Source organism: Ruegeria sp. HKCCD8929 (assembly GCF_013031405.1).
GTDB lineage: Bacteria > Pseudomonadota > Alphaproteobacteria > Rhodobacterales > Rhodobacteraceae > Ruegeria.
In genome coordinates this window covers 1-55,944 of record NZ_WPZY01000008.1, presented here as the reverse complement: position 1 = coordinate 55,944, position 55,944 = coordinate 1, and the positions used below count along the sequence as shown (strand labels likewise).

At 62.9% G+C, this 55,944-nt stretch carries 51 protein-coding genes and 1 pseudogene (1 of these 52 only partly in view); 22 read left to right on the top strand and 30 right to left on the bottom strand.

The features are described 5' to 3' along the window. The 7 genes from gyrB to mutM form a co-directional block, all read right to left on the bottom strand. Nucleotides 1-63 carry the start of a DNA topoisomerase (ATP-hydrolyzing) subunit B gene (gene gyrB / locus GOX53_RS13950; RefSeq protein ID WP_171177342.1) on the bottom strand. Its footprint begins 2,355 nt before the window's first position, so the window shows 63 of its 2,418 coding nt (coding positions 1-63); the start codon lies at nucleotides 61-63; its stop codon lies beyond the left edge, outside the window. Between the two features lie 119 nt (nucleotides 64-182). Further along, entirely contained in the window at nucleotides 183-1,280 is a 1,098-nt protein-coding gene (recF, locus tag GOX53_RS13945; RefSeq protein WP_171177340.1) for a DNA replication/repair protein RecF, read from the bottom strand. Nucleotides 1,281-1,342: 62 nt separating this feature from the next. After that, nucleotides 1,343-2,464, bottom strand: coding sequence for a DNA polymerase III subunit beta (dnaN, locus tag GOX53_RS13940; protein ID WP_171177339.1), 1,122 nt, complete (start codon nucleotides 2,462-2,464; stop codon nucleotides 1,343-1,345). Nucleotides 2,465-2,689: 225 nt separating this feature from the next. Beyond that, complete coding sequence (gene dnaA, locus GOX53_RS13935) at nucleotides 2,690-4,087, bottom strand: chromosomal replication initiator protein DnaA (protein WP_171177337.1); 1,398 nt, start codon at nucleotides 4,085-4,087, stop codon at nucleotides 2,690-2,692. A 565-nt stretch (nucleotides 4,088-4,652) separates the two neighbouring features. Next, nucleotides 4,653-4,916 carry a 30S ribosomal protein S20 gene (gene rpsT, locus GOX53_RS13930; RefSeq protein WP_171177335.1) on the bottom strand — a complete coding sequence of 88 codons (264 nt, stop codon included), beginning with the start codon at nucleotides 4,914-4,916 and terminating at the stop codon, nucleotides 4,653-4,655. A gap of 232 nt (nucleotides 4,917-5,148) precedes the next feature. Then, nucleotides 5,149-5,925 (bottom strand): enoyl-CoA hydratase, encoded by a 777-nt coding sequence (locus GOX53_RS13925; RefSeq protein WP_171177333.1) that lies wholly within the window; start codon nucleotides 5,923-5,925, stop codon nucleotides 5,149-5,151. A 66-nt stretch (nucleotides 5,926-5,991) separates the two neighbouring features. Further along, nucleotides 5,992-6,843 (bottom strand): bifunctional DNA-formamidopyrimidine glycosylase/DNA-(apurinic or apyrimidinic site) lyase, encoded by an 852-nt coding sequence (gene mutM / locus GOX53_RS13920; RefSeq protein ID WP_171177331.1) that lies wholly within the window; start codon nucleotides 6,841-6,843, stop codon nucleotides 5,992-5,994. An 86-nt stretch (nucleotides 6,844-6,929) separates the two neighbouring features. On the opposite strand from mutM, the gene ubiE reads away from it, so the two are divergent. Both ubiE and ubiB read left to right on the top strand, forming a co-directional pair. Then, nucleotides 6,930-7,682, top strand: a complete 753-nt coding sequence (gene ubiE, locus GOX53_RS13915) for a bifunctional demethylmenaquinone methyltransferase/2-methoxy-6-polyprenyl-1,4-benzoquinol methylase UbiE (RefSeq protein WP_171177329.1) — start codon at nucleotides 6,930-6,932, stop codon at nucleotides 7,680-7,682. Beyond that, nucleotides 7,683-9,212, top strand: coding sequence for a 2-polyprenylphenol 6-hydroxylase (gene ubiB, locus GOX53_RS13910; protein ID WP_171177327.1), 1,530 nt, complete (start codon nucleotides 7,683-7,685; stop codon nucleotides 9,210-9,212). It abuts the gene before it with no gap. Between the two features lie 103 nt (nucleotides 9,213-9,315). Here the strand turns inward: ubiB and GOX53_RS13905 are convergent, their stop codons facing one another. Then, entirely contained in the window at nucleotides 9,316-10,491 is a 1,176-nt protein-coding gene (locus GOX53_RS13905) for an acetyl-CoA C-acyltransferase family protein (RefSeq protein ID WP_171177325.1), read from the bottom strand. A 117-nt stretch (nucleotides 10,492-10,608) separates the two neighbouring features. On the opposite strand from GOX53_RS13905, the gene GOX53_RS13900 reads away from it, so the two are divergent. The 4 genes from GOX53_RS13900 to tdh all read left to right on the top strand — a co-directional run bounded on the left by GOX53_RS13900 (nucleotide 10,609) and on the right by tdh (nucleotide 14,609). After that, nucleotides 10,609-11,175, top strand: a complete 567-nt coding sequence (locus GOX53_RS13900) for a helix-turn-helix domain-containing protein (protein WP_171177323.1) — start codon at nucleotides 10,609-10,611, stop codon at nucleotides 11,173-11,175. Between the two features lie 248 nt (nucleotides 11,176-11,423). Continuing rightward, nucleotides 11,424-12,611 (top strand): glycine C-acetyltransferase, encoded by a 1,188-nt coding sequence (locus GOX53_RS13895; protein WP_171177321.1) that lies wholly within the window; start codon nucleotides 11,424-11,426, stop codon nucleotides 12,609-12,611. Continuing rightward, nucleotides 12,608-13,558 (top strand): PLP-dependent cysteine synthase family protein, encoded by a 951-nt coding sequence (locus GOX53_RS13890; RefSeq protein WP_171177319.1) that lies wholly within the window; start codon nucleotides 12,608-12,610, stop codon nucleotides 13,556-13,558. The genes GOX53_RS13895 and GOX53_RS13890 overlap by 4 nt, the downstream gene beginning before the upstream one ends. A gap of 19 nt (nucleotides 13,559-13,577) precedes the next feature. Further along, entirely contained in the window at nucleotides 13,578-14,609 is a 1,032-nt protein-coding gene (gene tdh / locus GOX53_RS13885) for an L-threonine 3-dehydrogenase (protein WP_171177615.1), read from the top strand. 101 nt (nucleotides 14,610-14,710) lie between these two features. Here tdh and GOX53_RS13880 read toward each other — a convergent pair whose 3' ends face one another. After that, entirely contained in the window at nucleotides 14,711-15,244 is a 534-nt protein-coding gene (locus tag GOX53_RS13880) for an invasion associated locus B family protein (RefSeq protein WP_171177317.1), read from the bottom strand. Nucleotides 15,245-15,418: 174 nt separating this feature from the next. On the opposite strand from GOX53_RS13880, the gene GOX53_RS13875 reads away from it, so the two are divergent. Next, nucleotides 15,419-16,423, top strand: a complete 1,005-nt coding sequence (locus GOX53_RS13875) for an asparaginase (protein ID WP_171177315.1) — start codon at nucleotides 15,419-15,421, stop codon at nucleotides 16,421-16,423. A gap of 49 nt (nucleotides 16,424-16,472) precedes the next feature. Here the strand turns inward: GOX53_RS13875 and GOX53_RS13870 are convergent, their stop codons facing one another. From GOX53_RS13870 to GOX53_RS13860, 3 genes are read right to left on the bottom strand one after another with little or no spacing between them, the layout of a single operon-like run. Continuing rightward, nucleotides 16,473-16,787 carry a YciI family protein gene (locus GOX53_RS13870; RefSeq protein ID WP_171177313.1) on the bottom strand — a complete coding sequence of 105 codons (315 nt, stop codon included), beginning with the start codon at nucleotides 16,785-16,787 and terminating at the stop codon, nucleotides 16,473-16,475. A gap of 24 nt (nucleotides 16,788-16,811) precedes the next feature. Further along, the gene (locus GOX53_RS13865) at nucleotides 16,812-17,240 is read right to left on the bottom strand and encodes an SRPBCC domain-containing protein (protein ID WP_171177311.1); all 429 of its coding nucleotides are present in this window, start codon (nucleotides 17,238-17,240) and stop codon (nucleotides 16,812-16,814) included. Continuing rightward, nucleotides 17,228-17,557, bottom strand: a complete 330-nt coding sequence (locus GOX53_RS13860) for a helix-turn-helix transcriptional regulator (RefSeq protein ID WP_171177310.1) — start codon at nucleotides 17,555-17,557, stop codon at nucleotides 17,228-17,230. The genes GOX53_RS13865 and GOX53_RS13860 overlap by 13 nt, the downstream gene beginning before the upstream one ends. 451 nt (nucleotides 17,558-18,008) lie before the next feature. Between GOX53_RS13860 and GOX53_RS13855 the strand changes: the two genes are divergently transcribed. Then, on the top strand, nucleotides 18,009-20,336 hold the full coding sequence (locus GOX53_RS13855; RefSeq protein WP_171177308.1) for a caspase family protein: 2,328 nt from the start codon (nucleotides 18,009-18,011) through the stop codon (nucleotides 20,334-20,336). Between the two features lie 6 nt (nucleotides 20,337-20,342). On the opposite strand, the gene serB is transcribed toward GOX53_RS13855, so the two are convergent. Next, nucleotides 20,343-21,218, bottom strand: a complete 876-nt coding sequence (gene serB / locus GOX53_RS13850; RefSeq protein WP_171177306.1) for a phosphoserine phosphatase SerB — start codon at nucleotides 21,216-21,218, stop codon at nucleotides 20,343-20,345. 372 nt (nucleotides 21,219-21,590) lie between these two features. Between serB and GOX53_RS13845 the strand changes: the two genes are divergently transcribed. The 3 genes from GOX53_RS13845 to GOX53_RS13835 all read left to right on the top strand — a co-directional run bounded on the left by GOX53_RS13845 (nucleotide 21,591) and on the right by GOX53_RS13835 (nucleotide 25,265). Further along, the gene (locus GOX53_RS13845) at nucleotides 21,591-22,745 is read left to right on the top strand and encodes a phosphoserine transaminase (RefSeq protein WP_171177304.1); all 1,155 of its coding nucleotides are present in this window, start codon (nucleotides 21,591-21,593) and stop codon (nucleotides 22,743-22,745) included. 79 nt (nucleotides 22,746-22,824) lie between these two features. After that, nucleotides 22,825-24,420, top strand: a complete 1,596-nt coding sequence (gene serA, locus GOX53_RS13840; RefSeq protein WP_171177302.1) for a phosphoglycerate dehydrogenase — start codon at nucleotides 22,825-22,827, stop codon at nucleotides 24,418-24,420. 104 nt (nucleotides 24,421-24,524) lie between these two features. Beyond that, nucleotides 24,525-25,265 (top strand): metallophosphoesterase family protein, encoded by a 741-nt coding sequence (locus tag GOX53_RS13835; protein ID WP_171177300.1) that lies wholly within the window; start codon nucleotides 24,525-24,527, stop codon nucleotides 25,263-25,265. Between the two features lie 7 nt (nucleotides 25,266-25,272). Here the strand turns inward: GOX53_RS13835 and GOX53_RS13830 are convergent, their stop codons facing one another. Continuing rightward, nucleotides 25,273-25,977, bottom strand: a complete 705-nt coding sequence (locus GOX53_RS13830) for a UTRA domain-containing protein (RefSeq protein ID WP_171177298.1) — start codon at nucleotides 25,975-25,977, stop codon at nucleotides 25,273-25,275. 22 nt (nucleotides 25,978-25,999) lie between these two features. Beyond that, a complete protein-coding gene (locus GOX53_RS13825) occupies nucleotides 26,000-27,361 on the bottom strand; it encodes a formimidoylglutamate deiminase (protein ID WP_171177296.1) in 1,362 nt (453 codons plus the stop codon). Nucleotides 27,362-27,442: 81 nt separating this feature from the next. On the opposite strand from GOX53_RS13825, the gene hutI reads away from it, so the two are divergent. Genes hutI through hutU form a run of 4 tightly spaced genes read left to right on the top strand, consistent with a single transcriptional unit; the run spans nucleotide 27,443 to nucleotide 32,680 of the window. Then, nucleotides 27,443-28,651, top strand: a complete 1,209-nt coding sequence (hutI, locus tag GOX53_RS13820) for an imidazolonepropionase (RefSeq protein ID WP_171177294.1) — start codon at nucleotides 27,443-27,445, stop codon at nucleotides 28,649-28,651. Then, a complete protein-coding gene (hutH, locus tag GOX53_RS13815; RefSeq protein WP_171177292.1) occupies nucleotides 28,648-30,183 on the top strand; it encodes a histidine ammonia-lyase in 1,536 nt (511 codons plus the stop codon). Before hutI ends, hutH begins: the two co-directional genes overlap by 4 nt. Beyond that, nucleotides 30,183-31,001 carry an N-formylglutamate deformylase gene (gene hutG / locus GOX53_RS13810; RefSeq protein WP_171177290.1) on the top strand — a complete coding sequence of 273 codons (819 nt, stop codon included), beginning with the start codon at nucleotides 30,183-30,185 and terminating at the stop codon, nucleotides 30,999-31,001. The genes hutH and hutG overlap by 1 nt, the downstream gene beginning before the upstream one ends. After that, nucleotides 30,998-32,680 (top strand): urocanate hydratase, encoded by a 1,683-nt coding sequence (hutU, locus tag GOX53_RS13805; RefSeq protein ID WP_171177288.1) that lies wholly within the window; start codon nucleotides 30,998-31,000, stop codon nucleotides 32,678-32,680. Before hutG ends, hutU begins: the two co-directional genes overlap by 4 nt. 414 nt (nucleotides 32,681-33,094) lie before the next feature. Here hutU and GOX53_RS13800 read toward each other — a convergent pair whose 3' ends face one another. From GOX53_RS13800 to GOX53_RS13770, 7 genes are all read right to left on the bottom strand, one after another. Further along, entirely contained in the window at nucleotides 33,095-34,177 is a 1,083-nt protein-coding gene (locus tag GOX53_RS13800) for a tetratricopeptide repeat protein (RefSeq protein ID WP_171177286.1), read from the bottom strand. Nucleotides 34,178-34,351: 174 nt separating this feature from the next. Continuing rightward, nucleotides 34,352-34,666 carry a DUF3775 domain-containing protein gene (locus GOX53_RS13795; RefSeq protein ID WP_171177284.1) on the bottom strand — a complete coding sequence of 105 codons (315 nt, stop codon included), beginning with the start codon at nucleotides 34,664-34,666 and terminating at the stop codon, nucleotides 34,352-34,354. A gap of 66 nt (nucleotides 34,667-34,732) precedes the next feature. Beyond that, entirely contained in the window at nucleotides 34,733-35,464 is a 732-nt protein-coding gene (locus GOX53_RS13790) for an SDR family oxidoreductase (RefSeq protein ID WP_171177282.1), read from the bottom strand. After that, complete coding sequence (locus GOX53_RS13785; RefSeq protein WP_171177280.1) at nucleotides 35,461-36,036, bottom strand: DUF3833 family protein; 576 nt, start codon at nucleotides 36,034-36,036, stop codon at nucleotides 35,461-35,463. The genes GOX53_RS13790 and GOX53_RS13785 overlap by 4 nt, the downstream gene beginning before the upstream one ends. 3 nt (nucleotides 36,037-36,039) lie before the next feature. After that, on the bottom strand, nucleotides 36,040-37,287 hold the full coding sequence (locus GOX53_RS13780) for an MFS transporter (RefSeq protein WP_254446565.1): 1,248 nt from the start codon (nucleotides 37,285-37,287) through the stop codon (nucleotides 36,040-36,042). After that, nucleotides 37,284-38,042 carry a DUF1365 domain-containing protein gene (locus GOX53_RS13775; RefSeq protein WP_171177278.1) on the bottom strand — a complete coding sequence of 253 codons (759 nt, stop codon included), beginning with the start codon at nucleotides 38,040-38,042 and terminating at the stop codon, nucleotides 37,284-37,286. Before GOX53_RS13775 ends, GOX53_RS13780 begins: the two co-directional genes overlap by 4 nt. After that, nucleotides 38,039-39,337 carry an NAD(P)/FAD-dependent oxidoreductase gene (locus tag GOX53_RS13770; protein ID WP_171177276.1) on the bottom strand — a complete coding sequence of 433 codons (1,299 nt, stop codon included), beginning with the start codon at nucleotides 39,335-39,337 and terminating at the stop codon, nucleotides 38,039-38,041. Before GOX53_RS13770 ends, GOX53_RS13775 begins: the two co-directional genes overlap by 4 nt. A gap of 118 nt (nucleotides 39,338-39,455) precedes the next feature. Between GOX53_RS13770 and GOX53_RS13765 the strand changes: the two genes are divergently transcribed. The 4 genes from GOX53_RS13765 (at nucleotide 39,456) to GOX53_RS13750 (ending at nucleotide 42,683) form a co-directional block, all read left to right on the top strand. Then, on the top strand, nucleotides 39,456-40,115 hold the full coding sequence (locus tag GOX53_RS13765; protein ID WP_171177274.1) for a sigma-70 family RNA polymerase sigma factor: 660 nt from the start codon (nucleotides 39,456-39,458) through the stop codon (nucleotides 40,113-40,115). A gap of 10 nt (nucleotides 40,116-40,125) precedes the next feature. Beyond that, complete coding sequence (locus tag GOX53_RS13760) at nucleotides 40,126-40,776, top strand: ChrR family anti-sigma-E factor (protein ID WP_171177272.1); 651 nt, start codon at nucleotides 40,126-40,128, stop codon at nucleotides 40,774-40,776. Between the two features lie 72 nt (nucleotides 40,777-40,848). Beyond that, a complete protein-coding gene (locus GOX53_RS13755) occupies nucleotides 40,849-41,919 on the top strand; it encodes a bifunctional transcriptional activator/DNA repair enzyme AdaA (protein ID WP_171177270.1) in 1,071 nt (356 codons plus the stop codon). Continuing rightward, the gene (locus GOX53_RS13750; protein ID WP_171177268.1) at nucleotides 41,916-42,683 is read left to right on the top strand and encodes an isocitrate lyase/phosphoenolpyruvate mutase family protein; all 768 of its coding nucleotides are present in this window, start codon (nucleotides 41,916-41,918) and stop codon (nucleotides 42,681-42,683) included. The genes GOX53_RS13755 and GOX53_RS13750 overlap by 4 nt, the downstream gene beginning before the upstream one ends. On the opposite strand, the gene GOX53_RS13745 is transcribed toward GOX53_RS13750, so the two are convergent. The 7 genes from GOX53_RS13745 to GOX53_RS13715 all read right to left on the bottom strand — a co-directional run bounded on the left by GOX53_RS13745 (nucleotide 42,607) and on the right by GOX53_RS13715 (nucleotide 51,006). Continuing rightward, complete coding sequence (locus tag GOX53_RS13745) at nucleotides 42,607-43,458, bottom strand: class II glutamine amidotransferase (RefSeq protein ID WP_171177266.1); 852 nt, start codon at nucleotides 43,456-43,458, stop codon at nucleotides 42,607-42,609. The two genes, GOX53_RS13750 and GOX53_RS13745, sit on opposite strands and share 77 nt — an antisense overlap. 175 nt (nucleotides 43,459-43,633) lie before the next feature. After that, nucleotides 43,634-44,872 (bottom strand): DNA recombination protein RmuC, encoded by a 1,239-nt coding sequence (locus GOX53_RS13740; RefSeq protein WP_171177264.1) that lies wholly within the window; start codon nucleotides 44,870-44,872, stop codon nucleotides 43,634-43,636. Nucleotides 44,873-44,929: 57 nt separating this feature from the next. Next, nucleotides 44,930-46,819 carry a DNA mismatch repair endonuclease MutL gene (gene mutL, locus GOX53_RS13735; RefSeq protein ID WP_171177262.1) on the bottom strand — a complete coding sequence of 630 codons (1,890 nt, stop codon included), beginning with the start codon at nucleotides 46,817-46,819 and terminating at the stop codon, nucleotides 44,930-44,932. Between the two features lie 290 nt (nucleotides 46,820-47,109). Continuing rightward, on the bottom strand, nucleotides 47,110-48,039 hold the full coding sequence (locus GOX53_RS13730) for a metal ABC transporter permease (protein ID WP_171177260.1): 930 nt from the start codon (nucleotides 48,037-48,039) through the stop codon (nucleotides 47,110-47,112). Then, nucleotides 48,036-49,241, bottom strand: coding sequence for a metal ABC transporter permease (locus tag GOX53_RS13725; protein ID WP_171177258.1), 1,206 nt, complete (start codon nucleotides 49,239-49,241; stop codon nucleotides 48,036-48,038). The genes GOX53_RS13730 and GOX53_RS13725 overlap by 4 nt, the downstream gene beginning before the upstream one ends. A gap of 4 nt (nucleotides 49,242-49,245) precedes the next feature. Next, a complete protein-coding gene (locus tag GOX53_RS13720) occupies nucleotides 49,246-50,049 on the bottom strand; it encodes a metal ABC transporter ATP-binding protein (protein WP_171177256.1) in 804 nt (267 codons plus the stop codon). Between the two features lie 3 nt (nucleotides 50,050-50,052). Beyond that, nucleotides 50,053-51,006, bottom strand: a complete 954-nt coding sequence (locus GOX53_RS13715; RefSeq protein WP_171177254.1) for a metal ABC transporter solute-binding protein, Zn/Mn family — start codon at nucleotides 51,004-51,006, stop codon at nucleotides 50,053-50,055. Nucleotides 51,007-51,203: 197 nt separating this feature from the next. Here GOX53_RS13715 and deoC point away from each other — a divergent pair, with 197 nt between their 5' ends. From deoC to GOX53_RS13700, 3 genes are all read left to right on the top strand, one after another. Next, nucleotides 51,204-52,193 (top strand): deoxyribose-phosphate aldolase, encoded by a 990-nt coding sequence (gene deoC, locus GOX53_RS13710; RefSeq protein ID WP_171177253.1) that lies wholly within the window; start codon nucleotides 51,204-51,206, stop codon nucleotides 52,191-52,193. 48 nt (nucleotides 52,194-52,241) lie between these two features. Further along, complete coding sequence (locus tag GOX53_RS13705) at nucleotides 52,242-54,575, top strand: aldehyde dehydrogenase family protein (RefSeq protein ID WP_171177251.1); 2,334 nt, start codon at nucleotides 52,242-52,244, stop codon at nucleotides 54,573-54,575. A 325-nt stretch (nucleotides 54,576-54,900) separates the two neighbouring features. Then, a complete protein-coding gene (locus GOX53_RS13700) occupies nucleotides 54,901-55,713 on the top strand; it encodes an SDR family oxidoreductase (RefSeq protein WP_171177250.1) in 813 nt (270 codons plus the stop codon). Nucleotides 55,714-55,778: 65 nt separating this feature from the next. Here the strand turns inward: GOX53_RS13700 and GOX53_RS29825 are convergent. Next, nucleotides 55,779-55,944, bottom strand: a pseudogene (locus GOX53_RS29825) (IS630 family transposase); the annotation flags it as partial.

The following is a 55,944-nucleotide window of genomic DNA, read 5'->3' as shown; positions in this document are numbered from 1 at the left end:
CCCCTTGAGAACCTTAATGGAATCGGCGCCGTATTCTTCTGGCGTCTGTGCGTCGTCGGACATGCCGTCAGTACCTTCATTTTTTCGTCATCTTATACGTTCTCTGGTGGGGAATGTCACGCGATCCCACCAGATTTTGTGTGATGAACGGGTCTTGTTTACACCGATCGCCCGCGCCCGACTCAGGGGGCCGCAACCTGCGAGATTCCATCGGTTTCGATGACCTCCAAAACCTGTGCCCGACCGCCCAATTCAGCAAACAGTTCAGGCCCCGTTCCGGTCATCCAGGCCTGGGCGCCCAGCGCGCAGATCTCCTCATAAAGCGCCGCCCGACGGTCCGCATCCAGATGCGCCGCTACCTCGTCTAGCAGCACGATGGGTGGTGCCCCGATCATCCCGGCCAGCGCTCGCGCATTGGCAAGGATCAGCGACACCAAAAGCGCCTTTTGCTCGCCGGTCGAGCAATCACGGGCGGGAACGCCCTTGGCCGTATATGTACCATAGAGATCGCTGCGATGTGGTCCTACCAAAGTGCGCCCGGCAGCCAGATCGCGGAACCGGCTCTCTACCAGCGCCTCGCGCAAATCATCTTCGGTCTCGGGCATTGCGCCCTCGGTCTGGACCAGTTCCAGCTCCGCCGTTGGGAATGCGGTCTCAGCCTGTTCCTGCGCCACACGCAGACGCTCCAGCGCCGCAACACGGGCCAGATGTATCCGATGGCCCGAGGCCGCCATCTGCCCCTCAAGCGCGACATACCAATGCGCGTCCCGCACCTGCTCTTTCAGCAACCGGTTGCGCTCGCGCATGGCCTTTTCATAGGTCAGCGTGGCCTCGGCATGGTAGGGATCGAAACTCAGCGCCATCCGGTCCAGAAACCGCCGCCGCCCGTCGGCACCTTCGATCCACAAACGGTCCATCGAGGGGATCAGCCACACGACGCGGGCCAGCATGCCCAGTGCCACCTGACTGGCTGCCTTGCCGTCAACCCGTACCTGCCGCGCCGCGCCACCTTCGGACCAGGTCTCGACCTCGTAACTCTGACCCTGCGCCGCAAGCAGCCCGGTCAGCTTCCACCCTACCGCCTCGGGTCGCCGCGTCATCTCGGCGGCGCTGGCCCGGCGCAATCCGCGCCCGGGCGAAAATAGCGACACCGCCTCAAGGATATTGGTCTTGCCCGCCCCGTTGGGTCCGTGAATCGCCACTGGTCGGTCATCCAGAGATAACCGCGCCAGCTTGTGCGAGCGAAAATGGGAAATCGTGAGCGAGGTCAGGGCCAGCAAAAACCAAGCCCCCTTCTTCTGTTCAAAAATATCCCCGCCGGAGGCATCGCGCGTCAGCGCGATCAGACACGCATCGGCATGACCACATAGACCGCGCTCTGATCACTGCCTTCGCGCATCAGGGTCGGATCGCCCGCCGAGTTGAACAGGAACACGGCATTTTCGCGATCCACCTGAGACGCAATCTCAAGCAGGTACTTGGCGTTAAACCCGATCTCCAGCCGCTCGTCACCATAGGCCACGGCCAGTTCCTCTTCGGCGGCGCCGCTGTCGGGCGCGTTGACCGACAGCACCAGGCGATCCGTCTCAAGCTGCAGCTTAACCGCGCGCGATCGTTCAGAAGATACCGTGGCCACCCGGTCCACGGCTTGGGCGAATTCAGAGGCATCCACCTCAAGACGCCGCGTATTGGCCTGCGGGATCACGCGGGTATAGTCGGGGAAAGTGCCGTCGATAACCTTCGAGGTCAGGGTGATGTCGGGGGTGGCAAAGCGCACCTTGGTTTCACTAACCGACACGGCGATATCCATCTCATCATCGTCCAGCAGCTTGCGCAGCTCGCCCACGGTCTTGCGCGGCACGATCACGCCGGGCATTTCGGCAGCCCCAGTGGGCAGATCGGCGTCGATCCGTGCCAGACGGTGGCCATCCGTCGCCACGCAGCGCAGCGACTTGCCGCCTTCGGAGCCGTCCGCCACATGCATGTAGACGCCATTCAGATAATACCGGGTCTCTTCGGTCGAGATCGCGAATTTCGACTTGTCGAACAGCCGTCGCAGCAGCGCCGCCGACGCGGTGAAGTTGGACTGGTATTCCGAGGAGGCCATCACAGGGAAATCCTCACGCGGCAGGGTCGCTAGCGAGAAGTTTGAGCGCCCGGCCTCGACGGTCAAACGCCCAGCCGCGCTGTCGGCATTCAGCGTGACCAGCGCGCCGTCGGGCAGTTTGCGCACGATCTCGTGCAAGGTGGTGGCCGCGACGGTGGTAGCGCCTGCGCGCTCGACCTGAGCGGGCGCCTTGTCGACCACTTCGATATCCAGATCGGTGGCGCGGAACTGTACATGATCGTTTTCGGCTTCGATGAGAACGTTGGCCAGGATCGGGATCGTGTTGCGGCGCTCCACAACGGACTGGGCCTGAGACACGGCCTTGAGCAATGCGCCGCGTTCGATGCTGATCTTCATACCCTCAATTCCTCTGACTTAGGCCGGGATTGGCAACCTAGCGGTTTCCCCCTGCGGCACAAGGTTTTTTACGGATTTCTGGGTTGGAAAACCCGGAGGGTCAAGCGCCACGTGGCCGACAGGGCACAGTTCGCCGGCAACCGTGGGGTTAACCGCACAGAAAAACCCCGAAGCGGGCCCCGGGGTTCGAAAACGTGGCCCCGGATCACGCCCGGGGCGGGCAGATTATGCTTCCAGCGCGCGGCGCAGCATTTCGACATCCTCGGCGATTTGCCCGTCGGTCAGCTTGAGTTCTTCGATACGCCGCACCCCGTGCATGACGGTGGTGTGATCGCGCCCGCCAAAGCGGCGGCCGATCTCGGGCAGCGAGCGGCTGGTGAGTTGCTTGCACAGATACATCGCCACCTGACGCGGCCGGGCGTAGGAACGCAGGCGCTTGGGCCCGATGATGTCGCTGAGGCGAATGTTGTAATAGTCCGACACCTTGCGCTGGATCTCCTCGACGGTGATCTTGCGCTCGGATGCGCGCAGCACGTCGGCCAGACAATCCTGCGTCAGCTCCATATCGATCTCGCGCCCCACCAGCGAGGCAAAGGCAAAGAGCCGGGTCAGCGCGCCTTCGAGCACGCGGACATTTGTCGAAATGCGGTGAGCCAGGAATTCCAGCACCCCGTCGGCGATCTTGAGATCGGGATAGGTGCTGCGATACTGCTGCACCTTGGTCTGCAGGATGCCCAGACGCAGCTCGTAATCGGTGGGATGCAGATCGACGACCAGACCGCATTGCAGGCGCGATTTCACCCGGTCCTCCAGGTCCTTGATTTCGCCGGGCGCCCGATCGGCTGAGATGATGATCTGCTTGTTCTGATCCACCAGCGCATTGAAGGTGTGGAAGAATTCCTCCTGAGTGGAATCCTTGCCCGCGATGAACTGCACGTCATCCACCATCAGCACGTCGACCGAGCGGAACAGGTGCTTGAAATCCATCATCCGGCGCTCGCGCAGGGCCTGCACGAAACGGTACATGAACTGCTCCGCCGATAGGTAGAGTACGTTCAACTCGGGGTGCTTGACCTTCAGCTCCCACGCAATCGCGTGCATCAGGTGCGTCTTACCCAGACCAACGCCGCCATAGAGCACCAGCGGATTGAAGGTGACCGGCCCGCCCTCGGCCACACGGCGCGCGGCGGCATGGGCCAGTTCGTTGGGCTTGCCCACCACAAAGCTTTCAAAGGTGAACCGGGCGTCCAGAGGTGCGGCCTGAAGGGATTCCATCGGGTCGTTGGACGTCTGTGTCATATCGGCGCTCGGCTCTTCCTCGGCATCGGCTGTTACGGTCACTGGTGCGGCAGTGGCCTTCTTGGCAGGGCGCACCGGTGAGTTGGCCGCAACCCGAAACGCCAGGCGCTGCACGGCCTCGCCCGAAGTGTTCAGTTCATAGAGGATGAGATCTGCGAAATTCTGGCTGACATAGTTGCCCATGAAGTTGGTCGGGACCGAAAAAACCGCCACGCCGTCCTGCAATTCCTCGAACTCCAGCGGTTCGATCCAGGTGGTGTAGTTGTTCTGTCCAACTGTCTTGAGCAGTTTTTGACGAAGCTGTCCCCATTTCTCTTGTGTCATCCAGCGCCTCACGCATCCCATTGTTTATCGGCCTTTGGGCCTTGTATTCACCATCTACGCACCGGGGCATTGCCCGACTGGATCCACACGCAATAAGATACACACACACCGAAACGCAGCTTCGGCGGCAGTACCCTGACAGGTACGAAGGCAGAGGCCTAAAAGCACACGAGACAACCCGAGACCGGATCGCTACGAGCGACAGAGCCGCCTGCTACACTCTCATTTTACGACAGGGCCAAAGTCTCGGAGTGAGCCCGAAACCAAGAGCAGATCGGCAGGATCGGTTTGTCCCGACCGCCGACATTCGCTTTGAAACTGACCTGATGCCCGTCAGGTATAGGTTCCCAAGCAGCCTGTCCCCCCAAGCGAGTGAATCGCTGAAAACAGTCCTAGCAAGTCCGTGTGCGAAGCGGCAATGAAACTCTGATATTGACTCAGGCTTTTAACGCAAAGAATCTCTCTGGCCCGCCGAGACGCGGCTTTCCGGCAACAGCAACGGAAAAAGGCGCCGCATGACGCGACGCCTCTTTCAATGGATTTTTTTGTGAGTCGCGGACCGGGCTCAGCCCAGTTCTTTGACCCGTGCCGACAGGCGCGACATCTTGCGCGACGCGGTGTTTTTGTGGAACACGCCTTTGGTGACACCGCGCATCAGCTCGGGCTGAGCGGCGCGCAGGGCGGCGGTTGCGGCGTCCTTGTCGCCCGAGGCAATCGCCTCTTCGACTTTGCGCAGATAGGTACGGATCCGCGAGCGGCGGGCTTTGTTGACGGCGAAACGCTTTTCGTTCTGACGGGCGCGCTTCTTGGCTTGGGGCGAATTTGCCATGTGTGTCTATGACCTTTGTTCGGTTCGGTTATCTTCGGTTCGCGTGACGGACAAAGCCGCACCGGATCAGGGATCACGAGTGTGATTCTGGCCAAAGCGGGCCGCACGCGCATGTATAGCGGCGCTGCATAATCAAGTTTTCCGGGTTTGCCAAGCCGATTCTTCGGCGCCGGACAGGCTACGAAAAAAGGCGGGCGTTTGCCCGCCTGATCGGGCGCACGGTCCGCTGATCTTACTTGTCGCGGAACTGCGCCTCGCGTTTTTCAAGGAAGGCGGCCATGCCTTCCTTTTGGTCTTCGCTGGCGAACATCGAATGGAACACGCGGCGTTCGAACAACATGCCCTCGCTCAGCGGCAACTCATAGCTGCGGTTCACCGCCTCTTTCGCGGCCATCGTGCTGAGCATCGATTTCTCGGCGATCTTCTGGGCAGCGCCCACTGCTTCTTCGACCAGCTTCTTGGCGGGAACCACGCGGCTGACCAGGCCCGAGCGTTCGGCCTCTTCGGCGTCCATGAAACGGCCGGTCAGGTTCATGTCCATCGACTTGGACTTGCCCACGAAACGGGTCAGGCGCTGGCTGCCGCCCATGCCGGCGATCACACCAAGATTGATCTCGGGCTGGCCGAACTTGGCGCTGTCGGCGGCAATGATGAAATCGCACATCATCGCCAGCTCGCACCCACCACCCAGCGCATAGCCACCCACGGCAGCGATGATCGGCTTGCGGATGGCGGCAATACGGTCATTGGCGTCGGCAAAGAGGTTCGTGGTGAACACATCCACAAAGCTCATCTCCGACATTTCCTTGATGTCGGCGCCCGCGGCAAAGGCCTTGTCCGAACCGGTGGTGACGATACAGCGCACCTTGTCGTTGCTGTCCGCCTCTTCCAGCGCGCTGCACAACTCCCCCAGCAATTGGGTGTTCAGCGCGTTCAGGGCGTCCGGACGGTTGAGGCGGATAAGGGCGACGTGGTCTTCAATCTCGACGATGATCGTCTCAAAGGCCATGGGGCAAGTGCTTTCGGTTGTTCCGTTCAGGAACGATTCCTTACCACGCGAGCGGTCGCTTTCAAGCTATCTTTGGCATTGCGCGCAATAGAAGGAGGACCGGCCCGACTGAGTGATTCTCTGTATGGCGCCACTGCAACCCGGGGTGCGGCAGGCCTCACCCTCGCGCCCGTAGACGTCAAAGCGATGCTGAAAATACCCAAGTTCTCCATCGGCTTGGCGGAAATCCCGCAGCGACGATCCGCCCGCCTCGATGGCGTCCTGCAGCACCTGTCGGATCACCGGAACCAGCGCCGCCACCCGCTTGGCCGAGATCTGGCCCGCCTTGCGACGTGGAGTAATCCCGGCGCGGTAGAGCGCCTCGCAGACATAGATATTACCCAGTCCGGCGACGATTCCCTGATGCAGCAGCGCCGATTTGACCGGGGTGTTCCGGCCCCGAAACGACTCGATCAGGTGTTGCTCATGGAAATCGTTGCCCAAGGGCTCGGGCCCCAGAACCGCCAGCAGCTTGTGCGCCTCCGCCGTGGCCGTGGGCATCAGGTCCATCACCCCGAACCGGCGCGGATCGTTGAAAGTGACGCGGGCGCCATTGGCCATATGAAAGACCACGTGGTCGTGTTTCTCGGGCGCGGGGTGCTCATGCACGAACTGCCCCAGCGGATCGCCCGAGACGGTCATGCGCCCGGACATGCCCAGATGGATCAGCAGCGTCTCGCCCCCGCTCAGATCGGCCAGAATGTATTTCGACCGCCGCCGCAGCCGCTCCACCCGCTGCCCTGTAAGCCGTTCGGCCATGCGGTCGGGAAAGGGCCAGCGCAAATCGGGCCGGTTTACGTCCGCCTGCTCGATCACTACGCCCTCCATCGCAGGGCTCAGGCCGCGTCTTACTGTCTCGACCTCGGGCAATTCAGGCATTAGGACGCTCCCATTCCAATGGGCCGCATTGTGCCCAGGTTCCAGCGCCCTATAACAGGGGCGAAATTCGAAAAACGGCAAGGCCCATGTCTGAGACCAACGACAAAACCACCCATTTCGGGTTCGAAACCGTCCGCGAGGCTGAAAAGGCTGGGCGGGTGCAGGGTGTTTTCAACTCGGTCGCCTCGAAATACGACATCATGAACGATGTGATGAGCATGGGCATCCACCGGGTCTGGAAGGACGCGATGATGGACTGGCTGGCACCGCGCCCCGGTCAGCGCCTGCTGGACGTAGCAGGCGGCACCGGCGACATCTCGTTCCGTTTCCTGAGGCGCGCGGGACACGGCCATGCCACCGTGCTGGACCTGACCGAGCCGATGCTGGTTGAGGGCCGCAAACGCGCCGAGGCGGAACAGCGCGCCGACAGTCTGGACTGGGTGGTGGGCGACGCCATGGCGCTGCCGTTCGAAGATAACACGTTCGACGTCTACACCATCTCGTTCGGCATCCGGAACGTGACCCGCCCGCAGGACGCGTTGAACGAGGCTTACCGCGTGCTGAAACCCGGTGGCCGCCTGATGGTGCTGGAATTCAGCCAGTTGCCCAATGACGGGCTGCAGAAACTCTATGACCTCTACAGTTTCAACGTCATCCCGCGCATGGGGCAGATGATTGCGGGCGACCGCGACAGCTATCAATACCTCGTGGAATCGATCCGTAACTTCCCGGATCAAGAGACCTTTCTGAGCATGGTCCGTCAGGCTGGGTTCGGCAATGCCAAATACCGCAATCTCAGCATGGGCATCGCCGCTCTGCATTCCGGCTGGAAGCTCTGAATGCGCGGACCTCACAACATCATCCGCCTGATCCGCACAGGCGCCACTTTGGAGCGCACGGGTGCCATGAATGTGGTGCTCGACGCGTTCGAGGCCCCACGCGCCCTGCGCTTTCTGGCCCACGCGCTGGGCAAGCCTTTCCAGTGGCTGGGCTACAAGGGCGACCCGGACATGCCGCCCGCCACCCGCGCGCTCACGGCCATGGGCCCGGCCTATATCAAGTTCGGTCAGGTCCTCTCGACCCGCCCCGATGTGGTGGGCGATGAACTCGCCGAGCAACTCCGCGTGCTGCAAGACAAGCTGCCGCCCTTTCCGCGCACCGAGGCGATGAAAGAGGTCGAGAAAGAGCTGGGCCGCCCGGTCGACACGCTGTTCTCGGAATTCAGTGAACCCATCGCCGCCGCCTCCATCGCGCAGGTGCACAAGGCCAAGCTGGCTGCAACCGGCGAAGAAGTGGCGGTCAAGGTCCTGCGCCCCGGCATCGAACGCGCCTTCCGCAAGGATGTGGACGCCTTCTATTTCGCCGCCCGCATCGTCGATCTCTTCGCCCCCGGCGCGCGCCGGTTGCGCCCGATGGACGTGATCGAACATTTCGACGGCGTGGTGCGGGGAGAGCTGGACCTGCGGCTGGAAAGCGCCGCCGCCTCGGAATATGCCGACAACACCAAGGGTGACGAAGGCTTCTGGTTGCCGCCTGTGCGCTGGTCGCTTTCTGCGCGGCGGGTGATGACGCTCAGCTGGGCCGACGGCATCCCCTTGGGGGACAACGACGCGCTGGATGCGGCAAATCACAACCGCCGGGATCTGGGGGAACGCGTGCTGCGGATGTTCCTGCTACACGCCCTGCGCGACGGGTTTTTCCACGCCGATATGCACCAGGGCAACCTCAAGGTCGCCGCCAATGGCGACATTATCGCCTACGATTTCGGCATCATGGGCCATATCGACGAATACACCCGTCGGGTCTATGCTGAGATCCTGTTCGGCTTCATCCGCCGCGACTACAAACGCGTGGCCGAGGTGCATTTCGAGGCCGGTTATGTCCCCGCCGACCGGGATGTCGACGAGTTCGCCCGCGCTCTGCGCGCGGTGGGCGAGCCGATCTTCGGCATGGACGCCTCACATATCTCGATGGGCCGGCTTCTGAACTACCTGTTCGAGGTCACCGAACGCTTCGGCATGGAAACCCGGACCGAGCTGATCCTGCTGCAACGTACCATGGTGGTCGTCGAAGGCGTGGCCCGCTCGCTCGATCCCCATATTAACATATGGGAGGTCGCCCATCCGGTGGTCGAGGATTACATCAAAGGCTCCATCGGCCCACGCGCGATCATGCGCGACCTGGGCAACACCGCCCGCGTCCTCGCCCGCTTTGGCCCCCGTCTCCCGGCCTTGGTGGAAAACGCCTTAATCGCCCAGTCCCAAACCGAAGAAAGCACCGCGTCCGGCAAGACCTCGTGGCTCTTGCCCGCGCTGGCAGGCGTATTGGCTGGCGCAATCCTGACCCTGCTGCTCATCACGCTGATCTGACCGCAGCCCGGCTCCGATCTTCTTCTGTTCAAAAAACATCCTCGGGGGGAATCGCGCAACGCGCGATGGGGGGTAGACCGCCCCCCCCTTGCACCCTCACCGATCAGAGCCGCTCAATGGCAATGGCGATCCCCTGACCACCGCCGATGCACATGGTGACAAGCCCCTTCGACCCTCCGGTCCGTTCCAACTCATAAAGCGCCTTCAGCGTAATGATCGCCCCGGTCGCACCCACCGGATGACCCAGCGCTATTGCTCCGCCATTCGGGTTCACTTTGGCCGCATCCAGACCCAGCTCTTTGTTCACGGCCAAGGCCTGCGCTGCAAAGGCTTCATTCGACTCGATCACGTCGAAATCCGCAGCCGTCAGACCCGTCTTGGCAAACAGATTTTGTACCGCCGGAATCGGCCCGATCCCCATCACCTCGGGCCGCACGCCCGCATGAGCATAGCCTAGCACCCGCGCCTTAGGCTTAAGTCCGGCCTTCTCCGCCGCGTCCGCCGTCGCCAGCACCATCGCTGCAGCGCCGTCATTGATGCCCGAGGCATTGCCCGCCGTCACCCGACCGTCCTTCTTGAACACCGGCCTCAGCCCGGCCAGCGCCTCGGCGGTGGTAGCCTTGGGATGCTCATCGACCTTGAAGTCGACCATGTCACGCTTGACCTTCACTTGCACCGGCGTGATCTGGCTGTCGAAATGCCCCGCCCCAATGGCCGCCGCCGCCCGGTCCTGGCTGGCTAGCGCGAATTCATCCATCTGCTCGCGCGAGATCTGGTGCTCGTCGGCCACATTCTCAGCGGTCACACCCATATGACCGGTGCCAAACGGACAGTTCAGCGCCCCTAACATCATGTCGAGCGACTTCACATCGCCCATTTTCGCCCCCCAACGGGTCTGCGGTGTGATAAACGGGCTGCGCGACATGCTTTCGGAGCCGCCGGCCACCGCAAATTCTGCATCCCCCAGCATCAGCGACTGAACCGCCGACACAACCGCCTGCGCGCCGGACCCGCACAGGCGGTTCACGTTCATCGCAGGCGTCCCGTTCGGTATCCCCGCCTGCATCGCTGCCACCCGGCTCAGATACATGTCGCGCGGCTCGGTGTTGATCACATGGCCAAAGACCACATGACCGATCTGACCGCCCTCGACCTCCGACCGCTCCAGCGCGGCCTCGGTCGCCACGGTGGCCAGATCGATGGGCGCGGTCGAGGCCAACGCCCCGCCAAAAGTGCCGATTGCGGTGCGGGCGCCGTCCAGAATCACGATGTCGGTCATGTCTCTCTCCTCTTGGGTCTGGCGGCATTATGCACCTGCGGCATGACCCTGTCTCATGAGACGTACCGTCACGGGCGGAATTGACAAACCGGGCCCCAGGGCGCACAAGAATCCGTCATGACGGAAAATCCAGACGATATCCTGACACGCCTGCCCGCCCGTCTGAAAGAGGCGCGCCGGGCGCAAGGCCTGTCGCTTGAGGCGGTGGCCAATCTCAGCGGCGTGTCTCGCTCGATGGTCAGCCAGATCGAACGCGGCGAAAGCAGCCCGACCATCGCGACGCTCTGGAACCTGACCCGCGCCCTACAGGTGGATTTCGCGGGATTGCTCGAAGATGGCGACGGTGCAGACCGGATCGAAGTGCTGCGCAAGACGGATGTGCCGAGCATCGACAACATGGGACAGGGCTGCCGTATCCGCATCCTGTCGCCCCCCGAGGAGGCCGGCGGGCATGAGGTCTACGATATCCGCTTCGATCCCGGCGGCGCCCTCAACAGTCAGCCGCATGCGCGCGGGGCGCAGGAGCAGCTGACGGTGCTGGAAGGCTCTGTGCGGGTCACCTCGGGCACAGCGGCCAACGAGTTGAACGCTGGCGACACGGCGCGCTACGCGGCGGATGTGGTGCATTCGATCTCGGCGCCGGGCGAGGCGGCGCGGGTGTTCCTCATCGTGAAGAACGCCTGAACTGCGGCCAAAAAATATTGAAAAACTTGTTCTCTCCGATCTCGACTTTGCGCTGGATCGGGAGGTGATCCGCATATCCGATGGGGGCCAAGAAAACTCAAGTTTTCCTGGCTCAAAATTCTTCGAAGAGTCCAGTATCTGGCAAAGATGTCCGGTTTGGCGGATTTTTGTCCAACATATCGAATTCCCCTATTTCGGAAATCCATCCGTTATGCTAGACGTGCGACTCAGGCAAAGGAGGATGGCCCATGTCCGACACATTTCTGTCCCACGTCACGGACACGCTCGCGCAGATCGAAGCCGAGGGGCTCTACAAGCGCGAGCGAATGATCACCTCGCCTCAGGGCGGTGAGATCACGGTCGGCGGGCATCAGGTCATCAACCTGTGCGCCAACAACTATCTGGGCCTCGCCGATCACCCGGACCTGATCGCAGCGGCGAAATCCGCGATGGAGCCCCGCGGCTTCGGCATGGCCTCGGTCCGTTTCATCTGCGGCACGCAGGACCTCCACCGTGAGCTGGAGCAGCGACTGGCCAAGTTCCTGAACAAGGACGACGCCATCCTGTTCGCCGCCTGTTTCGACGCCAATGGCGGCTTGTTCGAGCCGCTTCTGGGCCCCGAGGATGCCATCATCTCGGACAGTCTAAACCACGCCTCGATCATCGACGGCGTGCGGCTGTGCAAGGCGAAACGCTACCGCTACCTCAACAACGACATGAACGACCTCGAAGCCTGGCTCAAACAGGCGCGCGAGGACGGGGCGCGGCACATCATGATCGCCACCGATGGCGTGTTCTCGATGGATGGCTATCTGGCCAACCTGCCGGCCATCCGCGAACTGGCCGACAAATATGACGCCGTGGTGATGGTCGATGACTGCCACGCCACCGGCTTCATGGGACCGCGCGGCGCGGGCACGCCGGATCACTTTGGCGTGGACGTGGACATCCTGACGGGGACGCTGGGCAAGGCACTTGGGGGGGCAATCGGCGGTTATATCGCCGGGCCGCAGCCAGTGATCGACCTTCTGCGGCAGCGGGCGCGGCCCTATCTGTTCTCAAACTCGCTGCCGCCCTCCATCGTCTCCGCCGGGCTTGAGGCGATCCGTTTGGTCGAAGAGGGCGACATGCTGCGCGCCCAACTCTTCGGCAACGCCAAATACTGGCGCGCGGGTCTCGAAAAACTGGGTTTTGATCTCTTGCCCGGCGAACACCCGATCATCCCGGTCATGCTGGGTGAGGCGACGTTGGCACAGGAAATGGCAGCACGTCTTTTTGACGAAGGCGTCTATGTCTCGGGCTTCTTCTTCCCGGTGGTGCCGCGCGGTCAGGCGCGGATCAGGACGCAGATGAATGCGGCTCTGACAAAGGGCGAACTGGACCGTGCGCTGGCCGCCTTTGGCAAGGTCGGCCAGGAGTTGGGAGTGATCGGATGATCCATGCCTCGGTCATTGGCGCAATGGCCAACTCTCCGCTGGTCGAGCTGTCGCGCGTGTGCGCTGCGCTCGGCCTGCAGGGCCGCATTCTGGCCAAGCTTGATTACCTGCTGCCCGGGTTCTCCAAAAAGGACCGGGCGGCTAGGGCCATCATCGAAGCGGCCCGGGCCAACGGCTCGCTCGCGCCCGGCCAGACCGTGGTAGAGCTGACATCGGGCAATATGGGGACCGGGCTGGCCATCGTGTGCGGTGTTCTGGGCCATCCTTTCGTGGCCGTCATGAGCGCCGGGAACTCCATCGAACGGGCGCGCATGATGCGGGCGCTTGGGGCCGAGGTGACAATCGTTCCGCAAGCAAAGGGCAGCAAGCCGGGAGAGGTCTCGGGCGCGGATCTGGCTCTGGTCGACGATGCCGCCCAACGGCTGACGGTCGAACGGGGTGCCTTCCGGGCCGACCAGTTCGGCCACAAGGGCAACCCGGATGCCCACGAAAGTGGAACCGCGCCGGAAATCTGGGCACAATCCAACGGTGAAATCACCGCGTTCTGCGACTTTGCAGGATCGGGCGGCACCCTTGGCGGCGCGGCCCGCTTCTTCGCCCGTCACGGTGTACGCTGCTACGTCGTGGAACCGGATGGCGCGCGCGCATTGGCGGAAGGCTCAGCGCGTTACCCGGACCATCCGATTCAAGGTGGCGGCTATGCCATGCCCGATCTTGCCCACCTGCGCGAGGCGCCTGTCACCGGCCACCTCGCCGTGACCGGCGGGCAGGCGCGCGATCATGCCCGCCTGCTGGCCCGTACCGAGGGCATCTTTGCCGGCTACTCTTCCGGCGCCAATCTTGCCGCCGCTGCCGAGTTGCTGCGCGGGCCGGAGCTGGGCGGCTGCGTTGCCATCGTGATGTGCGACAGCGGGCTGAAATACCTTTCGACCGATTTGTGGGAGTAATCCGATGCGACCCAATACTATGAAGGCCCTGGAGAAATCCAAACCGCAGGAAGGGCTTTGGATGGTACAGGCCCCGGTCCCCGAAATCGGTCCCGACGAGGTGCTGATCCGTATCAACAAGACCGGCATCTGCGGCACCGATATTCACATCTGGAACTGGGACGACTGGGCCTCGGCCACAGTGCCGGTTCCGCTCATCACGGGTCACGAATTCGCCGGTGAAATCATCGAGATCGGGCGCGACGTGACCGGGCTGGAAATCGGCCAGCGCTGCTCGGGCGAAGGGCACTTGATCGGCACCGACAGCCGCCAGAGCCGCGCGGGCAAGTTCCATCTCGACCCGGGCACGCGCGGGATCGGGGTTAACGAGCAGGGGGCTTTCGCCGAGTACCTGAAACTCCCCGCCTTCAACGTGGTGCCCTTGCCGGACGATATCCCCGACGAGATCGGCGCGATTCTCGATCCCCTGGGCAATGCGGTGCACACGGCGCTAAGTTTCGATCTGCTGGGCGAGGATGTGTTGATCACCGGCGCCGGCCCTATCGGCATCATGACCGCCGCCGTCGCCCGCCACGCCGGCGCGCGGCATGTGGTGATCACCGACATCAACCCGGACCGGCTGCAACTGGCCGGCCATGTCGTGCCGTCGGTTCGCACAGTCGATGTAACCAGCGAAGACTTGCAGGACGTAATCGCCGAACTTGGCATGAAAGAGGGCTTCGACGTCGGGCTTGAGATGTCGGGCTCGCAAGCCGCGCTGGATCAGATGGTCGAGGCGCTGGTGATGGGCGGCAAGATTGCCCTGCTGGGCATCCCGCCGGGCAAGTCTCCGGTGGACTGGAGCCGGATCGTCTTCAAGGCGATCACCATCAAGGGCGTCTACGGCCGCGAGATGTTCGAGACCTGGTACAAGATGATCGCCATGCTTCAGAACGGTCTGGATGTCACGCGCGTCATTACCCACCGGTACAGGGTGGATGAGTTCGCCAAGGGCTTTGCCGCGATGAAATCAGGACTGTCCGGCAAGGTTGTTCTTGAGTGGGGTGAATGACCGGCCGTCACTAGTCCTGCGGACGACTGGATTGGACCCCACCGCATTGAAAAGGCCCCGGCCAAAGCGGCGAGGCCTTCTTCAGAACTGGCCCGGGTCGGCTAGTTTGTGCAGCGTTTCTCGGCATCCTCGATCGCCGCCGTGAACCCCAGCAGCGAGAATGTGTCCTTGGTCTGTGTGCCCCGCTCGGACCGCGCGGTCAGAACGGCCTCGCTGCCGCGCTTCATGGCGGTCACGATCTTGGCGTCATCTGTCTCGGTCGCGGGCCAGGCCCATTCGCCTTCGGTGAACAGCTCGAACTCCTCACCTTCGACATTCAGGTTCACGGTCGATCCCGGCGCAAACGGGTAGCCGCCGGTAAAGGTCACCTGACCGCTCACCTCGGCCTTGGGACGGTAGAACACAAACAGCAGGATATCACTGCGGCGCACCGAAACGACACGGCCACCCCGGGTGTTGACGGTTTCCTTGGGCGACGACACGCTCCAGCACTCGGTCGGATCGTCCTCGACATACACATGCCAATCGGTCTTGGCGGCCACACGGTTGGTGCTTGTCGCCTGCTGAGCGATTGCGGTTGTGGCCATTCCTGCCATGCACAGGCCCGCAATTGCGCGGACGAGTTTCGATCCCATTTGTCCAGCCTCCTAGCCCGACCTTTACCTCAAGTTTCCCGGGGCGCGCCGCGGGTCTTGAAGCCCGTCTGCCTTGCGCATCCCATCGTTTGCCGACATAGACACACTATCGCAGGTTTCGCCATGGGCGAAAGGGCGATTGGCAGAAATTTGCGCAGGGATGGAGAGGACGTCATGACGCAGCCGGTGGCGATGACCGAAGTGTGGCGGGGACCGTTTCTGGAGAGCATTCACCTGGGTCATGCAGTGATTTGCGACGACACGGGCCAGATCGTGCGCAGCTGGGGTGACCCTAATGCGCTGATCTATCCGCGCTCGTCCTGTAAAATGATCCAGGCTTTACCGCTGGTTACCTCTGGTGCGGCGGCCAAATACGGACTGGGCCCGGAACATCTGGCGCTGGCCTGCGCCTCGCATAGCGGTGCCGCGATCCACACTGATCGGGTTTCCGCCTGGCTGGATCATCTGGGCCTGCATGACGACGATTTCCGCTGCGGCCCGCAGGAGCCGTCGGACATGGCCGCGCGCGACGGGCTGATCCTTGCCGATGTCCGCCCCTGCCAGACGCACAACAATTGCTCGGGCAAACATGCCGGTTTTCTGACGCTGGCGCAGCATATGGGCGCGGGCCCGGAATATGTCGAAATCGACCACCCGGTACAACAGGCCTGCCGCGCCGCGTTCGAAGAAGTAACGGATGAATCCAGCCCCGGTTACGGCATCGACGGCTGCTCGGCCCCGAACTTTGCGACCTCCTTGCTGGGGCTGGCGCGCTCGATGGCGTGGTTTGCTTCGGCCGCCGACCGGTCGGATCGTCAAAGCACCGCCGCCCAGCAACTAACGGCGGCGATGATCAAACATCCCGAGCTTGTCGCGGGCGAAGGCCGTGCCTGTACCGAACTAATGCGCGCCATGGATGGCCGCGCGGCGATCAAGACGGGCGCCGAAGCGGTGTTCGTCGCCATCATTCCGGAAAAGCGTGTGGGCGTGGCACTCAAGATCGCCGACGGCGCCACCCGTGCCAGCGAATGCGCCATCGCAGCGATTCTGGTAGGCCTCGGCATGCTGGATGCCGATCACCCGGCCACACGAAAGTTCATGAATGCGCCAATCCATAGCCGCAGGGGTATCGACTGCGGCAGCATCAGGCCGACTCAGAATCTGTTGGCCCCGCTCTGACGCAGCGCGGGTTCCCTCTCCCCACCGGGGAGAGGGTTAGGGGGATGATCTACATCTCCATAACTTCGGCAACCTCGACCGAGCCGTTGCCCGTCACCACCATCGGACACCCTTTGGCCATCTCGGTCGCGGCCCCGATATCGGCGGCCCTGACCACCGAATACCCCGAGATCGGATTGGCACCACCGTCATCGGCCACACCAGCCGAGCTGACGGTCTTGGACATCCCCACCGGTGCGCCGGGGATCACCACCGCCTCGCCCATATCGGCAAACCAAGCCTGCCATTGTGCCATCACCTTTTCGCCCTCCTCGGGGCTCTCAGGCGCCTTGCCGCCATGATATGCAAAAACGAATTCCGGCATTTCACTACCTCCCTTGCTGAAAACTCACGCCAACGCGGCTTCGAGCTTGCGCAGCGACGAGGTCCAGCCGCCTTCGTGGCTGGCGCTGATCTCGTCATCGCCCAACTCGCGGTGATCCAGCACCAGCCGCGCACCATTGTCCGTTGCCTCGACCGTGAAGGTCACGTGGCTTTCGTCGCCGCGCTTGTCATTCTCGTCATGCCAAGCCCAGGTGAACCCGACCGATTTGGGCGCATCCACATGGGTGACATGACCCGAGACCTTGAACCGCTGCCCCTCGCCATTCTCCATCACCGAGAACCACGCACCGGTGCGGGAGAAATCCAGGTCGTGCTCGGGCACGTGCAGCCCCTCGGGTCCCCACCATTGCAACAGCTTGGTGCCATCGCTGACCCATGCGAACAGCTGCTCGGGACCCACGGGAAACTCCCGCTCCAATCTCAGGTCGGCCATGTATTCTCCCTCTCCAAAATCGCCCCCAACCGGTCGAGGCTTGTCTCCCAGAATTCGCGCTTCGAGATGGTCCATTCGGCAATGGCGCGCAGTCCCTCGGGCCGGATGGAATAAAGCCGCTGCGGCCCCTTTGCACGTTGTTGTATCAGCCCCGCCTCGCGCAGCACCTTCAGATGACGCGAGATCGCGGCTCCGGACATGCCCTTGCCTTCGATCAGATCTCCGGCCGGCAACTCGCCATCCGCCATAAGCTGTTCGACAATGGACAGGCGGGTTTCATCGGACAGGGCCGAGAAGGCCTTGATAAGTGTGTTCATGCCCGACTATTAACATAAATGTTAAATGATGCAAACTCGATTCTTGGGGCGAGCGGGGCAGGTATAAACTGACCGGAAATCTATGATGGACAGACCTAACTTACTCAACGTAAGCTAAATTGTGCATATACGTTGAATAATTTGTCAGGGAGGCCCGTAATGGTCCGAGTTTCTTTACCGATTGTGGTGTGCAGTACGATGGTTCTGGTTGGGTGCACGCCGCTTTGGTTTGAAAATACCCAAACCGTGGAACCACAGCCCGCTCCGCAGCCGGCTCCGGTTGCCGCGCCAACTCCTGCCGCTGCAACAACGCCGACGGTGACAACAACGCAAGCGTCGTCCAATACTTCAGACTCCGGTGAAGAACGGGATAGCGATGGCGGCGGCGGTGGTGGCGGCGGTGCCGGTGGCGGTGGCGGCGGAAGCTGGAACTAGACACGGAGGGCCAATCATGTTTCGGCGCAGCCTGAGAGGCGGGATCTATCCGATCTTGGCCGGGATGCTTGCTTTGTCTCTGCCAACCGGACATGTGCTGGCCCAAACCGCCCCCCGCGAAGTATCACAATCGGCGACTGCCCCCAGGATTGCCATCGTGATCGGCAATCAGGACTATACGAATGTCGGCGACCTTACGAATGCGCGCAAGGACGCCCAAGATATCGCCTCGCTGCTGCGCGAGTTCAACTTCAAGGTCTATGACGGTTACGACCTTGAAAAACGTGAATTCGAGGAGCTTCTGCGCACGGCGGTGCTCAATATTCCGGATTCAGCGAACGTTCTGTTCTACTACGCCGGGCACGGCATTCAGATCGGCAGGCGAAACTACCTTCTGCCGGTGGATGCCAAGTTCGAGAGCATATACGACGTTCCCTTGGCGACCATGACACTGGACCGGGTGATCGACACGCTGTCGGCCCGAAGTTCCGCGCATGTGGCCATTCTGGATTCCTGCCGCGACAATCCGTTCAGCGACATCCGGCTGGCCGCGGATCTGGACGCAAACCTGTTCGAGACGCGCACCGGATTTGACGTGTTCCGCACCCCGCTGAACTCGCTTGTCGCCTATTCCACCTCGCCCGGTGCCGTGGCCAGTGACGGCGCGGCTGGTGAGAACAGCCCTTATACCGCGGCGGTTCTTGAAACCGCGCGCGCCACACCGTTTGAGAACATTCAGCAGCTGTTCCCGGTCATCCGCGAACGCGTGCATGACTCCACCCAGGGGCAACAGATTCCCTGGGAGAGCTCGACACTGGTAAAGCCGTTCTACCTGGCGCAGCTACAAACCGAAACAACGCCCGAACCGGTCACCGGCGGCGAGGCCCAATCACTTGATCTGACCCATCAGTTTGACAAGAACATCCCGCTGTCCCAAACCCTTGAGCAGGCGCTGGGTGCCGACATCTCCGAGGTGCATATTGTTGAGCGTCCCGACCGCGGTGTGATCGCGCTGGGGGATGAACAACAGTCCGGCTCAATCTCCTACGCGCCGGAAATCTCGGATGTCCGCGCGGTCGAGGTGAACAAGGCCGGGGTTCAGGACAAGTTCGTGGTCGAGGTCGTCACCTCCGGCCAGCAACGCCAGCGGGTCGACGTTTCCCTGCAACTGGACCTGAACGCATGTGACCTGGAAGCAGGCGATGCGCTTGATCTGAATGGTGTGGGCATCTTTCGCCTGCCGAACGAGATCAACATTCCAGACGGCTTGAAGGCGTGTGGCGAAGCCGTTGCAGCGCATCCTGACAATGCTCGTTTTCGGTATCAGCTGGGTCGCGTGCAGCAAGCCGCAGGCCAGTTGTCCGAAGCCTATGACAACATCTCGGCTGCGGCTGCGGCGGGGCATATCCGAGCAAAATTCGCTTTGGCCATGCTTCTTGATTCCGAACAGATCGACCGCGCGGTAACCAAGATCCCCCTTGATACGCAAAAAGCGCTTACACTGCTGGAAGAGGGCACTGCCGAACAAGACCCCTATGCCATGCACCGGCTGGGCAAGAAGCTGCTGCGCGAAGGCGAAACTGCCGAGGAGAAGAAGCGGGGCTTTGAACTGCTGGAGCGGGCGGTGGAACTGGGCCATACGTTTTCGATGAACGAATTGGGGCTCTATTTCCTGCGTGAAAACTCCGAGCACTACATTCCCGAGCGCGGCATGCGGTATCTGCGGGCCTCGGAATTGCGCAAAGACATCTACGGCTACGACAATCTGGCCTATGTCGCGCTGAACGGGCTGGGTGGCAATCCGGTCGACTACGAAAAGGCGCACCGGTACTTTCTTGCCGCTGCAGAAGGCGGCCATCCCACTGCGCCAGCCAGCATCGCCCGCATGATCCTGCGCGATCAGTTGCAGGGCCGCACACGTGCCGAGGCGCTCGAATGGTATGACATGTCGCTCGCACGGGGTGACGCCTGGGGTGGCGCCAACGGGGCCTATATCATTCTTGACGGCCAGGTGCGCGGCAAAGGTCCGGCAGACGCGGCCTTGCGGGCGGCCAAAGCGACGCTACTGGCAGATGAAGAAGCCGCAGGTCAGGCGCGTGAGCAGCTCGACGGCCTGCCGAACTCAGCGCTGGATCGCGCGTTGCAGATGGCGCTCAACGAGCTGGGTGAGCGTGTCGCGGTGGACGGACAGGTTGGTCCCGCGACCACCAGGGCGCTGGAAAACGTCACCGCCGCGCATGGGGTTCCCGTGCCCTTCGCTGCGCTGAATGATCCAAAGGAACGGCTCATCCTCGCCGCCCGGGTTTATTACGCGATAAACCCTGTGCGTTTCGATCTGTTCTGACGTTTTCTAACGGATGAAATCCTGTCGGGCGTAACCCTGCAGAAACAGCAGGGCCGTCAGATCCCCATGATTGATACGCACGTCGCATTGCTCGGCCACCGAGGGCTTGGCATGCAGCGCAACCCCGGTTCCAGCCAATCCCAGCATACCCAGGTCATTCGCCCCATCACCCACGGCGATCGCATCGGCCGGAGAAATTCCAAGCCGGGCCGTGATCTGCTCCAGCGCCTCAACCTTCGCCTCACGCCCCAAGATCGGACGCCCAACGTCGCCGGTCAGGACTCCGTTCTCGGCAAGCAGCGTGTTGGCCCGGTTCTCATCGAACCCCAGCACCCCAGCCACGTTGGCCGTGAAGGCGGTAAACCCGCCTGAGACCAGCGCGGCATAGCCGCCGCCCGCGCGCATCGTCGCCACCAGCTCCCGCCCGCCGGGCATGAAGGTGATCCGCTCGGCCAGCACTTTAGCAATCACCGCCTCATCGAGCCCTTTGAGCAGCCCAACCCGCTCGATCAGCGCGCCTTCGAAGTCCAACTCGCCATTCATCGCCCGCGCGGTGATGTCTTTCACATGAGCACCCACCCCGGCTTCATCCGCCAATTCGTCGATGCATTCCTGTTGGATCATGGTGCTGTCCATATCCGCCAGCAGCATCCGCTTGCGCCGCCCCTCGGCAAGCTGGACGACAAGATCGACCCCGAGGCCCTGCACCTCGGTCCAAACCTCCCAGCGATTCCTCGGCATCACGTCCAGCGCAAACTCCGCCGCCTCGTCCGGACTCAACCAAACCGCCTCGCCCCCGCCCCAGGCATTGCGCAGCGACTCGACCAGCACAGGGTCCAGCGATGGCGCGGCTGGGTTGGTCAGCAGAGTGACGACATACATGGGGCATCTCCTGTTTCGTTGCCTGCGCATACCGCAGGCACAGAAAATCCGCCAGCTACCGAATCCGAGTGTCCGTCCCACCCGACCGCCCGACCCTCGGCGCTCCACCCTCCGAGCTCGCTAACGCCAACGGACTGAAATACTTCATCTTTTCACAAATACTCATGGCCGACCCGTGCCACGCCCCGCTGCTCCTCCGGCTTTGCCCATCCCGGAACACAAGTTTCCGATCATAGTCATCAGCGTCGGATTTGAACGCCAAGGCGCCGAAATCCGGCCATTTCGCGCTTGCACGCCGCGCCGCAGCGGCCTAGCTCTGTCGGTGGGACACTCCTCCCCAACGAGGGGCGCATATCTGTAAGGGTAACACCGATGACTATCGAACAACCGGCGACGCGGCCGGCTAATCCGCGTTTTTCCTCTGGCCCCTGCGCCAAACCCCCCACATTCGATCTGACCAAACTCGCCGGCGCCGCGCTGGGCCGTTCGCACCGTGCCGCCATCGGCAAGGACAAGCTGAAGGCCGCCATCGAGGGCACACGCGAGGTTCTGGGCATCCCCGCCGATTACCGCATCGGCATCGTCCCGGCCTCGGATACCGGTGCCGTCGAGATGGCGCTCTGGTCCTTACTGGGCGCGCGCAAGGTCGAGATGCTGGCTTGGGAGAGCTTTGGTGCGGGCTGGGCGACCGATGTGGTCAAGCAGCTCAAGATCGACGCCGAGGTGAAAACCGCCGAATACGGGCAGATCGTCGATTTGGCCTCGGTCGATTTTGCCAATGATGTCGTGTTCACCTGGAACGGCACTACCTCGGGCGTGCGTGTACCGAATGGCGACTGGATCGCCGATGACCGCGCGGGGCTGACCATTTGCGACGCCACCTCCGCCGCCTTCGCCATGGACCTGCCCTGGGACAAGCTGGATGTGACCACGTTTAGCTGGCAGAAGGTTCTGGGCGGCGAGGCAGCACACGGGATGCTGATCCTGTCCCCACGCGCGGTGGAGCGGCTGGAAAGCTACACCCCCGCTTGGCCCCTGCCCAAGATCTTCCGCCTGACCAAGGGCGGCAAGCTGATCGAAGGGATCTTTACCGGCGCCACCATCAACACCCCGTCGATGCTGGCGGTCGAGGATTACTTGTTTGCATTAGACTGGGCTCGATCCGCGGGCGGCCTGCAGGGCCTGATCGCCCGCGCAGATGCCAATGCGGGCGCCATCCACGCCTTTTGCGATATGCAGCCTTGGATCGCCAACCTGGCCGAGGATGCGGCGACACGCTCGAACACCTCTGTCTGCCTGAAATTCACCGACGACCGCATCCGCGACGGCGCAGCCTTCGCCAAGGCGGTGGCCAAGCGGCTGGAGGCCGAAAACATCGCTCTGGATATCGGCGCCTATCGCGATGCGCCCGCGGGCCTGCGTGTCTGGTGCGGGGGTACGGTCGAAACCTCGGATATCGAGGCGATGCTGCCCTGGCTCGAATGGGCCTTTGAGGCCGAGATCGAGGCTCAGGTACAAACTGCCTGAAGCCCGACCTACGCCAGACGCAAACGTAAGGCGGACCTCAGCCCGCCACTCCCAAGACCCATTCAAAGGACCAAATCAAATGGCCCCCAAAGTTCTCATTTCCGACAAGCTGTCGGACGCCGCCGTCCAGATCTTCCGCGATCACGGCATCGACGTGGATTTCCTGCCCGAAGTGGGCAAGGACAAGGAAAAGCTGGCCGAGATCATCGGCCAATATGACGGCCTTGCCATCCGGTCGGCCACCAAGGTGACCGAGAAGATCCTGGAAAAGGCCGACAACCTGAAAGTCGTCGGCCGCGCCGGGATCGGCACCGACAATGTCGACAAGGATGCCGCGTCAAAAAAGGGGGTGATCGTGATGAACACGCCCTTCGGCAACATGATCACCACCGCCGAGCACGCGATTGCGATGATGTTCGCGGTGGCGCGGCAGATCCCCGAGGCCAGCGCCTCGACCCATGCGGGCAAGTGGGAAAAGTCCAAGTTCATGGGCACCGAGCTGACCAACAAGACCCTTGGTGTCATCGGCGCAGGCAATATCGGTGGTATCGTTTGCGACCGGGCCCATGCGCTGAAGATGAAGGTCCTCGCCTACGATCCCTACTTGGGCGCCGAAAAAGCCGACCAGATGGGTGTCGACAAGGTCGAGCTGGACGAGCTGCTTGAGCGTGCCGATTTCATCACCCTGCACGTGCCGCTGACCGACCAGACCCGCAATATCCTGAGCCGTGAAAACCTCGCCAAGACCAAGAAGGGCGTGCGCATCGTCAACTGCGCCCGGGGCGGTCTGGTGGACGAAGATGCGCTGTCCGAAATGCTGCAGAGTGGTCACGTGGCAGGTGCCGCCTTTGACGTGTTCAGCGAGGAACCGGCCAAGGACAACCCGCTCTTCAACCTGCCCAATGTGGTCTGCACCCCGCATCTGGGCGCGGCAACCACCGAGGCGCAGGAAAACGTCGCCCTGCAGGTGGCCGAGCAGATGTCGAACTATCTGCTGACCGGAGCAGTGGAAAACGCGCTGAACATGCCCAGCGTCACCGCCGAAGAGGCCAAGATCATGGGCCCGTGGATCAAGCTGGCCGGTCATCTGGGCTCTTTCGTCGGTCAGATGACGGATGAGCCGATCAAGGCGATCAACATCCTCTATGACGGCGTGGCCGCCGAGATGAACCTCGCTGCGCTGAACTGCGCCGTGATCGCGGGGATCATGAAAAAGTCGAACCCCGAGGTGAACATGGTCTCGGCCCCGGTGGTGGCCAAGGAACGTGGTATCCAGATCTCGACCACCAATCAGGACAAATCCGGCGCATTTGAAGGATACATCAAGGTGACCGTGGTGACCGAAAAGCGCGAGCGGTCCATCGGCGGCACCGTGTTCAGCGACGGCAAGCCGCGTTTCATCCAGATCAAGGGTATCAATATCGACGCCGAGATCGGCTCACACATGCTCTATACCACCAACGAGGACGTGCCGGGGATCATCGGCACGCTGGGCCAGACCATGGGGGCGCATGGCGTCAACATCGCCAACTTTACCCTGGGCCGGGCACATGCCGGAGGTGAAGCCATCGCGCTTCTTTATGTGGACGAGCCAGTTCCGGCCGAGGCGCGCGCCAAGCTGGCGGAAACCGGGCTCTTTACCCAGATCAAGCCGCTGGAATTCGACGTGGCCTGATACGCTTGCAAATCTGACACCCGCGCAAGTCTTTGTGCGGGTGTCGCCTTTTCAAGACCGCAGATTTCCGACAGAACGAACGCGACCAACCCTGAGGCCCGTTCATGACCCCTCCCATCTACGCCATCGGCGACATTCATGGCCAGCTAGGCATGCTTCAGGACGCATTGGCCCGTGTCGAGGCGGATGGAGGCCCCGATGCGTGCATCGTATTTCTGGGGGATTACACCGATCGCGGGCCAGACAGCCGCGGGGTGATCGACCTGCTGATCGAAGGCCTCAACGCAGGGCGCAACTGGATCACGCTCAAGGGCAATCATGATCGGATGTTTGCCATGTTCATGCATGAGCATCCCACCAATGACGACCGCCTGCTGGTCGGCTATCACTGGCTGCATGAACGGATCGGCGGGATCGAGACGCTGGCCTCATACGGCGTGCCTGTGGTCGACGGAGACCGGATTTACGAGGTGCACGAAAAGGCGCGGGCGGCGGTGCCCGCGGCGCATCTCGACTTTCTGAACGCACTGCCGGTATTGCATCAGGAAGGTGAGTTGCTGTTCGTGCATGCCGGCATTCGCCCCGGCGTGCCGTTGGAGGAGCAGACCGAGCACGATCTGGTCTGGATACGCCACGAATTCCTGAAGGACCCGCGCGCCCATCCCTGGCTTGTGGTGCATGGCCACACCCCGGCCAAACGGGCCGAGCATTGCGGCAACCGCATCAATCTGGACGCAGGTGCAGGCTATGGCCGCCCGCTGGTGTCCGCCGTGTTCGAAGGGCGCCGGTGCTGGCGGCTGACCGATCAGGGCCGGGTGCCGCTGGAGCCGTCGCCAGCGCAGTAAGCCCGGCTCAGATCTGGGTGGTCATCCGGTATCCGGCGGCAAAGAACAGCTTGGCGAAGGTGACCGGACGGCCCTGCAACCAGGTGATCCGCTCGGCGGTGAAGACCGGCTCGCCCTCGGGGACATCCAGAAATCCGGCAAGCTGGGTATCGGCGCGGCTGGCGAGAAAGGTCAGCTCGACATTGGTAAAGGGCACGGTTTGCACCAGCCAGTCGTTCGGTCCGATGGCGGTGAAATCGGCGTTGGCGACCTCGGGCACGCTGTCGATCACGATCCAGCGGTCCTCATATTGAAACGGGGTATTGTTCGAATAATGCATGCAGCGCACGTGCAGCACCTCTTGCGCGGGCTGCAGGGTCAGCCGGGCGCTCAGCCATTCCGGCGCGGGCAGGTTTTCGGCACTAATAAGCGCATATCGGTATGCGGCACCCGTCGCCTCGACCTCATCGCGGACCAGCGGGATGGTGAACCGCGCCTGCCGCAGCGGGGCGCTCAGCACCCGGGTGCCGGCCTTGCGGCGGCGTTCCAGATAGCCCTCATCGGCCAGTTCCCGCATCGCGCGGTTGACGGTGGTGCGGGTGCAGGAAAACTCCTCGGCCAGGTCCTGTTCGTTCGGGACCAGCGTGTCGGGCTGCCAGATGCCGGAGCGGATGCGCTCCATCACGATCCGCTTGATATCGCGGTAGCTGGTGGTGTCGGAAGGGTGGGTCATCCGTGCGGGTCCGTTCCTGAGGTCAGCCATCGGCCAGCAGATCGGCCATCGCCTTGCGGTAATCGGCGATGATGCCGTTGCGGGCGACGTGGCGCCCACCCTGCACCATGTGCCGCCCCGCCGACCACAGATCGGTGACCACCGTATCCGGCGCGGCAAAGCACAGACCGTCGAGCAATTGGTGGTCCTCCAGCGCACAGAGCGAAGGGTGGTTGCGGTCGATGGCGACCAGATCGGCCAGTTGCCCGACCGCGATCTCGCCCGCGCCCCGTCCCAGCGCCTGCGCCCCGCCCCGGGCCGCGCCGATATAGAGCGTGTGCCCGACCGAGCCCTCGCCCGGCACCAGAACGGTGCGGGCCATGTCGCGCAGACGTTGGGAATATTCCAGCGTCCGCAACTCCTCTGTCAGCGAAATCCGCACATTAGAGTCGGATCCGACACCAAAAGCGCCACCCTGATCCAGATAAACCGAGCCGTTGAAGATACCATCGCCGAGATTGGCCTCGGTGATTGGGCACAGACCGGCCACGGCGCCTGAACGGGCCAAGGCGGTGGTTTCCGCATCGGTCATGTGGGTGGCATGGATCAGGCACCAGTGATTGTCCACCGGCACATTGTCCAGCAACCACGCTACCGGGCGCTGGCCCAGTTTGGCCTCGACATCCGCCACTTCCTTGAGTTGCTCGGAGATGTGGATATGCACCGGCCCGTCGGGCGCCTGCTGCAACACCGCCGCCAGATCGGCGGGTGAGGTCGCGCGCAACGAATGCGGGGCGATCCCGACACTGGTATCGGCGGTCATGTCCGGCAGCGCGGCGCGGCAGTCGTCCACCAGCCGCAGGAAACGGTCGACGTCATTGCCGAAACGCAGTTGCCCGCCGGACAGCGGCTCCTGCGCGACGCCGCCATAAGTGTAGAGCACCGGCAGATGGGTCAGGCCGATGCCGGTGCGCCCTGCGGCGGCAAAGATACGCTGGCTCAGCTCCGACAGTTGGTCATACGTGCCGCCGCCCGGCTGGTGATGGACATAGTGGAATTCACCGACTGAGGCATATCCGGCCTCCTGCATCTCCATATAGACCAGCGCCGCGATGGCCTCGACATGCTCGGGCGTCAGCCGTTCGAGAAAGCAGTACATCAGGGTCCGCCAAGTCCAGAAGCTTTCCTTTCCCGCCGCGCGCACCTCGGTCATCCCGGCCATGGCACGCTGAAAGGCGTGGCTGTGCAGGTTGCCCAGCGCGGGCAGCAGGGTGTCCACCCGCAGGTCGGCAGCCTGCGGATCGGCCCCGGCCTCAAGCGCGGCGACTCGCCCATCGGTCACGCTCAGCCTGACGTTCTGCACCCAATCAGAGCCTAACAAGGCGGTTTTTGCGTGGATATCCATGGCCATCCCATTTTGTGTAGACTTTATATTTATACCCGTATACGAAAAAATCCGACAAGAGGTGAACTGAAAAGAATCGCCATGACTGGGAAAACTGTGTTCTGCGGCGCTCATATCGCAACAATGGACGGCACCGGCGCGCCATATGGGATGATCGCGGACGGAGCGGTTGCGGTCGACGCGGGCCGGATCACGTGGGTTGGTGCAACCGACGCCTTGCCCGCAGATTTTGCCGATTGGCCCCGTGAGGATCTGGCCGGGCGTCTGATCACTCCGGGCCTGATCGACGCCCACACCCATGTCGTGTTCGGCGGCAACCGCGCGGTCGAATTCGAAATGCGGCTGAACGGCGCCAGCTACGAAGAGATCGCGCGGGCGGGAGGCGGCATCCTCTCGACCGTGAATGGCACCCGCGCAGCCTCCGAGGATGAGTTGCTGGAGGGCGCCCTGCCCCGGGTCGATGCGCTGCTGGCCGAAGGCGTTGGCTGCATCGAGGTCAAATCGGGATATGGGTTGGATCGCGACACCGAACTGCGGATGCTGCGCGCCGCTCGGAGGATTGCCGAGGCACGGCCCATCAGGGTCAAAACCAGCTTCTTGGGTGCCCACGCCGTGCCGCCGGATTACAAGGACCGCGCGGATGCCTATATCGACGAGGTTTGCATCCCCGCCCTGCGCGCGGCGCGCGCCGAAGGGCTGGTCGATGCGGTGGACGGGTTCTGCGAGGGCATCGCCTTTGCCCCCGCCCAGATCGCGCGCGTCTTCGATGTGGCGCAGGAACTGGACCTGCCGGTCAAGCTCCATGCCGAGCAGCTCTCGAACCTCGGCGGCGCGAAGCTGGCGGCGTCATATGGCGCGCTGTCTGCCGATCATATCGAATATCTGGACGAGGATGGCGTGCGGGCCATGGCCGATGCTGGCACTGTCGCGGTGATCCTGCCTGGCGCGTTCTACACACTGCGCGAAACGCAGGTGCCGCCTATCGACCTGTTGCGCCAGCATAAGGTGCCAATGGCGCTGGCTACCGACTGCAACCCGGGCTCGTCGCCGCTGACCTCGCTTTTGCTGACCATGAACATGGCCTGCACCCTGTTCCGCATGACGCCCGAAGAGGCGCTGGCAGGGGTTACCCGCGAGGCCGCCCGTGCGCTGGGTCTGACCGACACCGGCACCATCGCCCCCAGGCAGCGCGCGGATCTGGCCATCTGGGATGTCGAGCACCCTGCCGAACTGTCCTATCGCATGGGCTTCAACCCTCTGCATAAACGCATCTTTGGAGGCACTGAATGAGCGTTCTCAAGCTCACTCCGGGCAATGTCACCCTGCCGGAGCTGGCCGAGATCTACTGGTCCGAGACCCTGATCGTTCTGGACGACAGTTGTAAGTCAGGCGTTCAAGCCGCCGCCGAGCGGATCGCCGCCGCTGCCGCTGGGGACAAGGCGGTCTATGGCGTCAATACCGGTTTCGGCAAGCTTGCCAGCCTCAAGATCGCGGCCGAGGACACTTCTACCCTGCAACGCAACCTGATCCTCAGCCATTGCTGTGGTGTGGGTGAGGCGGTGCCGCGGCGGCTGGCGCGCCTGATGATGTCTCTGAAATTGCTGTCCTTTGGCCGGGGTGCGTCCGGTGTCCGGTGGGAGCTGATCAAGTTGCTGCAGGATATGCTGGCGCGCGGGGTGACCCCGGTGATCCCGGCGCAGGGCTCGGTCGGGGCCTCGGGCGATCTGGCACCGCTGGCCCACATGACCGCCGTGGTGATCGGAGAGGGCGAGGCGGAATACCTGGGCAAGGTGCTGCCGGGGGCCGAGGCGCTGGCGCGCGCCGGTCTGACCCCTATCGCGCTGGGCCCGAAAGAGGGGCTGGCGTTCATCAACGGCACCCAGTTCTCGACCGCCTTCGCGCTGGCGGGGCTGTTCGAAGCGTGGCGCGCGGCGCAGAATGCACTGGTGATCTCGGCCACCTCGACCGACGCCATCATGGGTTCGACCGCGCCGCTGCAGCCGGAAATCCACGAGCTACGCGGCCATCGCGGCCAGATCGAGGCCGCTGGCGCAATGCGCGCCACGCTTGAGGGTTCGGTGATCCGCGAAAGCCACCGCGAAGGCGACACGCGGGTGCAGGACCCCTATTGCATCCGCTGCCAGCCGCAGGTGACCGGCGCGGCACTGGACATCCTGCGTCAGGCCGCCGCCACACTGACGGTCGAGGCCAACGCCGCCACAGACAACCCGCTGGTGCTGAGCGATCCGCAGGCCATCGTCTCGGGCGGCAATTTCCACGCCGAACCGGTGGGTTTTGCCGCCGACATGATCGCGCTGGCGCTGTCTGAAATCGGCGCCATCGCCCAGCGCCGCATCGCGCTGATGGTGGACCCGACGCTGAGTTTCGACCTGCCGCCCTTCCTGACCCCCGATCCCGGACTGAACTCGGGCCTGATGATCGCCGAGGTGACCACCGCCGCACTGATGAGCGAGAACAAACATCTCGCCAATCCATGTGTCACCGACAGCACGCCAACCTCGGCCAATCAGGAGGATCACGTCTCAATGGCCGCCCACGGCGCGCGGCGGCTCACCCGGATGGTGAACAACCTGAACTACATCCTCGGGATCGAGCTGATGTGCGCCGCGCAGGGCGTCGAATTCCGCGCACCGCTGACCACCAGCGCGCCGCTGCAACAGGTGATTGCCCGTCTGCGCGCCGATATCCCGGCGCTGGCCGAAGACCGCTATCTGGCGCCGGAACTGGAAACCGCAAAGCACCTTGTGGCCGAGGGCGCGATCCTGCGCGCGGTCGGCGTCCCCATGCCGGAGCTGGCGTGATGCAGGTCTTTGACGTCCTCCGCGGCGACGGCCCGATCGTGCTGGGCCAGCCCCATGGCGGCACATACGTGCCGGACGGTATCGCCGCGCGGGTGAACGAAAATGGGCGCGGGCTGGCGGACACGGATTGGCACATAAACAGGCTCTATCAAGGGCTTTTAACCGATGCGACGGTGGTGCAATCGCATATCCACCGCTACGTGATCGACGCCAATCGTGACCCGGCGGGCGTGTCGCTCTATCCCGGGCAGAAAACCACAACGCTGGTGCCGCTGACCGATTTCGATGGGCGGGCGATCTGGGCCGAGGGGCAGGAGCCATCCGAGGATGAAATCGAGGACCGGCGCGTCAAATACCACGCGCCCTATCATGCTGCATTGGAGCAGGAACTGGAGCGTGTGTTGGGCAAGCACGGCGTGGCGATCCTGTTCGACTGCCACTCGATCCGCTCGCTGATCCCGTTTCTGTTCAAGGGTGAATTGCCCATTTTCAACACCGGCACCAATATCGGCGCCACCTGCCATCCGGCCATCGAGCAGGCGGTGGATGGCGTGGCGAGCGAGGCTGATGGCTTTTCCTCAGTTCTCAACGGCCGCTTCAAAGGCGGCTGGACCACCCGCCACTATGGCCGCCCTGCCGAGGGCCTTCATGCGATCCAGATGGAGATCGCCCAGCGCGCCTACATGGACGAAACCCCGCCCTGGAACTGGCGCGAGGACCGCGCCGCCGCCCTCCGCCCGCATCTGCAGACGATGTTAGACCGCCTCCGCGACCTCGCCCTGTCGGGCGCATTGACCGAAAAAGGAGCTTCGCAATGAGCGATCCTCGCAAGAACACCCGCGATATCTTTCCGCCCACCGGGCCCGAACTGAACGCCAAAAGCTGGGTGACCGAGGCCCCCCTGCGGATGATGATGAACAACCTGCACCCGGATGTGGCCGAGAACCCGCATGAACTGGTGGTCTATGGCGGCATCGGGCGCGCGGCGCGGACGTGGAACGATTTCGACACCATCGTCGCCAGCCTGAAGGATCTGGAAGAGGATGAGACCCTGATCGTCCAGTCCGGCAAGCCGATCGCGATCATCCGCACCCACAAGGATGCGCCGCGGGTGCTGATCGCGAACTCGAACATCGTGCCGCATTGGGCCAACTGGGACCATTTCAACGAGCTCGATAAGAAGGGCCTGATGATGTACGGCCAGATGACCGCCGGCTCGTGGATCTATATCGGCACGCAGGGCATCGTTCAGGGCACCTATGAGACCTTTGCCGAGGCCGGGCGTCAGCATTATGACGGCGACCTGACCGGCAAGTGGATTCTGACCGGTGGTCTGGGCGGTATGGGTGGCGCGCAGCCTCTCGCCGCCGTGTTCGCGGGCGCCTGCTGTCTGGCGGTCGAGTGCAATCCGGACAGCATCGACTTCCGCCTGCGCACCAAATACCTCGACGAAAAAGCCGAGACGCTTGACGAGGCGCTGGCGATAATCGACCGCTGGACCAAGGCGGGTGAGGCAAAATCCGTGGGTCTGCTGGGCAATGCCGCCGAGATCTTCCCCGAGATCTACCGCCGCATGAAAGAAGGCGGGATGCGCCCCGATATCGTCACCGACCAGACCAGCGCCCATGACCCGGTGAACGGCTATCTGCCGTTGGGCTGGACCATGGGCGAGTGGCGCGAGAAGCGGGAAACAGACCCTAAAGTGGTCGAAAAGGCCGCTTGTGCCTCGATGAAGCAGCATGTGGCGGCGATGGTCGATTTCTGGAACGCGGGCGTGCCGACACTGGATTACGGCAACAACATCCGGCAGGTGGCGCTGGACGAAGGGCTGGAAAACGCCTTTGCCTTTCCCGGGTTCGTCCCGGCCTATATCCGCCCGCTGTTTTGTCGCGGTGTCGGCCCGTTCCGCTGGTGCGCGCTGTCGGGCGACCCCGAAGATATCTACAAGACCGACGCCAAGATGAAGGAGCTGTTCCCCGAGAACGAGCACCTGCACCGCTGGCTCGACATGGCGCGCGAGCGGATCGCGTTTCAGGGCCTGCCCGCGCGGATCTGCTGGATCGGGCTGGGCGACCGGCATCGTGCCGGGCTGGCGTTCAACGAGATGGTGGCCAATGGCGAGTTGAAGGCGCCGGTCGTAATTGGGCGCGACCATCTGGATTCAGGCTCGGTCGCTAGCCCGAACCGCGAGACCGAGGCGATGCTGGACGGCTCGGACGCTGTGTCGGACTGGCCGCTGCTGAATGCGCTGATCAACACCGCCAGCGGAGCCACATGGGTCTCACTGCACCATGGCGGCGGTGTCGGCATGGGGTTCAGCCAGCACGCAGGCGTGGTGATCTGCGCCGACGGCACTGAGGACGCCGCCCGCCGCCTGGAACGCGTCCTGTGGAACGACCCGGCCTCGGGCGTCTGGCGCCACGCAGATGCAGGATACGACATCGCCAAGAACTGCGCCCGTACGCATGGGCTGCGGCTGCCTGGAATTTTGGGGTGAACAACAGTTGGGTCCCAACGATGCCACAGTTGGATGCAATTAAAGGTTCTTTGGCCTGATGGATTTTTTCCCAAGCGATGCAGTGGAGTTTGCCGAACTAGCGCCGACCAAACCATATGAGTGCACAATGTCGATCACGGACAGAAGCATTCGCTTCGGGTCATCTCGAACCTGGGGTGGCGAACGCGACACGGCGATGGCGCGTCCGGTCTGGGTGCCGCTTGCGGTACATTCGGTGCCGACCCAGACCATCTCGGTCGGCGCGTATGTAGCCCTCAGCGATCCGAAACTGGTCGAGGAGTCGATGGGTGAAATCGAAAAGCAGGCTCAAAATCTACAGATAATGGATCACGTCGAGGATGGAATGCCAGACAAACATCGTTTTCCCGGCGGAAACAGCCGAAGACCATACACTCAGCCTGACAGAGCATGGGCGAGGTCGACCAGATTCCTTCGCACCTCCGGGCTGAAAAGGTGTTTATCCCTCATTTCTGGATACGCCTCTCCGTAGCCTTCTGGGAACAGAAACTTCGCACCCTGAACGCAGTTGAAAACGCGATCCCCCACAATCATATCTCTTGCAAGTTCAGACTGCTGCTCCCCTTCAAACCCCATACTAACCGCTAGGTATGTTACCTGTAGAATTGCTTTGGGCCGAAGCGCCGGGTCATCGAAGTACTCCTTTACCGAGGTGTGGCCGGTTTCAGCGAGTTCCTTCTCTACGAGTTCTGAATTCCTTGTCCCCCACTCATCAATCGCTTTGTCACAACTCAACTTGGTATAGGTCGCGCGTTTCTCCGGAAACAGTGGCGGACAATCACCACCAATATACCGGCACCAGATGAAAAAGGTTTTCTGCTTTTCTTGACTTGAAGGATCTTGTGCAAGCTCATCTCGCGCCTTCAATGCCTCGTCTTTCAACGCTTGCCGCGTCAGCGGATAAAGGTTCAATTCAAACATGAGGTTGTCGCTAACGGCAGACGGCATCCAGTCCAAACCATGGCCAGCCCGGACAACGCGGTTCATGAACGCATCCATCTCGTCGGTGCGGCCCAAATCACTCAGAAGCCTTAAGCGCCTGCGCTGAGTGAACCGAACGTCAGGATCAATCTCATACGCCACGTCGATAGCCTCAAGCGCTTTTGAGTAGTCCCCTATCTTGTCCAGCGCGTGAGCTTTCCACTGCCAACCCAGATGATCGTCTGGTGCCACCAGAACTGCTTGGTCGAATGCGGCAAGCGCACGGGGCCAGTCCTCAAGTTCTGCATGAGCTTGTCCCAGTTGGCCATAAAGCTCACCGCGATGTTTCTGACCATGGCCCTCTAGCGCCAGAAGTCCGGTACAGGCGGACAACGCCTCTTTGGGTGTTTCTTTCACCGCATTACAGGTCTCGTAAATTGCCGCGATCTCGGTGTTGCGCTGCTCTCTAAGAACAAACAACACCGCAGCGACCGCAAATATTGCCGCCGCCAAAACTCGAAGAAACTTACCGTTCATTATGTTCTGTCTGCTCAACCGGTTGCTCAATTTTAGCGAGTGTCGGTTACTCTGACTTCTCGTCAGAGATCAACAACAAATGCCGTCAGGCAACCAGCTTTATAAAGGTGTCTTTCGCTTGTGTGGTTTCCGGAGAGCTCTGGATCCTGTCCTGCCCACCCGCGCGAACGGAACCTACATCAGATCGTTCTCAACATCCTCAGCCGAGATCCCCAGCGCATCCAGCCCGTTCTCGAGGTGATCCGACAGGTGCGGCGTTCCGATCAGGTAGTCGGCGCAGGGGGTCGAGGCCTCGGCGCGGGCGGTGGCGATGGCCTCGGCCAGATCCTCGGCGAAGAAACTCTCGCGGCCGATCCACATCACCGCGACCAGCTCGGCCTGCTCATCCTCGCTCATGCGGTCGATGAAGGCGCGCAGTTCACCCTCTGCCCGGTCCAGTTCGCGCCCCATCAGCGCCACCTGAGCCACTTTCCGTGCCGAAATCTCCATCTGATCGTACTCCTGTTCGCTTGTCACACCTCCATCAAGCAGGCGGGCGCGGGCGCGTCTTTGATCTTACGCAAACAGGCGGTAGTAGATCCAGTCCGGCAAAAACTGCCCGAACCGGAACAGCAGGGAAAATCCGGTCGGGAAACTCCGTTTGAACCGGTTGCCGTTCATATGGGCGAACATGAGGCGGGCCGCGGCCTCGGGTTCGAGGATGAAGGGCATCTCGAAATCGTTCTTGTCGGTCAGGCGGGTTCGGATGAAGCCCGGGTTGACCAGTTGCACCTGAACCCCGGTGCGGCGCAGGTCGGCGTGCATGCATTCCGCTAGCGCCATGGTTCCGGCCTTGGATGCGGCATATCCGATGGCGCCCGGAAGGCCGCGAAAGCCAGAGAGCGAGCCGGTGATCACCACATGCCCCGCATCGCGATCCACCATCTGTGGCACGCAGACGCCCAAAACACGCACCAGACCGGTGAAGTTGATATCGGCCATGGTGTCGGCCCGTTCGGCATGCCAGTCCTGTGCTTTCATCGGCCAATAAACACCAGCCAGCCAGACGACCCCATCAATCTCGCCCGCCCGCTCGGCCGCTGCCGAGATGCTGTCTGCATCCGCGACATCGAGCGGCAGCACCTCGCATGGGCCGGGCAAGCTGTCGGCCAGCGCCTGCAGCCGTTCGGGCGTGCGGGCGGACAGGATCAGGTGGGCGCCAGCGCGGCTCATCTCATCGGCAAGCGCGGCGCCTAGACCTTCGCTGGCGCCCACCAGCCAGTAACGTTTGCCGCGCCAGTTCTTCATTCCGGTTCACGGTCCAGATTGGCAGGCCGCATGACGGCAACCAGCTCGGCGACCTTGATCCCGAGTTTGCGGAACTGCGAGCGATTGACGATTTCTCCGCCGGGTGTGAGGTACATCCAGTCCACCACGTCCAGAACGTGGCTGCCCGCCGTTTCGGGAAGCCGCAGCCGGTATTTCAGCTGCACCGCCGATCCGAGTTGAACACCTGTGCCGTGGCCGATCACGTCCGGGGCGGTGGCCTTGATGCGCCCGTCATTGCCCAGCCGCAAATGCCACTCCCGGTTCTGGATGGTGCCGGTGTCATAGACAAAGCGCTCGGTCATCACGCCGGTGTTTCCCTGCCAGTCCGCACGGAAATCGCCCTTGAAACTGGACGTGACACGTCCGGTGGGACCATAAATCACGCCGGAACACAGGATATCGCCGTTGAGGTGGGTGCGTAGGTCGAACTGGGGCTCACCAGCGGCGTAGTGCGCCGGGCGCTGAGCCAGGAAGCCGGTGAACCGCCGCAGGGCAAAGCCCGTCAGCAGGATCAGAAAGCCGCCCAGAAGAGCGAGGTGAAAGGGTTCCATGTATCAGGTCTCCTCAAGGTCGGTGGTTGCCAGCAGGGCCAGGGCAAGCGCCTTAAGGCCACAGGGCAACGCGGCATAAAACAGGGTGAGCAGGGTCAGCGCCTGGGGCGGATTGGCTGTGCCCGCCTGAAATCCGGCGCCCTCAAGCGCGGGCAGCAACAGCACGGCGGCAAAGGCCAGCGTCAGTTTCGACACGAATGACCACAGCCCAAACCCTTCGGCGGCGGTGGGGGCAACACGCGCCATACGGGCGGCAAAAAGGGCGGGCAGCAGGGTCATGTCGGCCCCGAGCGCCGCACCGGACGCGAGGCAAATCAGGGCAAAGGGCACCACGTCGCCCGCCCCGAGCGTCAGAGCAAAACCGAATGCCAAGATCGAAAGCGTCATGCCTAGGCCGAGTACCTTCGTGGCGCCGTAGCGCTCGGCGGTCCGGCCCCAGAACGGAGCGGCGGCGGCGGCGGACAGAAAGAACAGCAGCAGGAGCGGCCCCTCGGCACCCGGGGCGCTCAGCCGGCTTTCCACGAAGAACAGAAAGAGGGTGGATGAGACAGCGACCGGCGCGGCGTTTAGGAAGCCAATGAAGAGCAGTCGACGCGAGATCCGGTCGCGCAGAACTGGGCCAAAGCCAGAAGCCGCAGGCATATGCGCTGCGTTCCATTCCGCGCGCATCGCGCCTGCAGCCAGCAATGCCAGCACCGCAAAGCCCAGCGCGAAAGCCGCAAGGGGTTGCGCGGTCAGCCCGATCAGCGCCGTCGGAACCACGGCAGCGAGGCATATGCCAAGCAAGGCCCCGGTTTCGCGCCAACGGGCCAGACGCAGATGGCCTGCGGTACCCAGCCTGTCTGCCGTTTCCACGCCTTGTGCATAGAAACTGATGGTCAGAAAGCTGAACGACGAAAAGACCAGCGTCAGCATCAGGGTGAACCAGAGAAGCGGTGCCACGGGCGGCGTGACCGCGAACAGCCCGAGCATGGCGCCGGCTAGAACTGCAACGGCGGCGGCGACGGCGGCGGCCCGATGGGCGCGCAGCGCCTCGGATAAGCGCCCCAGCAGGGGGTCCTGCACGACGTCCAGAAGGCGCAGACCAAACAGAACCGCACCAAGCGCAGCCAGGCTGACCCCATACTGATCCACATAGAACTTGGGAGCGTGAATATAAAGCGGCAGGCCAGCCGCAGCCAGCATCGCAGCAAAGCCCGCAAAAGCGGGCAGCCGCGGGAGCGCTGGGGTATGCGCCTGCGCCATGCTCATCCCCGGCTCACGTCCGGCTTGTGCGGGACGGGCTGGCGACGGAACCCGGCACCTTTGAACCAAAGCTTCAGGGCCTGCCAGTGGATCAGGGTCAACACCCGGCGCGCGCCGATGGGGCGTCGGAGCACGGACCAGAGGATGGCTCGGTTGGTCAACGGTCTGCGGCGCCCGGACAGGGTGGCAATCAGGCCACCCTCTTCGCGGCCATAGTCGATCCAGACCCCTACCCGGTCATCTCGGAAATCGAAACGGAACGTATATCCGCCCTCGCGCGGCTGGAACGGCGAGACGTGCAGCCGTTTGGCCGCCTCCAACCGGTCAGATGCGGTAATCGGGGACAGGTCCGCCTTGTGGCAGACATAGCTGTGTCGGGTGCCAAAGGTGTTGGTGACCTCGGACACAACAGCATAAAGCACGTCACCCTGATCGAAGCAGAACCAAAAGCTGACCGGGTTGAATACGTGACCCAGCACGCGCGGCTGGGTCAGAAGCGCGATGCGTGCGGGTTGCGGCAGCTGATACTCGACGAAAACATCCCGCAGCCATTGGGCGCCGCGCCCGTTGCCGGGCTGCCCTCCGTGGTCAATCTCGTGAAACCCGATCAGGTTCGCCCGATTTCGCGAGAACAGCGCGGGCGCGGTCAGGTCGGCCTCGGGGTCGAGCAGAACGTAGTCCACCGAGTAGCGGAAACCGTTCTGCACCGCCCCCTTGCGCCCATGAAAAGTATGGGCCGGGATATGATCGACACCGCTCATTCCGCCGCCACGCTCATCGCGCCGGTGCGATTGATCGCGTTCGCCACTGAAACGGCGCTGGCCAACCCGTCCTCGTGAAACCCGTTGCGCATCCAGGCGCCGCAGAACCAGGTGGCATTGGCGCCGTTGAACTGGGCCACGTCCTCTTGCGCGGCAAGCGCTGCCAGATCGAAGACCGGGTGCCGGAACACCGCCTCGTCATGGATCAGTTCCTCGCGGATGCGTCGGCGGGAGTTCAGGGTGACAAACAGCGGATCGTCATGCGGGATCGGCTGCAGCGCATTCATCCAATAGGTGATGTCGATGCGGCTGGAATCCGGCGCGGCATCCTCGGTATGTACCCAGCTGGCCCAGCATTTGCGGCGTTTTGGCATCAGCGACGCATCGGCGTGCAGCACGACGTTGTTAGGCTGATACCGGATGGCACCGAGGGCCGCATGTTCCTGCGGGGTCGGATCGGCCAAAAGCGCCAGTGTGTCGTCTGAATGCGTGGCGAACACGACCTCGTCGAAGGTCTCCCACTCGCTGCCGACTGCCTTGACCTGCGGCCCGACCGCGTTGCGGCGGACGGCGTCGATCGGAGCGCCCATCCGCAGCGTGACGCCCTTGCGGCGCATCGCGGCCTCAAGCCGCCGGACATATTCGACCGAGCCGCCCTGAACCGTGTACCACTGATGGTCCCGCTTGGCGTCCATCAAAAGGTGGTTTTCAAAAAACCGGATCATTGCGTGTGCGGGAAAATCCAGAACCTGGTCCTTGGGGGTCGACCAGATCGCGCCGGAAAACGGCTCAAGATAGTATTTGCGAAACCACTCGCCGGTGCCCAGAACATCCAGCAATTGCCGCACCGTGATCGTCCGGTCATCGATATGGTTCAGGGCCTGGGCGTTGAAGTGAAAGAGATCGCGCACCATGCGCAGGAACTTCGGCTGAACCAGATTTCGGCGCTGCGCAAAAAGCGAATCCGCCCCGTGCAGCGCGTATTCGACGGCGCCGCCGCGGGCGGAGACGCCGAAGGTCATCTCGCTTTCCGCAATCGGCACATCCAACCGGTCGAACAGTTCCACCAGGTTCGGATATGTGACTTTGTTGAACACGATAAAGCCAGTGTCGACCGGCTGATCCTTGCGTTTGCCTGCAATAATGGTGCGGGCGTGTCCTCCCAGTCTCGGCTCGGCCTCGAACAGGGTGACGTGGTGACTGTCCGCCAGCAGGTTCGCCGCCCCCATCCCCGAAATGCCGCCACCGATCACGGCGATCTTCCGGGGGGCGCCCGCTATATTTTCAAATGGCATTCTGTTCTCCGGTTTTCTTGGTCTTCTTCTGTCTACGCGCAAGCGGCTGATCCGGATGAAAATAAAAACTTTTCTCTGAACTTATGATCCAGCTTGGGAAGTGGCTCGTAAACCGGGTATGTTTACCGAAACCGACCCCATCACGATTGAGGCCGTGGCAGAGGCTGCGCCTCGACGTGTGCGGACCAGAACGGCAAGGCGAACCGCTGGAAGGAAACCGGTGCACAGAACGAAGGAGCAGCGTGACGCGCAGGGCGAGTGGATCACCCACGTGTTGCGCATTCGGGACAGGCAGGATCAAACCGCGTTTGCCGAGTTGTTTCGGCATTTTGCGCCGCGGGTTAAAGCGTTTCTGATCCGGTCGGGATCGGATGCCGCATTGGCCGAAGAATGCGCACAGGAGGTCATGGCCACCCTGTGGAACAAGGCGCATCTTTTCGACCCCGGACGCGCTTCGGTGGCCACATGGGTGTTCACGATCGCCCGGAACAAGCGCATCGACCTCTTGCGCAAGCAGCGCCGCCCGGAACCCGAGGAATTGACCTGGGGACCGGAGGCCGAGCCCGAACAAGCCGAAGTGGTCGCGCTGCAACAGGAAACCGCGCTGCTGCGCAGAGCCATGCAGGCCCTGCCCGGGGCGCAAAAGGAACTGATCGAAAAGGCGTATTTCGGCGATCTGAGCCATCGCGAGATCGCCGCGCAGACGGGTTTGCCGCTGGGCACGATCAAATCGCGGATCAGGCTGGCATTGGACCGGCTGAGACACGCGATGAACTGAGTGGATAACGATGACCGAGATGATCAAACATCACCTGACGGACGAGTTGCTGATGGCGTACTCCGCCGGAACGCTGCCCGAAGCGTTCAATCTGATGGTGGCCACACACCTGTCCCTGTGCGATGAATGCCGGGCGCAGGCCGAGAGCTATGACGCGGTGGGCGGCAGCCTGCTGGAGGATCAGGCCGAGGCGCATGTGATGAGCGATGGTGCGTTCGAAGCAACATTAGCTCTAATCGCTGAAAACAAGGCGCCGGAGACGACCAAACGCCCGCCATGTTCGGTATTGCCTGCGCCCTTGCAGGAGTATGTTGGCGGAGGCGTCGAGGCGATCCGCTGGAAATCCATCGGCATGGGCGTGCGGCAGGCGATCTTGCCCACGTCGCGCGAGGCCTCCGCGCGGCTGCTGTTCATCCCAGCGGGTGCCGCCGTGCCGGATCACGGGCACCGGGGGATCGAGCTGACAATGGTCTTGCAAGGTGCATTCTCGGACGAGGTCGATCATTTTGCCCGCGGCGACGTTGAAATCGCGGATCAGGATCTGGAGCATACTCCTGTTGCCGATGTGGGCGAGGATTGCATCTGTTTTGCCGTCACAGACGCGCCGCTGCGCTTTACCAGCCTGATCCCACGGCTGGTGCAGCCCTTCCTGCGGATCTGAGTATCCCGAAAATGTGAATCGATGCCCGAAAACCGGCGGCACCGCGCGCCGGTTTTCGGCTAAGGTGCGGGCATGAGATGTGATCTGCCCGATGATGAGACCCTGTTTGCAGCGTTGTTGGCCCGGGATCCCGCGTGGGACGGACGGGCTTATGTGGGCGTGACCTCGACAGGTGTGTTCTGCCGCCTGACCTGCCCTGCGCGAAAACCTCGGCGCGAGAACTGCCAGTTCTTCGCAAGTATCGCTGAGTGCCACGCCGCCGGGTTCCGACCCTGCAAGCGCCGCCATCCGATGGCCCCGGCGGCTGAGGCCGACCCGGCAATCCGGTCCCTGCTGGCCGCGCTCGACGCCGATCCGGCGCGGAGGTGGAGCGAGGCGGATGTGGCGGCGATGGGGTTCGATCCGTCGACCGTGCGCCGCGCCTTCAAGCGCCATTTCGGCACCACGTTCCTTGAGATGGCGCGGCAGGCGCGGTTGCAGGCAGGGCTGACCACGCTGGCGCAGGGCGGGCGAGTCATAGACGCGCAGCTTGAGGCCGGGTTTGCCTCGGGGGCGGCGTTTCGCGAAACTTTCGCGCGCCATCTCGGTCTTCCACCCGGTGCCTTTCGTGCAGATGCGCTGCTGAGGGCCGACTGGTTCGATACGCCGCTAGGCGCGATGGTCGCGGTCAGCGATCAGACCCATCTGCACCTGCTGGAATTTGCCGACCGCAAGGCGCTGCCTGCTGAACTGAAGCGCCTTTACAAAAGTTGCAAGGGCGCGATGGGGTTCGGGCGTTTTGCCCCAACCGACCGGATCAAAGCGCAGTTGGGCAACTATTTCGCAGGCCGTTCAGCCCGGTTCGACGTCCCGCTGGCGCTGCACGGCACGGAATTCACCAAAGCCGTCTGGCGGGAGCTGCAAACACTGCCCGCCGGCACCACCCATTCCTATTCCGACATCGCCCGCCGTCTGAGCCGCCCGCGGGCCGTGCGGGCGGTGGCGCGTGCCAATGGCGCCAACCAGATCGCCATCGTCATCCCCTGCCATCGCGTGTTGGGGGTCGACGGCGCGCTGACCGGCTATGGCGGCGGGTTGTGGCGGAAACAAAAACTCATAGACCTGGAACGGCACTACGTCCCGAAGGAGGCACATCCCGCATGACCCAATCCGACAAGGCCCGCGCCTTTGCCACGCTGCATCAACCCGGTACACCGCTTATCCTCTACAATGCGTGGGACGCCGGCAGCGCGCAGGCGGTGGCAAAAGCGGGTGCGGCGGCCATCGCGACCGGCAGTTGGTCGTTGGCCCGTGCGCAAGGCTATGGCGACGGCGAGGAGATCCCGCTGGAGTTTGCGGTGCAGATCCTCAAACGCATCGTCGCCTCGGTCGAATTGCCGGTCAGTTTCGATTTCGAGGCCGGGTATGCGCAGGACCTCGAGGCGCTGGCCCGCAATATCGAACAGGTGCTTAAGGCTGGGGCCGTGGGCGTGAATTTTGAGGACCGCGTGATCGGCGGCACCGGATTGCAACCCGTCGAGGCACAGGCGCAGCGCATTTCCACCCTGCGCGGCGTGGCCGACACCATGGGCGTTCCGCTATTCATCAATGCCCGGACGGATGTGTTCTTTCAGGGCAGCAAGCCCGACGATCATGCAGGTTTGATGGATGAGGCTAAATCCCGCGCGGCCGCCTATGCCGAAGCCGGAGCGGACGGGATATTTGTGCCCGGGCTGGTGACGCCAGAGTTGATAGGCGATTTCTGCGCCACCGCAACCCTACCGGTGAACATCATGCAAATCGGTCAGGCCCCGGCCCATGCGGCGCTCGCGGAACTGGGCGTTGCGCGGATCAGCCATGGGCCCGCACCGTATCTGACGGCAATGAGCGTGGTGACCGATGCGGCGCGGGCTGCGCTGAAGGTGTGATCCCGGCGGCAACCTGAAACGGGCGTGTTACCAGATCCTCGCCCCGCACCTCGATCGCGGAACCGGCAGGGATTTCAATCCATTTTCCGCTGTCCCCATCCAGCGGTTCGGACGAGACTACGACCCCGCCCGGGCACCGGCAGAAAAACAGGCTGGGCGCAAAGCGGTCCGAGGCGTAGCGGGCCGCATAGAGGCACTTGCCATCGGACCAGCAGGCCGCAAATCGCATGAACGGAAGGGTTCCTTTCTCGCGCGACAAAGCCTCTACCTTTGCCACTGCGCGGGCCATCGCGGCAATCGGATCGGTTTCCAGCCCTTCGCCCAGTGCAATCAGGAATATCGCCTCGCTTTCGGTCGCGCCAAACCGATGGTCATAAAGGTCGGCCGGGATCATCCCGTCGAGCGCCTGCCGGATCCGCTCGTGCCCTCCTGCCTGCCCGTTATGCATGAAGCACCAGCGGCCATATCCGAAGGGGTGGCAATTGTTGCGCGAGGTTGCGGTTCCGGTCGAGGCGCGCACATGCGCCAGGAACAACCCGGACCGTGTATGATGCGCCAGTTGCTTAAGGTTGGCATCCGACCACGCCGGGTGCGTGTCCTTGTAGAAACAGGGCTTTGATCGCTCGGAATACCAGGCGAGGCCAAACCCGTCCGCGTTGATCGGTGTCTTTCCGATATGGGCGTTCCGGCTTTGGTCGACCAGAGATTGCTCCTGATGCAGGACAAGCTCATCGAGATAGCGTGGAGTACCGCTCCAGGCGAGAAACCGGCACATTGTTGGCGTCCGCTTTGCTTGTTGTTTTTCACAGGTCTACGCCTGCGAACGTGCGGAAGCTTTACCAAATTCGCCACGGTACCTTTCGGTAGCCTATCATATGACCACGAAACCTCGTGAGAACGGATCATTTACTCAAACGCCGGGACCTCCGTTGCTGCGCATCCGAAACCGATCAGGCCTCGGGCTTGCTCAGCGGCACAACGTTGGACCCGTCATCAGGCGCCAGTTCCTCAAAATCGAAATTGTCCAGACGCTGGGCGCGCCGGCCCGCCTTTTCGGCGCTGATCTTGATGTCCGAGATATCCTTGGCCGCCTGCCCGAAATGCCGGTCCAGATTGGCCACCCGGTCGCCCAGTCGTTCCACATCCTTGTGTAGCATGCCCAGCTCCTTGCGGATCGCGCCCGCCTGTTCGCGCATCCGGGCGTCCTTGAGGATGGCGCGCATCGTGTTCAGCGTCGCCATGCAGGTGGTGGGCGAGACGATCCAGACCCGCGCGGCAAACCCCTCGCGCACGATGTCGGCGAAATTGGCGTGCAATTCGGCATAGACCGCCTCGGACGGCAGGAACATCAGGGCACCGTCGGCGGTCTCACCATCGATGATGTATTTCTCGGAGATCGCCTTGATATGGGCGCGCAGCGCGGTCTTCATCATCCGCGCGGCCTCCTGCAACTGGCCCTGGGTTTCGGCCCGGCGCAGCGCCTCGTAGGGCTCCAGCGGGAACTTGCTGTCGATCACGATGGGGCCTGGCGGGTTGGGCAGATGGATCAGGCAGTCGGCACGCTTGCCGTTCGAGAGTGTGTGTTGCAACGCGTAGCTGTCGGCGGGCAGTGCCTTGGACACGATATCGTTGAGCTGGATCTCTCCGAACGCCCCGCGTGTCTGCTTGTTCGACAGGATGTCTTGCAGGGACAGCACATCGCCCGACAGTTTGGTGATATTGTCCTGCGCCTTGTCGATAGCCGCCAACCGCTCCTGCAACTGGGTCAGCGAGGTGGCGGTCTGTTTGGACGAGCCGTGCAGGCTCTCCTTCATCCGCTCCTGCATTTCGGCCAGCGCGCGGGCCGATTTCATCGCGTTGTCGGCTAGCCGGTCGTTCATCTGCTGCTGCACCGAGGACAGTCGCGCCTCGACCGTCTGGACCATCTGCACCTGCGCATTGGCCTGTGTGTCTGAAACGTGCTGGAGCCCGCCGCGCAACTGTTCCTGCCCCTGGCCAAGCTGCTGCACGTGCTGGCCAAGGTAGGCCATCTGTTGCGAAAGCGGCGCGGCAAGGCGGGCGGAACGGTTGGCGGCGCGCAAGGCAAGGAAGAGCAACAGAAGGATCAACAGCACGGCGCCTACTGCAGCGAAGGTGGCAATCACCAGAGGGTCGTCCAGGGCGTAGCTGTTGCCTGCAATCTCAATCATCTCAACCTGCGCGTTCTTGTTTTGTTTCTTCTCTTTTAACCCTGCCTGGCGGCGGGATCAACTGCGCCCGAACAGCCGCTCGATATCCGCCAGTTTCAGCTCCACGTAAGTCGGGCGGCCATGGTTGCACTGGCCGGAATGGGGCGTGGCCTCCATCTCGCGCAGCAGGGCGTTCATCTCTTCCGCCCGCATCCGGCGGCCCGAGCGGACCGAACCGTGGCAGGCGACGCGGCTGAGGATCGCTTCGATCCGGGCCTGAACGGTCTGGGATTCGCCCTGATCGGCCAGCTCGTCGAGGATGTCGAGGATCATGGCGCGGGCGTTGACCTCACCCAGAATGGCGGGGGTTTCACGCACGGCAACAGCACCGCCGCCGAAGGGCTCAACGGTCAGACCCAGCTTTGACAGGTCGTCCGCCACCGCCATCAGGCGGGCGCAGTCGCCCTCGCTGAGCTCCACGATCTCGGGGATCAGCAGCGCCTGCGCGGCGACGCCGTTCTCGGCCATCTGGTGTTTGAGCTTCTCATAGACCAGCCTTTCATGCGCGGCGTGCTGGTCGACAATGACCATGCCGTCAGCGGTCTGGGCGATGATGTAGTTCTCGTGCACCTGACCGCGGGCGGCGCCCAGCGGCAGCTGTTCAGCCTGTGGCTCGGCGGGCGGGGCATCCGCCGGGTGAGCGTCCTCGCGCGGTGCGGGATCGACCACGTGGCCACTGTAGCTGTTCGACAGCTCCGCAAATCCCGGCGCCTGGGCCTGATAGGCGGCCTGCCGCGCGCCAGCCGAGGGCCGGTCCATCTGGTAGACCCGCGCCGGGCCGGGGGTGGCAGGTTCCGGACGCATGGCGCCCAGGGTGGCGCCCGCGACGGTGGATGAGGCGCGGTGGCCCGCGTCGGCCAGCGCGTGCCGCAGGGCCGAGATGATCAGGCCGCGCGCCACACCGGGATCGCGAAACCGCACCTCGGATTTGGCCGGGTGCACGTTCACGTCCACCAGCGTCGGATCGCAGTCGAGAAACAGCGCCGCCGCCGGGTGGCGGTCGCGGCTGAGAAAGTCGAAATAGGCGGCGCGCAGGGCACCGGTCAGCATCTTGTCCCGCACCGGGCGGCCATTGACGAAAAGGTATTGCGCCACCGCCGCACCCCGCGAATAGGTGGGCAGAGCCGCATAGCCATAGAGCCGGATACTATCGCGGGTGGCGTCTATGCGCAGGGCGTTTTCGGCGAACTCGCGCCCCAACACCCGCGCCAGCCTTGCGTGCAGCGCGTCGAACAGGTCTCCGTTCTCGCGGTCGGCGCGGAACACCACGCGCCCTTCGCCGCCGCCGGAGACGTCGCGCAGGGTGAAGGTGATCGCAGGTTCCGCCATGGCGAGGCGTTTGACGGTGTCGGAAATCGCCTGCGCCTCGGCCCGGTCGGTCCGCATGAATTTCAACCGCGCGGGCGTGGCAAAGAACAAATCGCGCAGCTCGACCACCGTGCCGGATCGCAGGGCGGCGGGTTTGACCGGCTCGACCTGCCCGCCCGCGACGCGGATCGAAGCAGCCTCGCCCCCGGGAACGCGGCTGGTGATGGTCAGGCGGCCAACGGCACCCAGTGAGGGCAGCGCCTCGCCCCGAAACCCGAACGTGTGGATGTTGAGCAGATCCGAGCCGTCGATCTTCGAGGTCGCATGACGGGCCAGCGCCAGCGGCAGGTCCTCTGCCGCGATCCCGCAGCCGTCGTCGGTGACGCGAATCAGCGTCTTTCCCCCGTCCGCGATGTCGATTGCGATCCGGCTAGCCCCGGCATCGACGGCATTTTCAACCAGTTCCTTGACCGCCGAGGCAGGGCGCTCCACCACCTCTCCGGCGGCAATGCGATTGATTGCGGCCTCATCCAGTTGCCGGATCGCAGGCCGAGTGACCGCGGGGCCATTTTCGTCGATATTGGGGTTTGCATGCGCCATACCCCAATACCTAGCATGGCTGGTCGCGATTCTGCCACCGGTTTGATGAGAAATAAGGCCCGAAAAAGGGGTCGCCCGACCGCTCCCGTCCGTGCCAGCCCACGCGTATGGTGGCAACCGTCTCGGGATCGGCCGGGCGGATTGGTGAGTGGTGGTGGTTACTTGGCCCCTTCCGGCCCAATCATCACAACACAGGTGCCGCACGAAAACAGCCCCTGACCGGAATTGTCAGGTGTCTGAGCAGGGTTCAGCCGATTTCCGCAGCCGACGATTGGCGAGAAAACGCCAAATCAAGCCTGGCTGGGGGCTCCGGTCCGGGTCCTGCAAGGGCCGAATATTGCTGCCAGCGCCAGGATCAGACCCGACGTGGTGGCGATCATTCCGGCTGCGCTGACCGCGTCCGCTCCGCCCAACCAGAGGGGGCCGTAGCCCGCAAGGATATAGCCGGAGACGGCTGAGATTACGGCAAAAATCACGCTCCAGGCGACTTGGCCTTCAAGCTGGTTGGTCATCATACGGGCTGCTGCGGGCGGGCAGATGAACATGGCGATCACGATGATCGAGCCTACGGCGTCGAAAGCCGCAACCGCCGCGATGGCGGCAACGATCACAAGCGCCAGCCCCAACAGATTGGTGCGGATGCCGACGGTGCGGGCAAAGCCTTCGTCAAAGGTCGAGAGTTTGAGCGGGCGCCACAACAGCCAGGTGAACAGGATCACCCCGATCAGGGTCACGAACATGCGCGGCAATTCCACCGGCAGGCCCGCCAGCGCCTCGGCGTCCCATAGCGAGGCCCAGCCGGTCGCGTCCAACCAGATCAGGCTTTCCAGATTGCCGTAAAGCGCATGTTCCACGTCCAGATGCACGGTCGAGGTGTCGGTCTGCTCCAGCAGCAGCACACCGCCCGCGAACATGGTGGTGAACACCACGCCCATGGCCGCGCCCGGTTCGATCCGGCCCAGACGGCGGATCGCCTCGATCAGCACCACGGCGACCACCGCCGCCCCTGCCGCGCCCAGCATCATTGGCCAGGCGGCAATCACGCCCGAGATCAGGAAGGCCACCACGATACCGGGCAGCACCACGTGGCTGATGGCGTCCCCGATCAGAGCCTGGCGGCGCAGCACCAGAAAGTTGCCCGGCAGGGCGCAGGCGACGGCGGCAAAGATCCCGATCAGGAGCGGGGTCAGGGAGAGGGGGACGAACTCTTCTCCGCTCATGACGGGATTCCTTGCGGGCCGCCGATGCGGCGGTCGATATCGGCGATCTGGTCACGGGTCAGCACGGTCTCGATGTCGCGCAGACCGTCATAGAGCGCGGCGGCGGCCTCATGCGCCAGATCGGTGCGCACAATCTCCCAGCGTTTTTCGTCGCGCAGGGCTTTGGCGGCGCGGGCCTTGCCGGTATCGGTTGCGACACCATCCGCTCGCACGAGGCCCGCACGGCGCAACAAGCGCAGGGTGAGCTTTTCATAAATCGGCTGGCCTTGGGCCAGCGCCAGCAGCCCCTGCCGCAGGTGCACCCGGCGTTGGAAGCGCATGTGGCGCAGGATGGCGGCCAGTACACCCCGGCCCGGGGCGAGGAATAGCGACAGCGCGAAGAAAGCAAAGCTGACCAGCACGATGATCGGTCCGGTGGGCAGGTTCGGGGCTGAGGCCGACAGCGCCGCGCCGAGATAGCCCGCCAAGCCCCCCGCGATACCGCTAAGCAGCACCACTCGGTCCGAGCGTTCGGTCCAGAAGCGGGCGGTGACAGGCGGGATGATCAGAAGGGCGACGATCAGGATCAGGCCGACAATCTTGAGGCCCACCACCGTCACCGCCATCACCAGCCCCATCATGGCCAGGTCGATCCGGTCCACGGGCAACCCGCGCGCGGCGGCGTATTCCGGATCGAAGGCCACCAGTGTCATCGGGCGCCGCATCAGCAGGATCAATGCCAGCGTACCGGCGCCGCCGATGGCTATCACCAGCGCGTCGGCCCAGAGCATACCGGCGGTCGAGCCCAGCAGGAACCCTTCGAGGCCCGCTTGTCGGCCCGAACCCATGGTCTGGATCACCGTGAGCAGCACGACGCCAAAGCCGAAGAACACCGACAGCACCGCGCCGATGGCCGCATCTTCGGCCAGCCGGGTGTTGCGGGTCAGCCAGTTGAGGCACAAAAGGCCCACCCAGGCGGACACCGCCGATCCAGCCAGAAGGCCCACCAGATTGCGCCCATCGCCGCCCAACGCCACCATGGCCATGAAGGCGATGCACACACCCGGCAAGGTGGCGTGGCTGATCGCGTCGCTCACCAGCGCGCGTTTACGCAAAAACAGGAAAGTGCCGGTAACGCCCGCCGAGACCCCCAACAGGGTCGCACCGATGACCACCAGCGTGGCGTTGTAGCCAAGCTGGAGAAACAGTGCATCCCAGAGCATGATGTTACCCAAGCGCCTTAGCCAACTGATCCACTTGCGCTGTGGCCAGACGGCCTCCGTAAGCGGCTTGCAGTGTTTCGGCGGTGAAGGCCTCGGCCACCGAACCCTCGGCCACTTTGCGTGTGTTGATCAGGAAGACATGGTCGAAATAGTCAGTGACGGTGGCGAGGTCATGATGCACCACGACCACGGTTTTGCCCGCCTCGCGCAGCGACTTCAGCACGCTGATGATTGCCTTTTCGGTGGCCGCATCGACCCCTGCAAAGGGTTCGTCCAGCAGATAAAGGTCAGCCTCCTGCGCCAGCGCGCGGGCCAGGAATACTCGCTGTTGCTGGCCGCCGGACAGCTGACCGATCTGGCGGTCGACAAAGTCGTGCATGCCGACGCGATTCAGGCAGTCCATCGCCTTGGCCGTGTGGCGAGCGCGCAGGCGGCCCAGCAGGCCCAGTTCGCGATAGAGCCCCATCAGCACCACGTCGATGACGCGGGTGGGAAAATCCCAGTCCACACTTGCGCGCTGCGGCACATAAGCGATGCGGGCGCGCTGATCGTCCAGCGGCTTGCCGAAGACCGATACCTGACCCGAGAGCGGTTTGACGATACCCAAAGCGGCCTTGAGCAGGGTCGATTTACCCGCCCCGTTGGGCCCGATGATTGCGGTCATCGCGCCGGGCCGCACGGTCATGTCCACCGAGAACACCGCCGGTTTCTGCCCGTAGGACACGGTCAGTCCCCGGATCGCCAGCGGGCTGTCCCCGAGCGGTGGCGTTTTGATGGCCTTACCGTGATCGCTTACCAGATCCAGCATCGCTCAGAACCCCGCCGACAGTTTGCCATCCATGCCGCGCGCGGGCACGTCGCCGTCCAGCGCCCCGGCAATCACGGTGATGTTGTGATCGAGCATGCCCAGATAGGTGCCCTCATAGGTGCCGGGCTCGCCCATTGCGTCCGAGAACAGCTCACCACCAACCTTGACCTCATGCCCCTTGGCAGCGGACCCCTCGACAAGCGCACGGATCGAGCGATCCGAGACCGAGCTTTCCACGAAAACAGCGGTGATCTTGCGGTCAACAAGCAGGTCGACCAGTTCGCCGATCCGGTTCAGCCCCGCCTCGGACTGGGTCGAGATGCCCTGAATGCCCAGCACCTCAAAGCCGAAGCTCTGGCCAAAATAACCGAATGCGTCATGGGCGGTCACCAGCACCTTGTTGTGCTCGGGCACTGTGGCCAGCGTCTTTTGCGCATACTCCGCCAGCCGGTCGATATCAGCCAGATGCGCCTCGGCATTGGCGGCGAAAAGATCGGCAGCTTCGGGGCGCGCCTCAGTCAGCGCCTCTTGCACCTCGATCACCACGTCGCGCCACAGCTCGGGGGTCATCCACAGATGCGGGTCATATTTGTCGGCATAGTCGTCATGGGCGCGCAGCTTAGCCTTGTCCACACCCTCGGCCACGGCCACCACCGTACGCTTGCGGTCGAGGTCGTGAAAGAACTCTTCCATCTGCGCCTCAAGGTAGAGCCCGTGCCACAGCACCAGATCGGCGCGGGTCATCGCCACGATATCGCTGCGGGTCTGGCGATAGGCATGCGGATCGACGCCGGGGCCCATCAGCCCCTTCACCTCGACCTGATCACCGCCCACCTGCCGCGCGGCATCGGCGATCATGCCGGTGGTGGCGACGATCTTGAGCGGCGCTTCAGCCCAGGCGGCAAGCGGCAGGCTTATCACCAGGCTCAGTGCCAAAAGAAAGCTGCGACGAATCATGACGACTCCCATTAGCTGTGTTGAGAATGAATATGCGAACCATTCGCAATTATGTCAACGCAATTGAGAATTATTCGCAAGAAAGGTATGTTTTTGTCCATTTGGTCAAAAAATCTGAACTCAGACCCGCCAAGCCCGCTTGCCATTCCGCTTCGGCTCATGCGATTTTGGCCCTGAACCTCCCAAAGGAAACGATGATGGAAACGCAGAGCCTTGAGCGCACCGCGCATCTGCCGCAAGTGACCGAGCCCCGCAATCCGGGGATGGAGCTTGATCTGGACTGGGTGCGGGCGGTGCAGGCCAACACCTCGGCCATCGAACGCCGGGCCGCGACGCTGCCGGGGCGGCGGTCGGTGAAGAAAGATTATCAGGCGGCGTGGCTGTTGAAGGCGATCACGATGATCGACCTGACCACATTGTCGGGTGATGACACGGTGGGCCGCGTGCGGCGGCTGTGTGCCAAGGCGCGGCAGCCGGTCTCGGGCCGGACGCTTGACGGTTTGGGCATGGACCCGATCACCACCGGCGCGGTTTGCGTCTATCACGACATGATCGGCACGGCGGTCGAGGCGCTGAAGGGCACCGGCATTCCGGTGGCCGCTGTCAGCACCGGCTTTCCAGCGGGTCTGTCGCCGTTCCACCTTCGGGTGGCCGAGATCGAAGAGAGCGTGAAGGCAGGTGCCGAAGAGATCGACATCGTGATCTCGCGCCGTCACGTGCTGTCGGGCGACTGGCAGGCGCTTTACGATGAGATGAAGGCGTTCCGCACCGCCTGTGGCGAGGCGCACGTGAAGGCGATCCTTGCGACGGGCGAGCTGGGGTCGCTGCGCAACGTGGCCCGTGCCTCGCTAGCCTGCATGATGGCGGGGGCGGATTTCATCAAGACCTCGACCGGTAAAGAGAGCGTGAATGCCACGCTGCCCGTCTCGCTGGTCATGATCCGCGCCATTCGCGATTTCTACGACCGCACCGGGTATCGGGTGGGCTACAAACCTGCGGGCGGTATCTCCAAGGCCAAGGACGCGCTGGTGTATCTGTCGCTGATCAAGGACGAGTTGGGCGACCGTTGGCTGGAGCCTGACCTGTTCCGGTTCGGGGCCTCGTCGCTGTTGGGCGATATCGAGCGGCAGTTGGAACATCACGTGACCGGGGCCTATTCGGCCGGGTACAGACATGCAGCCGGATAACCCGGTGGCTGAGGTCCGGACCGTGAGTATTTGGGAAAAGATGAAGTCATGACTGTCAAAGAGATCTTCGAAACGATGGATTACGGCCCCGCCCCCGAAAGCGCTGCCGAGGCGCTGGCCTGGCTGGTGGATCAGGGCGACCGTTTTGGTCATTTCGTCAATGGGGCCTTCACCGAGCCCGGCGACGGGTTCGAAAGCCGCAATCCGGCGACTGGAGAGGTGCTGGCAACGCTGAGCCAGGCGACGCAGGCCGATGTGGACGCTGCCGTCGCTGCTGCCCGCAAGGCGCAGCCGAAATGGGAGGGCTTGGGGGGTGCTGGCCGGGCGCGGTATCTTTATGCCATCGCGCGGCTGTTACAGAAACACTCTCGCCTCTTTGCCGTGCTGGAGAGCTTGGATAACGGCAAGCCGATCCGCGAGAGCCGGGATATCGACATCCCTCTGGTGCAGCGGCATTTCTACTATCACGCCGGTATGGCGCAACTGATGGAAAGCGAGTTGCCCGAGGCTGAGGCTTTGGGTGTTTGTGGCCAAATCATCCCGTGGAACTTCCCGCTGCTGATGCTGGCGTGGAAGATCGCGCCCGCGCTGGCGATGGGCAACACGGTGGTGCTGAAACCTGCGGAGTATACCTCGCTGACCGCCTTGCTGTTTGCCGATATCTGTACGCAGGCCGGGCTGCCCAAAGGTGTGGTCAATATCGTCACCGGCGATGGTGCCGTGGGCGAGATGATCGTGACCTCGGACGTGGACAAGGTTGCCTTTACCGGCTCGACCTCGGTGGGCCGCCGTATTCGTGAGGCGACGGCGGGTTCGGGCAAGGAGCTGACCCTGGAGTTGGGCGGTAAGTCGGCCTATGTCGTGTTCGACGATGCCGATATCGATTCAGCCATCGAAGGGCTGGTCGATGCGATCTGGTTCAATCAGGGGCAGGTCTGCTGCGCCGGCTCGCGCTTGCTGGTGCAGGAAGGCATCGCCGAGCGGTTTCACGACAAGCTGCGCGCGCGGATGGACAAGCTGCGGGTCGGTGATCCGTTGGACAAGTGCATCGACATTGGTGCGGTGGTGGACCCGGTGCAGCTGCAGACCATCAAGGGTCTGGTCGAAAGCAACACCGCCGGTCACACCCATCACGCCGCTTGCGAGTTGCCCGAGAACGGCTGCTACTATCCACCAACGCTGATCACGGGGTTGGAGACCAGCGATCCGCTGATGCAAGAAGAGATCTTTGGCCCGGTTCTGGTGTCGTCCACCTTCCGCACCCCGGAAGAGGCGGTGGAACTGGCCAACAACACCCGCTACGGGTTGGCCGCGACGGTGTGGACCGAGAACGTGAACCTCGCGCTGGATATCGCGCCCAAGCTGGTTGCGGGTGTGGTCTGGGTGAACGCCACCAACCTGTTCGACGCCGCTGCCGGGTTTGGCGGTGTCCGCGAGAGCGGCTTTGGCCGCGAAGGCGGCTGGGAGGGCTTGAGCGCCTATACCCGTCCCAAGGGCAAGGCCAAGCCGCTGGCAAAGATCGAGGCCCTGACGGGCGAAGGTGGCCCGGTCGATCCAATCGACCGCACGGCCAAGATGTATGTCGGTGGCAAACAGGCGCGACCCGACGGCGGCTATTCGCAGCCTGTCTGGGGTAAGTCCGGCCTGCTCGGCCATGTGGGTGTGGCCAACCGCAAGGACGTGCGCAACGCGGTCGAGGCTGCAGCGGGCGCCAAGGGGTGGGGCAAAACCACCGGGCATCTGAGGGCGCAGATCCTCTATTACATCGGTGAGAACCTGTCGGCCCGTGCCGGCGAGTTCGCGGCGCGCATCGACGCAATGACCGGCAGGAAGTCCGGCGCGAAAGAGGTTGAGGCCTCGATCCAACGCCTGTTCACGGCTGCCGCCTGGGCTGACAAGTATGACGGTCAGGTGCATGGTGTGCCGATCCGCGGTGTGGCATTGGCGATGAAAGAACCGGTGGGTGTGATCGGTGCGCTCTGCGCCGATGAGGCGCCGCTGCTGGGCCTGGTCTCGGTCCTGGCGCCGGCGATTGCGATGGGCAACCGGGTGGTGCTGGCGGCCAGCGAGCCCTATCCGCTGGCGGCGACGGATTTCTACCAGATCCTCGAAACCTCGGACGTGCCCGCAGGTGTGGTCAACATCCTGACCGGCAGCCATGCCGAGATCGCGAAGCCGCTGGCGGCGCATCTGAACGTGGATGCGGTGTGGAGCTTCTCTTCGACTGACCTCTCGGGCGAGATCGAGAAGGCCGCGGCAGGCAACATCAAACGCACTTGGGTCAATAACGCCGCGTCGCTGGATTGGCATGCAGATCACACACGCCGCTTCCTGCTACAGTCGACCGAGATCAAGAACATCTGGGTGCCCTACGGCGAGTAGGGCTCCCGCGTCACGGGAGTAAAAAATTGGTGAGTATTTTGCTTAAGGTCTTAACGCCGTGATCGATGACCGCAGAGTGTACTCCGAGTGCGGCTCTCGAATAATCGAAGTCGTGAGTGACAAAAATGGCCTTTATACTCTTCAGGAGTTCGCTCGACGATACGATCCAGAAGAAGAAGTAACTTATGAAGTTAGACTCGAGCCTAACATCAGCAGTAAGTTTGAAAAATTCGATACAGCCTTGAACGAAGCAAAAAGGTTGATTGACCTCTGACTACTTCGCTGGAGAGGTAGCGCTAAGAAGTTCATTACAGTGAGGCCTCAAATGGATTTTTCTGAAAAAACCGCCATTGTCGTTGGCGGCACCAGCGGCATCAACCGGGGCATTGCCGAGGGGTTCGCGGCCTCGGGCGCGAAAGTGGCGGTGGCAAGCCGGTCGCAGGAGAAAGTGGACGACACGGTTGCCGCGCTGAAGCAACTGGGCGCTGCGGATGCAATCGGCGCGACCTTCGACGTGCGCGATGCCGAGGCCGTGGCGGGTGGTCTGAAGCAGTTCCACGAAGCGTTCGGTGATTTCGACGTGCTGGTCTCGGGCGCGGCAGGGAACTTCCCGGCGCTGGCGGCAGAGATGTCGGTGAATGCGTTCAAAACGGTGATCGATATCGACCTGATGGGCACAATCCATGTGATGAAAGGGGCGTATCCGTTCCTCAAGCGCCCCGGCGCCAGCATCATCAACATCTCGGCACCACAATCCTATTTGCCCTATGAAGGGCAGGCCCATGTCTGTGCGGCGAAGGCGGGCGTGGACCAGATCACCCGGACCCTGTCGATGGAATGGGGGATCGAGGGGATACGCGTGAACTCGGTGGTGCCGGGCTTCATCGAAGGCACCGAGGGCGCGAAACGGCTGGCCCCCACGCCGGATGCCGAAGCCAAGTTCAAAGCGGACGTGCCCTTGGGCCGCTGGGGTCAGCCGCAGGACGTCGCCAATGCCTGCCTGTTTCTGGGCTCGGACATGGCGGGCTACATCAGCGGCACGGTGCTGGCGGTGGATGGCGCGCTCTATCAACGCGGCTCGGGGCGTCCGGGACAGATGATCGGGCAGATGCTGCGGTCGGTGTCCCGCAAAAGCTGACAACCTTTTCTTGCAACATTCGGGCCGGGCGAAGCCGCTTTCAAGCGGCTTAAAGCCTCCCGCCATTAACCTGAGACATAGCCGGCAGCCTTGAAGTAGTTCCAGCACTCTTGTGGCGAGTAGAGGTCGCAGACCTGTGCGATGGCCTCGAACATGTCGGTGAAGGTGCGCGCCCCGATCCGCCGGAGGTGGGCCTTGAATTTGGAGAAGGCCTGTTCGATGGGGTTGAGG

What these genes read in the sequence shown, in the direction of transcription:
- tdh (WP_171177615.1), top strand. Translation starts at nt 13,578, where the DNA reads ATGAAGGCCCTGGAGAAATCCAAACCGCAGGAAGGGCTTTGGATGGTA.
- dnaA (WP_171177337.1), bottom strand. Translation starts at nt 4,087, where the DNA reads ATGACACAAGAGAAATGGGGACAGCTTCGTCAAAAACTGCTCAAGACA.
- GOX53_RS13845 (WP_171177304.1), top strand. Translation starts at nt 21,591, where the DNA reads ATGACTATCGAACAACCGGCGACGCGGCCGGCTAATCCGCGTTTTTCC.
- GOX53_RS13760 (WP_171177272.1), top strand. Translation starts at nt 40,126, where the DNA reads ATGACCGAGATGATCAAACATCACCTGACGGACGAGTTGCTGATGGCG.
- GOX53_RS13775 (WP_171177278.1), bottom strand. Translation starts at nt 38,042, where the DNA reads ATGAGCGGTGTCGATCATATCCCGGCCCATACTTTTCATGGGCGCAAG.
- GOX53_RS13905 (WP_171177325.1), bottom strand. Translation starts at nt 10,491, where the DNA reads ATGACCGACATCGTGATTCTGGACGGCGCCCGCACCGCAATCGGCACT.
- ubiE (WP_171177329.1), top strand. Translation starts at nt 6,930, where the DNA reads ATGTCTGAGACCAACGACAAAACCACCCATTTCGGGTTCGAAACCGTC.
- GOX53_RS13865 (WP_171177311.1), bottom strand. Translation starts at nt 17,240, where the DNA reads ATGGCCGACCTGAGATTGGAGCGGGAGTTTCCCGTGGGTCCCGAGCAG.
- serA (WP_171177302.1), top strand. Translation starts at nt 22,825, where the DNA reads ATGGCCCCCAAAGTTCTCATTTCCGACAAGCTGTCGGACGCCGCCGTC.
- GOX53_RS13725 (WP_171177258.1), bottom strand. Translation starts at nt 49,241, where the DNA reads ATGCTCTGGGATGCACTGTTTCTCCAGCTTGGCTACAACGCCACGCTG.
- deoC (WP_171177253.1), top strand. Translation starts at nt 51,204, where the DNA reads ATGGAAACGCAGAGCCTTGAGCGCACCGCGCATCTGCCGCAAGTGACC.
- hutI (WP_171177294.1), top strand. Translation starts at nt 27,443, where the DNA reads ATGACTGGGAAAACTGTGTTCTGCGGCGCTCATATCGCAACAATGGAC.
- GOX53_RS13790 (WP_171177282.1), bottom strand. Translation starts at nt 35,464, where the DNA reads ATGAAGAACTGGCGCGGCAAACGTTACTGGCTGGTGGGCGCCAGCGAA.
- GOX53_RS13870 (WP_171177313.1), bottom strand. Translation starts at nt 16,787, where the DNA reads ATGCCGGAATTCGTTTTTGCATATCATGGCGGCAAGGCGCCTGAGAGC.
- GOX53_RS13705 (WP_171177251.1), top strand. Translation starts at nt 52,242, where the DNA reads ATGACTGTCAAAGAGATCTTCGAAACGATGGATTACGGCCCCGCCCCC.
- GOX53_RS13785 (WP_171177280.1), bottom strand. Translation starts at nt 36,036, where the DNA reads ATGGAACCCTTTCACCTCGCTCTTCTGGGCGGCTTTCTGATCCTGCTG.
- GOX53_RS13740 (WP_171177264.1), bottom strand. Translation starts at nt 44,872, where the DNA reads ATGATTGAGATTGCAGGCAACAGCTACGCCCTGGACGACCCTCTGGTG.
- rpsT (WP_171177335.1), bottom strand. Translation starts at nt 4,916, where the DNA reads ATGGCAAATTCGCCCCAAGCCAAGAAGCGCGCCCGTCAGAACGAAAAG.
- dnaN (WP_171177339.1), bottom strand. Translation starts at nt 2,464, where the DNA reads ATGAAGATCAGCATCGAACGCGGCGCATTGCTCAAGGCCGTGTCTCAG.
- mutL (WP_171177262.1), bottom strand. Translation starts at nt 46,819, where the DNA reads ATGGCGCATGCAAACCCCAATATCGACGAAAATGGCCCCGCGGTCACT.
- GOX53_RS13800 (WP_171177286.1), bottom strand. Translation starts at nt 34,177, where the DNA reads ATGAACGGTAAGTTTCTTCGAGTTTTGGCGGCGGCAATATTTGCGGTC.
- GOX53_RS13750 (WP_171177268.1), top strand. Translation starts at nt 41,916, where the DNA reads ATGACCCAATCCGACAAGGCCCGCGCCTTTGCCACGCTGCATCAACCC.
- GOX53_RS13860 (WP_171177310.1), bottom strand. Translation starts at nt 17,557, where the DNA reads ATGAACACACTTATCAAGGCCTTCTCGGCCCTGTCCGATGAAACCCGC.
- GOX53_RS13795 (WP_171177284.1), bottom strand. Translation starts at nt 34,666, where the DNA reads ATGGAGATTTCGGCACGGAAAGTGGCTCAGGTGGCGCTGATGGGGCGC.
- mutM (WP_171177331.1), bottom strand. Translation starts at nt 6,843, where the DNA reads ATGCCTGAATTGCCCGAGGTCGAGACAGTAAGACGCGGCCTGAGCCCT.
- GOX53_RS13830 (WP_171177298.1), bottom strand. Translation starts at nt 25,977, where the DNA reads ATGACCCACCCTTCCGACACCACCAGCTACCGCGATATCAAGCGGATC.
- GOX53_RS13825 (WP_171177296.1), bottom strand. Translation starts at nt 27,361, where the DNA reads ATGGATATCCACGCAAAAACCGCCTTGTTAGGCTCTGATTGGGTGCAG.
- GOX53_RS13855 (WP_171177308.1), top strand. Translation starts at nt 18,009, where the DNA reads ATGTTTCGGCGCAGCCTGAGAGGCGGGATCTATCCGATCTTGGCCGGG.
- GOX53_RS13745 (WP_171177266.1), bottom strand. Translation starts at nt 43,458, where the DNA reads ATGTGCCGGTTTCTCGCCTGGAGCGGTACTCCACGCTATCTCGATGAG.
- serB (WP_171177306.1), bottom strand. Translation starts at nt 21,218, where the DNA reads ATGTATGTCGTCACTCTGCTGACCAACCCAGCCGCGCCATCGCTGGAC.
- GOX53_RS13700 (WP_171177250.1), top strand. Translation starts at nt 54,901, where the DNA reads ATGGATTTTTCTGAAAAAACCGCCATTGTCGTTGGCGGCACCAGCGGC.
- GOX53_RS13880 (WP_171177317.1), bottom strand. Translation starts at nt 15,244, where the DNA reads ATGGGATCGAAACTCGTCCGCGCAATTGCGGGCCTGTGCATGGCAGGA.
- GOX53_RS13875 (WP_171177315.1), top strand. Translation starts at nt 15,419, where the DNA reads ATGACGCAGCCGGTGGCGATGACCGAAGTGTGGCGGGGACCGTTTCTG.
- GOX53_RS13765 (WP_171177274.1), top strand. Translation starts at nt 39,456, where the DNA reads ATGTTTACCGAAACCGACCCCATCACGATTGAGGCCGTGGCAGAGGCT.
- GOX53_RS13895 (WP_171177321.1), top strand. Translation starts at nt 11,424, where the DNA reads ATGTCCGACACATTTCTGTCCCACGTCACGGACACGCTCGCGCAGATC.
- GOX53_RS13715 (WP_171177254.1), bottom strand. Translation starts at nt 51,006, where the DNA reads ATGATTCGTCGCAGCTTTCTTTTGGCACTGAGCCTGGTGATAAGCCTG.
- hutH (WP_171177292.1), top strand. Translation starts at nt 28,648, where the DNA reads ATGAGCGTTCTCAAGCTCACTCCGGGCAATGTCACCCTGCCGGAGCTG.
- ubiB (WP_171177327.1), top strand. Translation starts at nt 7,683, where the DNA reads ATGCGCGGACCTCACAACATCATCCGCCTGATCCGCACAGGCGCCACT.
- GOX53_RS13720 (WP_171177256.1), bottom strand. Translation starts at nt 50,049, where the DNA reads ATGCTGGATCTGGTAAGCGATCACGGTAAGGCCATCAAAACGCCACCG.
- GOX53_RS13925 (WP_171177333.1), bottom strand. Translation starts at nt 5,925, where the DNA reads ATGGCCTTTGAGACGATCATCGTCGAGATTGAAGACCACGTCGCCCTT.
- hutU (WP_171177288.1), top strand. Translation starts at nt 30,998, where the DNA reads ATGAGCGATCCTCGCAAGAACACCCGCGATATCTTTCCGCCCACCGGG.
- GOX53_RS13835 (WP_171177300.1), top strand. Translation starts at nt 24,525, where the DNA reads ATGACCCCTCCCATCTACGCCATCGGCGACATTCATGGCCAGCTAGGC.
- GOX53_RS13730 (WP_171177260.1), bottom strand. Translation starts at nt 48,039, where the DNA reads ATGAGCGGAGAAGAGTTCGTCCCCCTCTCCCTGACCCCGCTCCTGATC.
- GOX53_RS13780 (WP_254446565.1), bottom strand. Translation starts at nt 37,287, where the DNA reads ATGAGCATGGCGCAGGCGCATACCCCAGCGCTCCCGCGGCTGCCCGCT.
- GOX53_RS13755 (WP_171177270.1), top strand. Translation starts at nt 40,849, where the DNA reads ATGAGATGTGATCTGCCCGATGATGAGACCCTGTTTGCAGCGTTGTTG.
- hutG (WP_171177290.1), top strand. Translation starts at nt 30,183, where the DNA reads ATGCAGGTCTTTGACGTCCTCCGCGGCGACGGCCCGATCGTGCTGGGC.
- GOX53_RS13890 (WP_171177319.1), top strand. Translation starts at nt 12,608, where the DNA reads ATGATCCATGCCTCGGTCATTGGCGCAATGGCCAACTCTCCGCTGGTC.
- GOX53_RS13770 (WP_171177276.1), bottom strand. Translation starts at nt 39,337, where the DNA reads ATGCCATTTGAAAATATAGCGGGCGCCCCCCGGAAGATCGCCGTGATC.
- GOX53_RS13900 (WP_171177323.1), top strand. Translation starts at nt 10,609, where the DNA reads ATGACGGAAAATCCAGACGATATCCTGACACGCCTGCCCGCCCGTCTG.